This window comes from Streptomyces sp. GbtcB6, assembly GCF_019091475.1.
GTDB lineage: Bacteria > Actinomycetota > Actinomycetes > Streptomycetales > Streptomycetaceae > Streptomyces > Streptomyces hyaluromycini.
In genome coordinates this window covers 92,543-150,213 of the sequence record NZ_JAGXJL010000020.1, presented here as the reverse complement: position 1 = coordinate 150,213, position 57,671 = coordinate 92,543, and the positions used below count along the sequence as shown (strand labels likewise).

The 57,671-nt window shown below is 73.0% G+C and carries 43 protein-coding genes (1 of these 43 cut by a window edge); 31 read left to right on the top strand and 12 right to left on the bottom strand.

Annotated elements, in window-relative coordinates:
• The 3 genes in view from grpE to KVT45_RS30525 are tightly spaced (at most 36 nt apart) and all read left to right on the top strand, a layout consistent with a single transcriptional unit that may run on beyond the window.
• On the top strand, positions 1-652 hold the 3' portion of the coding sequence (grpE, locus tag KVT45_RS30535) for a nucleotide exchange factor GrpE (protein WP_089100115.1). It extends 5 nt beyond the left edge of the window; only the last 652 of its 657 coding nucleotides appear in the window; its start codon lies beyond the left edge, outside the window; it ends in the stop codon at positions 650-652.
• 36 nt (positions 653-688) lie between these two features.
• Positions 689-1,867: a molecular chaperone DnaJ gene (gene dnaJ, locus KVT45_RS30530; RefSeq protein WP_217552349.1), complete on the top strand. Its 1,179-nt coding sequence runs from the start codon at positions 689-691 to the stop codon at positions 1,865-1,867.
• Positions 1,868-1,872: 5 nt separating this feature from the next.
• Positions 1,873-2,319, top strand: a complete 447-nt coding sequence (locus tag KVT45_RS30525) for a heat shock protein transcriptional repressor HspR (protein WP_089100113.1) — start codon at positions 1,873-1,875, stop codon at positions 2,317-2,319.
• Between the two features lie 57 nt (positions 2,320-2,376).
• On the opposite strand, the gene KVT45_RS30520 is transcribed toward KVT45_RS30525, so the two are convergent.
• The gene (locus tag KVT45_RS30520; RefSeq protein WP_302832574.1) at positions 2,377-4,350 is read right to left on the bottom strand and encodes a PA14 domain-containing protein; all 1,974 of its coding nucleotides are present in this window, start codon (positions 4,348-4,350) and stop codon (positions 2,377-2,379) included.
• Between the two features lie 293 nt (positions 4,351-4,643).
• Between KVT45_RS30520 and KVT45_RS30515 the strand changes: the two genes are divergently transcribed.
• On the top strand, positions 4,644-5,756 hold the full coding sequence (locus KVT45_RS30515; RefSeq protein ID WP_217552348.1) for a sugar ABC transporter substrate-binding protein: 1,113 nt from the start codon (positions 4,644-4,646) through the stop codon (positions 5,754-5,756).
• 213 nt (positions 5,757-5,969) lie between these two features.
• Here KVT45_RS30515 and KVT45_RS30510 read toward each other — a convergent pair whose 3' ends face one another.
• The 3 genes from KVT45_RS30510 to KVT45_RS30500 are packed head-to-tail and all read right to left on the bottom strand — an operon-like array spanning position 5,970 to position 9,290.
• Complete coding sequence (locus tag KVT45_RS30510; RefSeq protein ID WP_217552347.1) at positions 5,970-6,812, bottom strand: transglutaminase family protein; 843 nt, start codon at positions 6,810-6,812, stop codon at positions 5,970-5,972.
• A gap of 1 nt (position 6,813) precedes the next feature.
• Positions 6,814-7,746, bottom strand: a complete 933-nt coding sequence (locus KVT45_RS30505; RefSeq protein ID WP_217552346.1) for an alpha-E domain-containing protein — start codon at positions 7,744-7,746, stop codon at positions 6,814-6,816.
• Positions 7,743-9,290, bottom strand: a complete 1,548-nt coding sequence (locus KVT45_RS30500; RefSeq protein ID WP_217552345.1) for a circularly permuted type 2 ATP-grasp protein — start codon at positions 9,288-9,290, stop codon at positions 7,743-7,745. Before KVT45_RS30500 ends, KVT45_RS30505 begins: the two co-directional genes overlap by 4 nt.
• 393 nt (positions 9,291-9,683) lie before the next feature.
• Between KVT45_RS30500 and KVT45_RS30495 the strand changes: the two genes are divergently transcribed.
• On the top strand, positions 9,684-10,736 hold the full coding sequence (locus KVT45_RS30495; RefSeq protein ID WP_217552343.1) for a helix-turn-helix transcriptional regulator: 1,053 nt from the start codon (positions 9,684-9,686) through the stop codon (positions 10,734-10,736).
• Here KVT45_RS30495 and KVT45_RS30490 read toward each other — a convergent pair.
• From KVT45_RS30490 to KVT45_RS30480, 3 genes are read right to left on the bottom strand one after another with little or no spacing between them, the layout of a single operon-like run.
• A complete protein-coding gene (locus tag KVT45_RS30490) occupies positions 10,699-11,676 on the bottom strand; it encodes a LuxR C-terminal-related transcriptional regulator (protein WP_217552342.1) in 978 nt (325 codons plus the stop codon). The two genes, KVT45_RS30495 and KVT45_RS30490, sit on opposite strands and share 38 nt — an antisense overlap.
• Entirely contained in the window at positions 11,673-12,671 is a 999-nt protein-coding gene (locus KVT45_RS30485) for a helix-turn-helix transcriptional regulator (protein WP_217552341.1), read from the bottom strand. Before KVT45_RS30485 ends, KVT45_RS30490 begins: the two co-directional genes overlap by 4 nt.
• Positions 12,668-13,699: a helix-turn-helix transcriptional regulator gene (locus KVT45_RS30480; RefSeq protein ID WP_217552340.1), complete on the bottom strand. Its 1,032-nt coding sequence runs from the start codon at positions 13,697-13,699 to the stop codon at positions 12,668-12,670. Before KVT45_RS30480 ends, KVT45_RS30485 begins: the two co-directional genes overlap by 4 nt.
• Before the next feature lie 333 nt (positions 13,700-14,032).
• Here KVT45_RS30480 and KVT45_RS30475 point away from each other — a divergent pair, with 333 nt between their 5' ends.
• Complete coding sequence (locus KVT45_RS30475; protein WP_167449907.1) at positions 14,033-14,329, top strand: (2Fe-2S)-binding protein; 297 nt, start codon at positions 14,033-14,035, stop codon at positions 14,327-14,329.
• A gap of 214 nt (positions 14,330-14,543) precedes the next feature.
• Here KVT45_RS30475 and KVT45_RS30470 read toward each other — a convergent pair whose 3' ends face one another.
• Positions 14,544-14,957, bottom strand: a complete 414-nt coding sequence (locus KVT45_RS30470) for a pyridoxamine 5'-phosphate oxidase family protein (protein ID WP_217552339.1) — start codon at positions 14,955-14,957, stop codon at positions 14,544-14,546.
• 113 nt (positions 14,958-15,070) lie between these two features.
• On the opposite strand from KVT45_RS30470, the gene clpB reads away from it, so the two are divergent.
• Positions 15,071-17,683, top strand: coding sequence for an ATP-dependent chaperone ClpB (clpB, locus tag KVT45_RS30465; RefSeq protein WP_217552338.1), 2,613 nt, complete (start codon positions 15,071-15,073; stop codon positions 17,681-17,683).
• Positions 17,684-17,897: 214 nt separating this feature from the next.
• Here clpB and KVT45_RS30460 read toward each other — a convergent pair whose 3' ends face one another.
• A complete protein-coding gene (locus KVT45_RS30460) occupies positions 17,898-18,827 on the bottom strand; it encodes a LuxR C-terminal-related transcriptional regulator (RefSeq protein ID WP_217552337.1) in 930 nt (309 codons plus the stop codon).
• A gap of 475 nt (positions 18,828-19,302) precedes the next feature.
• On the opposite strand from KVT45_RS30460, the gene KVT45_RS30455 reads away from it, so the two are divergent.
• The 10 genes from KVT45_RS30455 (at position 19,303) to KVT45_RS30410 (ending at position 40,003) form a co-directional block, all read left to right on the top strand.
• Positions 19,303-19,551 (top strand): phosphopantetheine-binding protein, encoded by a 249-nt coding sequence (locus KVT45_RS30455; RefSeq protein WP_217552336.1) that lies wholly within the window; start codon positions 19,303-19,305, stop codon positions 19,549-19,551.
• Complete coding sequence (locus KVT45_RS30450) at positions 19,548-22,988, top strand: non-ribosomal peptide synthetase (protein WP_217552335.1); 3,441 nt, start codon at positions 19,548-19,550, stop codon at positions 22,986-22,988. The genes KVT45_RS30455 and KVT45_RS30450 overlap by 4 nt, the downstream gene beginning before the upstream one ends.
• Positions 22,985-29,401 carry a non-ribosomal peptide synthetase gene (locus tag KVT45_RS30445; protein ID WP_217552334.1) on the top strand — a complete coding sequence of 2,139 codons (6,417 nt, stop codon included), beginning with the start codon at positions 22,985-22,987 and terminating at the stop codon, positions 29,399-29,401. Before KVT45_RS30450 ends, KVT45_RS30445 begins: the two co-directional genes overlap by 4 nt.
• A 52-nt stretch (positions 29,402-29,453) precedes the next feature.
• On the top strand, positions 29,454-33,485 hold the full coding sequence (locus KVT45_RS30440) for a non-ribosomal peptide synthetase (protein WP_217552333.1): 4,032 nt from the start codon (positions 29,454-29,456) through the stop codon (positions 33,483-33,485).
• A gap of 67 nt (positions 33,486-33,552) precedes the next feature.
• A complete protein-coding gene (locus KVT45_RS30435; protein WP_217552332.1) occupies positions 33,553-34,884 on the top strand; it encodes an MFS transporter in 1,332 nt (443 codons plus the stop codon).
• Positions 34,884-35,081, top strand: a complete 198-nt coding sequence (locus KVT45_RS30430) for an MbtH family NRPS accessory protein (protein ID WP_217552331.1) — start codon at positions 34,884-34,886, stop codon at positions 35,079-35,081. Before KVT45_RS30435 ends, KVT45_RS30430 begins: the two co-directional genes overlap by 1 nt.
• A gap of 34 nt (positions 35,082-35,115) precedes the next feature.
• Positions 35,116-36,177 carry a MupA/Atu3671 family FMN-dependent luciferase-like monooxygenase gene (locus KVT45_RS30425; RefSeq protein ID WP_217552330.1) on the top strand — a complete coding sequence of 354 codons (1,062 nt, stop codon included), beginning with the start codon at positions 35,116-35,118 and terminating at the stop codon, positions 36,175-36,177.
• A gap of 52 nt (positions 36,178-36,229) precedes the next feature.
• Positions 36,230-37,861 (top strand): ABC transporter substrate-binding protein, encoded by a 1,632-nt coding sequence (locus tag KVT45_RS30420; protein ID WP_217552329.1) that lies wholly within the window; start codon positions 36,230-36,232, stop codon positions 37,859-37,861.
• Positions 37,854-39,401, top strand: coding sequence for an amino acid adenylation domain-containing protein (locus KVT45_RS30415; RefSeq protein ID WP_217552328.1), 1,548 nt, complete (start codon positions 37,854-37,856; stop codon positions 39,399-39,401). The genes KVT45_RS30420 and KVT45_RS30415 overlap by 8 nt, the downstream gene beginning before the upstream one ends.
• Positions 39,402-39,475: 74 nt before the next feature.
• Positions 39,476-40,003 (top strand): YbjN domain-containing protein, encoded by a 528-nt coding sequence (locus tag KVT45_RS30410; RefSeq protein ID WP_217552327.1) that lies wholly within the window; start codon positions 39,476-39,478, stop codon positions 40,001-40,003.
• A gap of 32 nt (positions 40,004-40,035) precedes the next feature.
• On the opposite strand, the gene KVT45_RS30405 is transcribed toward KVT45_RS30410, so the two are convergent.
• On the bottom strand, positions 40,036-41,094 hold the full coding sequence (locus KVT45_RS30405) for a hypothetical protein (RefSeq protein WP_254647582.1): 1,059 nt from the start codon (positions 41,092-41,094) through the stop codon (positions 40,036-40,038).
• A gap of 222 nt (positions 41,095-41,316) precedes the next feature.
• On the opposite strand from KVT45_RS30405, the gene KVT45_RS30400 reads away from it, so the two are divergent.
• Entirely contained in the window at positions 41,317-41,748 is a 432-nt protein-coding gene (locus KVT45_RS30400) for a signal peptidase I (protein ID WP_217552325.1), read from the top strand.
• Here KVT45_RS30400 and KVT45_RS30395 read toward each other — a convergent pair.
• Positions 41,711-42,898 carry a pyridoxal phosphate-dependent aminotransferase gene (locus KVT45_RS30395; protein ID WP_217552324.1) on the bottom strand — a complete coding sequence of 396 codons (1,188 nt, stop codon included), beginning with the start codon at positions 42,896-42,898 and terminating at the stop codon, positions 41,711-41,713. The genes KVT45_RS30400 and KVT45_RS30395 overlap by 38 nt on opposite strands.
• A gap of 140 nt (positions 42,899-43,038) precedes the next feature.
• On the opposite strand from KVT45_RS30395, the gene KVT45_RS30390 reads away from it, so the two are divergent.
• The 8 genes from KVT45_RS30390 to KVT45_RS30355 all read left to right on the top strand — a co-directional run bounded on the left by KVT45_RS30390 (position 43,039) and on the right by KVT45_RS30355 (position 51,156).
• Positions 43,039-43,359, top strand: a complete 321-nt coding sequence (locus tag KVT45_RS30390) for a hypothetical protein (RefSeq protein WP_217552323.1) — start codon at positions 43,039-43,041, stop codon at positions 43,357-43,359.
• A gap of 353 nt (positions 43,360-43,712) precedes the next feature.
• Complete coding sequence (locus tag KVT45_RS30385; RefSeq protein ID WP_217552322.1) at positions 43,713-44,243, top strand: DUF2617 family protein; 531 nt, start codon at positions 43,713-43,715, stop codon at positions 44,241-44,243.
• Positions 44,244-44,328: 85 nt separating this feature from the next.
• Positions 44,329-45,960, top strand: a complete 1,632-nt coding sequence (locus KVT45_RS30380) for a polyamine aminopropyltransferase (protein ID WP_217552321.1) — start codon at positions 44,329-44,331, stop codon at positions 45,958-45,960.
• Between the two features lie 85 nt (positions 45,961-46,045).
• Positions 46,046-46,810, top strand: coding sequence for an SRPBCC family protein (locus tag KVT45_RS30375; RefSeq protein WP_217552320.1), 765 nt, complete (start codon positions 46,046-46,048; stop codon positions 46,808-46,810).
• A 274-nt stretch (positions 46,811-47,084) separates the two neighbouring features.
• Positions 47,085-47,873 carry an aldose 1-epimerase gene (locus tag KVT45_RS30370; RefSeq protein WP_217552319.1) on the top strand — a complete coding sequence of 263 codons (789 nt, stop codon included), beginning with the start codon at positions 47,085-47,087 and terminating at the stop codon, positions 47,871-47,873.
• Between the two features lie 10 nt (positions 47,874-47,883).
• Positions 47,884-48,432: an orotate phosphoribosyltransferase gene (gene pyrE / locus KVT45_RS30365; RefSeq protein WP_217552318.1), complete on the top strand. Its 549-nt coding sequence runs from the start codon at positions 47,884-47,886 to the stop codon at positions 48,430-48,432.
• 173 nt (positions 48,433-48,605) lie between these two features.
• Positions 48,606-49,628 (top strand): class II fructose-bisphosphate aldolase, encoded by a 1,023-nt coding sequence (gene fbaA / locus KVT45_RS30360; RefSeq protein ID WP_089100088.1) that lies wholly within the window; start codon positions 48,606-48,608, stop codon positions 49,626-49,628.
• A gap of 64 nt (positions 49,629-49,692) precedes the next feature.
• A complete protein-coding gene (locus KVT45_RS30355) occupies positions 49,693-51,156 on the top strand; it encodes an MFS transporter (protein WP_217552317.1) in 1,464 nt (487 codons plus the stop codon).
• Positions 51,157-51,296: 140 nt separating this feature from the next.
• Here the strand turns inward: KVT45_RS30355 and KVT45_RS30350 are convergent, their stop codons facing one another.
• A complete protein-coding gene (locus KVT45_RS30350) occupies positions 51,297-51,716 on the bottom strand; it encodes a DUF3151 domain-containing protein (protein ID WP_217552316.1) in 420 nt (139 codons plus the stop codon).
• 90 nt (positions 51,717-51,806) lie between these two features.
• On the opposite strand from KVT45_RS30350, the gene KVT45_RS30345 reads away from it, so the two are divergent.
• The 5 genes from KVT45_RS30345 to KVT45_RS30325 all read left to right on the top strand — a co-directional run bounded on the left by KVT45_RS30345 (position 51,807) and on the right by KVT45_RS30325 (position 57,366).
• Complete coding sequence (locus tag KVT45_RS30345; protein ID WP_308310908.1) at positions 51,807-53,003, top strand: M23 family metallopeptidase; 1,197 nt, start codon at positions 51,807-51,809, stop codon at positions 53,001-53,003.
• A gap of 80 nt (positions 53,004-53,083) precedes the next feature.
• Positions 53,084-54,067, top strand: coding sequence for an aldo/keto reductase (locus KVT45_RS30340; RefSeq protein ID WP_217552315.1), 984 nt, complete (start codon positions 53,084-53,086; stop codon positions 54,065-54,067).
• A gap of 215 nt (positions 54,068-54,282) precedes the next feature.
• Positions 54,283-55,125, top strand: a complete 843-nt coding sequence (locus tag KVT45_RS30335; protein ID WP_217552314.1) for a tryptophan 2,3-dioxygenase family protein — start codon at positions 54,283-54,285, stop codon at positions 55,123-55,125.
• Positions 55,118-56,317, top strand: coding sequence for a kynureninase (gene kynU / locus KVT45_RS30330; protein WP_217552313.1), 1,200 nt, complete (start codon positions 55,118-55,120; stop codon positions 56,315-56,317). Before KVT45_RS30335 ends, kynU begins: the two co-directional genes overlap by 8 nt.
• A 173-nt stretch (positions 56,318-56,490) precedes the next feature.
• The gene (locus KVT45_RS30325) at positions 56,491-57,366 is read left to right on the top strand and encodes an alpha/beta hydrolase (RefSeq protein ID WP_217552312.1); all 876 of its coding nucleotides are present in this window, start codon (positions 56,491-56,493) and stop codon (positions 57,364-57,366) included.
• The last annotated feature ends 305 nt before the right edge of the window (positions 57,367-57,671 follow it).

Sequence of the window (57,671 nt, the reverse complement as noted above, 5' to 3'; positions counted from 1 at the left end):
GGAGGAGACCCCGGGCTTCGAGGAGAAGCCCGACGTCCCCTCCGGCGCCACCCCCGACGACGCCGCGCCGAAGGCCGCTCCCGCACAGGGGGCGGCCCCGGCCGGGGACTCAAGCGCACAGCTCGCCGGTCTGACGGCCCAGCTGGACCAGGTGCGCACCGCGCTCGGCGAGCGCACCGCGGACCTCCAGCGCCTCCAGGCCGAGTACCAGAACTACCGCCGCCGGGTGGAGCGCGACCGGATCACGGTCCGGGAGATCGCCATCGCGAACCTCCTGACCGAACTCCTGCCCGTGCTCGACGACATCGGCCGCGCGCGGGAACACGGCGAACTGGTCGGCGGTTTCAAGTCGGTGGCCGAGTCGCTCGAGACGGTCGCGGCGAAGATGGGCCTGCAGCAGTTCGGCAAGGAGGGCGAGCCCTTCGACCCGACGATCCACGAGGCGCTGATGCACAGCTACGCGCCGGACGTCACCGAGACGACGTGCGTGGCCATCCTGCAGCCCGGGTATCGCATCGGCGAGCGCACCATCCGCCCCGCGCGGGTGGCGGTCGCCGAACCGCAGCCGGGAGCGACGGCGGTGAAGGCCGAGGGGGCCGACGAGGCCCCGGCGGCCGGCGACGAGAAGGACAACGGCCCTGAGGAGGGCTGACGCGATAAGTACCGAGCGGAAGGAGGGGCGTCGGGGATGAGCACCAAGGACTTCATCGAGAAGGACTACTACAAGGTCCTCGGCGTCCCCAAGGACGCCACCGAGGCCGAGATCAAGAAGGCGTACCGGAAGCTCGCCCGCGAGTTCCACCCGGACGCCAACAAGGGCAACGCCAAGGCCGAGGAGCGCTTCAAGGAGATCTCCGAGGCGAACGACATACTCGGCGACCCCAAGAAGCGCAAGGAGTACGACGAGGCCCGCGCCCTCTTCGGCAACGGCGGCTTCCGCCCGGGGCCGGGCGCGGGCGGCGGCAACTTCAACTTCGACCTGGGCGACCTCTTCGGGGGCAACGCCCAGGGCGGGGGCGGAGGCTTCGGCGGGGGCGGCGGCTTCAGTGACGTCCTCGGGGGCCTGTTCAACCGGGGTGGCGGCACGGCCGGCCGTACCCAGCCGCGGCGCGGCCAGGACATCGAGTCCGAGGTCACGCTCAGTTTCACGGAGGCCATCGAGGGCGCCACGGTCCCGCTGCGGATGTCCTCGCAGTCCCCCTGCAAGGCCTGTTCGGGCACCGGCGACAAGAACGGCACCCCGCGGGTGTGCCCGACCTGTGTCGGCACCGGCCAGGTGGCGCGAGGATCCGGAGGCGGCTTCTCGCTCACCGACCCCTGCCCGGACTGCAAGGGCCGCGGCCTGATCGCCGAGCACCCCTGCATGGAGTGCAAGGGCAGCGGCCGCGCCAAGTCGTCCAGGACCATGCAGGTCCGCATCCCCGCCGGGGTGACCGACGGCCAGCGCATCCGCCTGCGCGGCAAGGGCGCGCCGGGCGAACGCGGCGGTCCGGCGGGCGACCTGTACGTGATGGTCCACGTCGACACCCACCCGGTGTTCGGCCGCAAGGACGACAACCTCACGGTGACCGTCCCGGTGACCTTCACCGAGGCGGCGCTCGGCGGCGAGGTCAGGGTGCCCACCCTGGGCGGCCCGCCGGTCACCCTGAAACTGCCCCCGGGCACGCCCAACGGCCGCACCATGCGCGCCCGTGGCAAGGGCGCGGTCCGCAAGGACGGCACCCGCGGCGATCTGCTGGTCACCGTCGAGGTGAGTGTCCCGAAGGACCTGTCGGGGAAGGCTCGTGACGCGCTGGAGGCGTATCGCGAGGCGACCGCGGGCGAGGACCCGCGGGCCGAGCTGTTCGAGGCCGCGAAGGGAGCATGACAGAGATGGACGGCCGTCGACGTAACCCGTATGAACTGACCGAGGAGACCCCGGTCTACGTCATCTCGGTGGCGGCCCAGCTCTCCGGACTGCACCCGCAGACGCTGCGCCAGTACGACCGCCTGGGCCTGGTCTCCCCGGACCGCACGGCCGGGCGGGGCCGCCGCTACTCGGCCCGCGACATCGAACTGCTCCGCCAGGTGCAGGCGCTGTCGCAGGACGAGGGCATCAACCTGGCCGGCATCAAGCGCATCATCGAACTGGAGAACCAGGTCATCGCGCTCCAGCAGCGGGTCGCCGAACTCCAGGCGGCGGTCGACGGCGCGGCGGCCGCGATGCAGCAGCGCGAGGCCGCCGTCCACGCCTCCTACCGCCGCGACCTGGTCCCGTACCAGGAGGTGCAGCAGACCAGCGCACTGGTGGTGTGGCGGCCGAAGAAGGCGAAGGACTAGCAGCACCTGTGAGAAGGGCCCGGAGGCCGTGGACCTCCGGGCCCTTTCCCGTGCCGGTCACGGCTCCAGGATCGCCGACTCCGCGCCCGGCGCCGACTCCGTGCCGTCGGCGTACAGCGCGGTCACCCAGTAGTGGTGGGTGGTGCCGCGGGCGGCCGTGGTGTCGTCGTACGAGCGCTCCGTCGTGGTCGCCAGCTTCTCGTACGTCTGCGTGGCCGGGTTCCAGCGGTAGACCTGGTAGCCCGTCGCCGAGTCGACGGCGTTCCACGACAGGCCGACACCCGAGTCGGTCGGGTCCGCCGTCAGGGTGAGCGGGGAGCCCTCCGGGGTCGCCACCGACGGGGTCAGGTCCAGCTCGTCGACGGCGACCGCGGTCACGGGCCCCAGCCATCTGCTGGAGTTGTTCGCGTTGTCGATCGCGTCCACCCAGTAGCAGGCGTGGTCGCCGTCGGGCAGCCGTACATCCCGGTAGTGCGAGGTGGACGGGGACAGCCACGCCCACTCCGAGCCGGAACAGACCTGCTCCTCGCCCTCCTCGCCGAGGACCGTGCCCCGGTAGACCGCGTACCGCTTCAGGTCGGGCTCGGTGTTGTCGTCCCAGTCCAGCTCGACGCCGTACTCCGTGGCCCTCGCGGTCAGGCCGGTCACCTGGGCGGGCGGCTTGTCCGATTCCAGCGTGGTGACGGTCGCGGTGTTGGAGAGCGAGGACACGTGGGGCCACTGCACGTTCGCCACCGCGTAGTGGTACGTCGTGCCCTCCTCGGCCGAGAAGTCGCCGCAGCTGTACCGGCGGGACCCGTCGGAGAGGGTGGTGAAGGTGGTCGTGCAGGTAACCCACTGCGCCGTCGAGGTGTCCACGGGCAGCGTGGTCGAGCGGTAGACGCGGAACTCGCCGTACGGGGCGTCCTGAGGCTTCATCGTCCACTGGAGGGTCGCGCTGCCGATGCCCGCGGTCGCCGTGAGCTCGCGGGGTGCGGCCAGCGGGCGGGTCACCGTCCGGAGGTCGGTGAACGGCGATACGTGGCCCGAGCCGTCCACGGCCGCGACCCGGTACTTGGCGATCTCGCCACGTGCGAGCGTGTCGTCGGTGAGGCTCACCGTGTAGCTGAGGTCCCAGGACTTGGTGACGACGCCGTAGAAGTCGGTCCGCTCCACCCGGTACTTCACCGCGGCGTGCACCCCCGACCAGCTCAGTTCGGCGCCCGTGTCGGTGGCGGAAGCGGTGAACTGGGCGGGTGCCTGCAGCACGGTGCTGGTGACCAGGGCGTCGGCGGTGCCGGTCGACTCGTTGCCGGCCTTGTCGTAGGCGCGGATCTCGTAGTAATAGAGGGCGCCGGTCGCGGGCGGGGCGTCGGTCAGGGACGCCGCCGTCGCCGTCCCCGCCTTCGTCCAGCTGGTGCTGCCCCGCACGCGCCGGTAGACCCGGTAGCCGGCGAGGTCCATCTCCTGGTTCTTCGTCCAGCTCAGCTTCGTCGTGTTGGCGTCGCTGTCGTAGGACACCAGCGGATCCAGCGGGGTGAGGGGCCTGACCTTGTCGACGGCGGCCGAAGTCCTCGGGGTGTACGTGAACTTGACCTTGGCGGCGCCGGTCCAGTTGGCGTAGTCGACGCGGAGGGTGTGCTTGCCCTTGGGGACGGTGACGTTGACGGTCTTGGCGACGGTCTTGGTGGTGTTCTTCCACAGGTCGATCCTGCGGGTGCCGTCGAGGTAGACGCGGATGCCGTCGAGGCCGGAGGCGGCGAGGGCGAAGGGTCCGCCGGAGCCGAAGTCCCGGGTCACGGTCCAGCGGACGCCGAAGTCGTCCTTCGGGAGGCCGGACGCGGGGGCTCCGCTCCAGCTCTCGTCGATCGCGGAGTCGCAGCCGGTCTTCTTCGGGGTGCCCTTGAACGTGGTGTTCGCGAACAACTGCCGCTTGAAGATCGGGGAGGTGCAGGCCGTGGCCGCCGAGGCGGTCGCGGTGGCGCCGCCGAGCAGGGTGCCGGCGGTGGCGAGCACCACGGCGGCGGCCGTGGCGGTTCTGGCTGGCTTCATTCGATCCTCTGGTCGTATCCGTACGGCGGGCCGACCCGCTCGTGATCACGACTCGTGAGGAAACGACTTGGTTGTACTGATCTTTGCCTGCGCATGAACTCCCTTTGGATGGAGGGTCCGTAAAGAGTGTTTGGAGGGGGTTCCGCTCCTCCTTCACAGGTGCAGCGGAGCGTGGTGTTGCGCACTCGTTAAGTAGTTCCGCTTGACGTCGGGTGTGGCGTACGCGTTGGCTTTTGAGACATCTGGGTCGCAAAGCAGCCCACGTCCGGAACGCACCTGAAGTGAGCCCCCGTATGCGTCGTATAGCCATGTTTGTGGCCGCGTCCACGATGACCCTTTCGCTTGCCGGCTGCGGCATGCTCAACGCGACAGGATCGTCGACCACCGCGACCCCGACGAAGGGCAACGACATCACGGTGGGCGTGCTGATGCCGGACAAGATCAACACCCGGTACACCAACTTCGACTACCCGATCATGAAGGCGAAGATCGCCGAGCTCACCAACAAGCAGGGCCAGGTCGACTACCAGAACGCCGCGTCGACCGCCTCCACGCAGGCGAAGCAGATGCAGAAGATGATCGACGACAAGGTCGACGTGATCATCCTGGACTCGGTCGACTCGCACGCCATCGCCGGCACGGTGAAGAAGGCCAAGGAGGCGGGCATCCCGGTCATCGCCTACGACCGTCTCGCCGAGGGCCCCATCGCCGGCTACGTCTCCTTCGACAACGAGCTGGTGGGCGAGGTGCAGGCCCGTACGCTCCTGGAGGGCCTCGGCAGCAACGTCGACACCTCCGACAAGGTCATCATGGTCAACGGCTCGCCGACCGACCCGAACGCCAAGCAGTTCAAGACGGGCGCCCTGTCCGAGCTGACCGGCAAGGTGACGATTCCGACAGGGGCCATGTTCGACACCAAGGACTGGGACCCGGGTATCGCCCAGCAGGAGGTCACCAAGGCGATCGGCTCGATCGGCAAGGACAACGTCGCCGGCGTCTACTCCGCCAACGACGCGATGGCGGGCGGCATCGTCAAGGCTCTCAAGGCGGCCGGCGTCACCACCATGCCGCCGATCACCGGCCAGGACGCGGACCTCGACGCCATCCAGCGGATCCTCATCGGCGAGCAGTACATGACGGTCTACAAGCCGTACCCGGACGAGGCCGAGGCCGCCGCCGAGATGGCCGTCTACAAGGTGCAGGGCAAGGACATCCAGTTCGACGCGCTCACCCAGGACACCGTCGACAGCCCGACCAACAAGAACATCCCCTCCCAGCTGGTCCAGGTCAACGCCGTGACCAAGAGCAAGATCAAGGACACCGTCGTCGCGGACGGCATCTACAAGATCTCGCAGATCTGCACGGCCGCGTACAAGACCGCTTGCGCGGAGGCGGGCCTCAAGTAGAGCCCTGCCGACGGCCCCGTTCCCGATGCAGGGAACGGGGCCGCTGTGGGCGCGCCGGGCGGGGTGTCACTTACCGGCGCTGGCAGGGTGCCGCTGCGCCCACCCGTGCCGCCCTGCGGCACGCCTGCCCGCAGCTATGCAGCTGACGCGACTGCAGCGCCCCGTAAGGGGCGCGGGGAACTGCGCGACCAGCCCCCACGGCCCCGCAGACGGCTACGCGACCCTCGTGAACTCCACGGTCACCTCCGGCGCCCCTCCCGGCACCCCCCGGTAGATCCCCTTATGGGGCGTGACGTCGTCGTAGTCCCGACCCCGGCCGACCACCACATGGTCCTCCCCGGCCCGCACCCGGTTCGTCGGGTCGTACCCGCACCAGTCGCCGGCCCAGTACTCGATCCACGCGTGGCTCTGCCCGGCGACGGGCCGGTTCGGTTCCGCCTCCCGCTCCGGGTGCAGGTACCCGGAGACGTACCGGGCCGGCAGCCCCAGCCCCCGCAGCAGGGCGATGGTGAGGTGGGTGATGTCCTGGCAGACGCCCGCCCGCTGCTCCCACGCCTCCGCGGGGGAGGTGTTCACGCCGGTCGCCCCCGGCAGGTAGGCCACCCGGTCGGCGACCATCCCGGAGACGGCCACCGCGGCCTCGTGCGGCCCCAGCCCCGCCGCCGCGGCCCGCGCCTTCTTCACCAGCTTCTTCGGCACCGACGTACGCGAGGTCGGGCCCGCGAACTCCAGCAGCCGCGACCCGGCGGCCCGTTCGGCCAGCTCCGCCCAGTCCGGCGCGGCCGGCAGCGGCCCCGGCGCCGAGGTCTCCACCAGGCTCGACGCGGTGATCGTCAGATCCTCGTGCGGCTCCAGGAGATCGAAGCCGGTGACCTGGGTGCCCCAGTAGTCCCAGTACGACCAGACGGCGGTCGCCGGCTGCACGGTGACCCGCGCGTCCAGGGTGGTCTGCCCCGGCAGGGTCAGCGGGGTCATCCGGACCTCGTTGTGCGAGGAACTGGCGGGCTGGGCGTAGGGGACCCGGGTGGTGTGCCGGATCCGGAGGCGACGAGCCATCTCAGGCTCCTTCCTGGGCCCACTCGACGGGCCCCTGGTACGGGAAGAACCGCTCCGCCACCGCGTCGGCGGACGCCATGCAGGCCTGCTGGAGGTCGCGCAGCAGGATGGGCAGCTGCTCCTCCAGGGAGGCGGTGTCCAGGTATTCGAGGCGGGTGCGGGCCCGGCCGACGGGGGAGCGGGCGGGGTCCTGACGGGGCCGGCCGAGCGCCGCCAGGCACTCCTCGGCCGTGGTCAGCGCGTGCAGCGCCGAGCGCGGGAAGTCCCGGTCCAGGAGCAGGAACTCGGCCACTCTCGGGGTGTCCCCGAACCCGCTGTGCACCCGTGCGTACGCCTCGTCGGCGCCGCTCGCGCTGAGCAGCGTCGGCCAGTCCGGCGCGTGCGCCGCGTCCAGCACGCGCACCGAGAGCAGCCGTACGGTCATGTCGACCCGCTCCAGGCTCCGCCCGAGGACGACGAACCGCCAGCTGTCGTCCCGGCTCATGGTCGAGTCGGCGAGGCCGAAGAAGAGCGCGGCCCGGCTGCGGACCAGCTCCAGGTAGGCGTAGGGGCCGGTGCGGCGGGCCGCGCGGCGCCGGTCGCCGAGCGCGTGCCAGGTGGAGTTGAGGCACTCCCACATCTCGGAGGAGACGGCCTCGCGGGCGCTGCGCGCGTTCAGCCGGGCGGCGCCCAGGGCGCCCTCGATGGAGCACGTGGAGCGGGCGTCGAAGGCGAGCTGGTCCAGGACCTGCTGCATGTCGACCCGTTCGGCACCGGCGTCGACGCCGAGGATCGCGTACAGCGACCGGCAGGCGGCGTCCTCGTCGCGCCAGGGGTCCTCCAGCATCCGGTGCAGGTAGGCGTCGAGGATCCGGCCGGTGGTGTCGGCCCGTTCGACGTACCGTCCGGTCCAGGTCAGCGACTCGGCGATACGGGAGAGGATCACGTCGTTCACTGCTGTTGCGCTCCTTCCGGTACGACGGCACGGGTGCCGTCGGGGCCGAGGCGGCGCGGGGCGACGGCGGGGATCGGGCCCGCGCCGACCGGCTCGGGGCGTTCGGCGGGGCCCTCGGCGAGTACCCAGGTGTCCTTGGAGCCGCCGCCCTGGCTGGAGTTGACGATCAGGTTGCCCTCCTGGAGGGCGACCCGGGTGAGGCCGCCGGGCAGCACCCAGATGTCGTCGCCGTCGTTCACGGCGAACGGCCGCAGGTCAATGTGGCGCGGTGCCATCCGTTCACCCGAGAGGGTGGGGGAGGTGGAGAGGGCGACCGGGCGCTGTGCGATGAAGCCGCGCGGGTCGGCGGCGACGGCTTTGCGAGTGCGTTCCAGGGTCGCCCTGTCGGCCTTCGGGCCGATCACGATGCCCTGCCCGCCGGCCCCGTCGACGGGCTTCACCACCAGCTGGTCCAGCTGGTCGAGGACGGCCTCCAACTGGCCCGGCTCATCAGGCCGGTAGGACTCCACGTTGGGGAGAACCGGTTCCTCGCCGAGGTAGTAGCGGATCAGGTCCGGGACGTAGGTGTAGAGGAGTTTGTCGTCGGCGATGCCGTTGCCGACGGCGTTCGCGAGTGTGACGTTTCCCGCGATGGCGGCGCTCAGGATGCCGGGGCAGCCGATCACCGAGTCGGGGCGGAAGTGCAGCGGATCGAGGAAGTCGTCGTCGAGGCGCCGGTACACGACGTGCACGGGCACCTCGCCGCGTGTCGTCCGCATCCAGACCCGGTTGCTGCGGCACACCAGGTCGTGCCCCTCGACCAGCTGCACGCCCATCAGCCGGGCGAGCAGGGCGTGTTCGAAGTAGGCCGCGTTGCTGGGCCCGGGGGTGAGGACGACCACCCGGGGATCGCTCGCCGCCCCGCCCGGCGCCGCCGCCCGCAGCGCGGCCAGCAGCCGCTGGGCGTACCCGTCGACCGGCAGGACGTGCTGCTCGGCGAAGAGCGAGGGGAAGACCCGGGTCATCGCCCTGCGGTTCTCGATGACGTACGACACCCCGCTCGGCACCCGCACGTTGTCCTCAAGGACCCGGAAGGCACCGGCCTCGTCCCGGACCAGGTCGATTCCGGCCACATGGATGCGCACCCCGCCGGGCGGCTCCACCGCGTGCGCCGCCCGGTGGAAGTGCGGCGAGCCAAGGAGCAGCCGCCAGGGCACCACCCCGTCCTCGAAGGCCCGGGCGTGTCCGTAGGCGTCGGCCAGATAGGCCTCCAGGGCCCGGACCCGCTGGGCCACGCCTCTTCGTATGAGATCCCATTCCAGGGCGTCGAGGATCCTCGGCACCAGGTCCAGCGGCCAGGGCCGCTCCTCGCCCGCGAAGGCGTAGGTCACCCCCCGGTCGGTGAAGGCCCGGGCCATCTGGTCGGCCCGGAACCTCAGTTCACTCGGTTCGATCGGCTGGAGCGCCGCCAGTACCGGCTCATAGGCGGTCCTGACCTCACCCGGCCGTACAAACATCTCGTCCCACGCGTCGGCCAACGCGTACGCGTCAAATATGTCCGCCATGAAGGGACGTTAGAGCGGGCACGTAACGCGGCGATCACTGGCGGATTTCGGGGATCCGCCGGTCCGCCGCGTTACGCGCCCGCGAGCGGCCCGCCCTGCAACGCACCTCCCCCGTTGGTGCGTTGCACGGGGCCCCGGCCCGATCGGGGGAGGATGGCCCGGGGCCCCGCCGGGTGTACGGCGACACCCGTGGGAAGCGGTTTCCACCTTGCCCCGCACGCCCCCCTGCCACCACCGTCATCTTGTTGCAACGCGGCCTGCGGAGGCGGTGCGATATGCGGCCGTATCCGGGTATTACGACGCCCCGGGCGCGGGAAGCCGTGTTGCGGACCCGGTCCGGACCGCTCATAGTTGCGCTGCGGAAGAGGCAGCAAACCGGGGGTGGAATGGGCGATGGCCGGGCACGGGACGGAGGAGCATCCACACGGTGCCGACCGGCTGTGCGCCGCCGGGGACCGCGTGTACTCCCGGGCCGTGCGCCGGGGCCGGGTGCTGCGCAGGGACGCCGACGCGGTGCCCTGCCTGCTGGAGCTGGCGCTGCTGCACCCCGACCCCGATGACATGGACTGGCTGGTGCCGACCGCCCCGCAGGAGGTCATGACCCGGCTGCTGCGCGGGGTCTACGACGAGGTGACGGACAGCCAGCGGCGGATGGGGTCGGCGGTCGCTGCGTTCGAGTGGTACGCCGGTCTGGGACGGCACCTGCAGGCCGTGTCGGCGTCCGCGGAGGGCACGGCGGCCATCCGGGTGCTCGACGGGCTGTCACGGATCCAGGCGGCCATGGACGAGGCGACGGAGGCCTGCACACAGGAGGTGCTGACCGTGCAGCCGGGCGGTATCCGGCGCGAGTCGGAGCTGACCGAGGGGCTGCACCGGGCCGTCGCGCTGCGCGGGCGCGGCGTGCGGATGCGCGACCTGTACACGCATGTCGCCCGGCACGGCCAGGGCCTGCTCAACTACCTGGAGCTGATGGGCGACGCGGTCGAGGCCCGCTCGCTCGACGAGGTCATCGACCGCCTCATCCTCTTCGACCGCACGGTGGCGTTCATCCCCGCGAACGCGGACCGCACGATGGCCCTGGAGCTGCGCCACCCCGCCCTCGTCGAGTACCTCCTCACGGTCTTCGAACGCCTCTGGCGGCTGGCGATCCCGCTCACCGCCCCGCTTCCCGACACCGGCATCGAGGGCATCTCGCACCGGGAGCAGTCCATCGCGGCGCTCCTCGCCGAGGGCCACCAGGACGCGGTGATCGCGGAACGCCTCGGCATCAGCGTCCGCACCTGCCGGGCCCACATCGCCCGCCTCTCGGAGACGCTGGGCGCGGCCAGCCGTACCCAACTGGGCGTGCGGATAGCGCAGGTGGGCCTGGACCGTCCGCCGGGCGGCGGCAGCGCGGCACCGGCCGCGGTCAGCCTTCCTGATCAAGGATCCCCGAGCGTCCGATGAGGTAGCCGAGCTGGGCGCGGCTCTCGCTGCCGAGGGTGGTGGCGAGTTTGGCGATGTGGACGCGGGCGGTGCGGATGTTCATGCCGAGGCGTTCGGCGATGACGGCGTCGGTGTGGCCCTCGACGAGGAGGGCGGCGATGGCCTGCTGGCGGGGTGTGATGCCGTTGACGGTCGGGCGGTGTTCGAGGGTGGGGTAGAGCGGGGTGGCCAGCTGCCAGAGGCGGTCGAAGGTGGTGGCGAAGTACTTGATCAGCGCCGGGTGCCGGGCCTCCAGGGCCAGCGAGCCGTCGGCGGCGGCGGGCAGGAAGGCGACGGCGTGGTCGATGACGATCAGCCGGTCCGGGGTCTCGTCGAGCCCGCGTACCTCGATGTCGCCGCGCAGCCGCTCGAAGCCGCCGTACACGGCCGGGACATGGCGCAGGGTGTGCTGGTAGAGCGCGCGGATGCGGGCGCCGCGGTCGAGGATCGCCTGGTCGCGGTCGCGGGCGGCCGCGGCGGCGATGCGGGCCCGGGGGCCGGTGAGCCCGGTGTGCGACTGGACGCAGAGCACTTCCCGGCTCGCCTCGGCCATGGCGTCGGTGATCGCCTGGTTGATGGGCTTGGTGCCGCTGTGCAGGCGCAGCGTGGGGGTGTCGCCGCCGGTGCCCGGGTCGCCGGCCCGCAGCAGCGGTTCGAACTGCTCCGTCAGCCGTTCCTCACGCCGCCGTTCGTCGGCGATCCGGGCGGCGGAGGAGCGCAGCAGCCGGTGCAGGGCCGCGGCGGGCGGCACCGGTTCCAGCCGGTCCAGATCGTCGAGGGCCGGGTGCAGCAGACCGAAGTCGGTGAGGCAGGGGGCCTCGGCGGCGTCCTCGGCACTGATGTGCCCGGTGCGCAGGGCGCGTTCGTACAGCTTCACGCCGGGCGGGCACAGGTCTTCGACACCGTGCTCGCAGCGGGTCACAGCTCGCCCTCCCGGTCCTTGAGGATCCCCGACTCCCCGATGAGGTAGCCGAGCTGGGCGCGGCTCTCGCTGCCGAGGGTGGTGGCGAGTTTGGCGATGTGGACGCGGGCGGTGCGGATGTTCATGCCGAGGCGTTCGGCGATGACGGCGTCGGTGTGGCCTTCCACGAGGAGGGCGGCGATGGCCTGCTGGCGGGGTGTGATGCCGTTGACGGTCGGGCGGTGTTCGAGGGTGGGGTGGAGCGGGGTGGCCAGCCGCCAGAGACGGTCGAAGGCGGTGACGAAGTACGTGATCAGTGCGGGGTGGCGGACTTCGAGGGCGAGGCTGCCGTCGCCGTCGGCGGGGAGGAAGGCGACGGTGTGGTCGATGACGAACAGCCGGTCGGGCACCTGGTCGAGGCCGCGGGCCACGTTGTCGCCCGTCATCGCCGCGGCGTAGGTGTATATCGACTGCACATGGAACAGGGTGTGCTGGTAGAGCGTGCGGAACCGGCCGCCGCGGTCGAGGAACGCCTTGTCGCGGTCGTAGGCGGCGGATTCCGCGGCGTTGCCGCGCTCGCCGACCATACCGGCGTGCGGCTGGATGCAGAGGACCTCGTCCCGCGCCTGCGCCATGGCCTCGTCGATGGCCTGGTTGATCCGCCGGGTGCCGCTGAGCAGCCGCAGGGTCGGGGAGTCCGGCACCGTGCCGGGTTCCGGCGTGATGCGCAGCAGCGGTGCGAAGAGCTCCGTCAGGCGCTCCTGCCGCCGCCACTCGCGGGTGATGCGGCCGTGGGCGCCGCGCAGCAGCCGGTTCAGGGCGACGGCCGGGGCCAGGGGCTCCAGCCGGCCGAGGTCGTCCGGCACCGGGTGCAGCAGGCCGAGGTCGACGAGGCAGGGCACCTCCTCGGCGTCCCGGACGGCGACGTGCCCGTGGCCGAGTGCGCGCTCGTAGAGTTCCGCCCCCGCGACGCACAGATCCTCGGTGCCGTGCTCGGTGTGCGGGGCCGACGTCACCGGAAGCCGCCCTCCCCGGGGATCTTCTGGTCCAGGATCCCGGACTGGGCGATCAGGTAGCCGAGCTGCGCACGGCTGCCGCTGCCGAGCGCCTGGGCCAGTTTGGCGATGTGGGCCCGGCAGGTGCGGACGTTCATGCCGAGCCGGCGCGCGATGGCCTCGTCGACATGCCCCTCGACCAGCAGCTTGGCGATCGAGTGCTGGATGTCGGTGATGCCGTCGGGAGCGGTTTCGTAGGGGGCGCCGGCGCTCAGCGGGACCGCCCGGGTCCACATGAACTCGAACACCTTGACCAGGTAGCGGACCAGGCCCGGATGGCGCAGTTCCAGAGCGACCTGCTGGTCGTCCCGGATGGGGATGAAGGCGACCGTCTCGTCACAGATGATCAGGCGCTCCACCAGCTCGTCTATGGAGCGGTACTCCACCTTGCCGTCGGCCATGTGGGCCGCGTAGGCCAGCTTCTCCTGGCTGTACCGGGCGGTGTGCTGGTACAAGGTCCGGATCCGTACGCCCCGTTCTATGAGGGGCTTGTCGCGTTCCAGGCCGCGCAGCGCGCTGCGTTCGGGCATCCGGTCGCTCGGCTGGACCGTGAGCATCTCCGTGTGGCACTGGGCGGTGGCCAGGTTGAGCGCGTTGTTGATGCGCTCGCCGCCCTCCAGCACCGTGATCGAGCCGCCGCCCGACGCGGACTGGCCGCCGATGGACATGAAGGGCTCGAAGACGCCGGCGATGTCGGTGGCCAGCTGGCGGCGCTCGGTGATCTCGCGTTCGATGGGGTTGAGACGCTGGGCCAGGGCGATGGCCGGCGGAACCGGGCGCAGCCAGTTCGGATCGTCGGGATCCGGGTGCAGCAGGGCGGAGTCCATCAGGCAGGGAACCGGTTCCGCGTCCGTCCGGGCGATCCGCCCGGAACGGAGAGCGGCCGCATACAGACGACTGCCCTCCGCGCACAGCTCGTTCGAGGCGTGGGGATGTGTCGTATTCGAGTGACTTGTTACCAAAACTCCACCCCCCAGGGTCCTGAACATGCAGGAACATGATGCACCGATTGTGTGGCCACGACGTGCCCGAATGAGCCATCGTCGTACCTGACGGGGGAAAAGGGGACCTTCAAGTGAGGACGAAGCCGAAGATGCGTAACAAACTGCTTCGCTCGCTGCTTGTTGCCGCCTTCTCCGCCGTCGCAGCTCTCGGAGTGCTCAGTGGCTTTTCGGCCGCCGGGGGGAGTGAGGTTCGTGCGAACAGCAGCTGGCCGTCGGTTGCCGCGGACTCCGGGACTGCCGGCACTACTGATTCCGTGACTGATGGAGCCGGGAGCTGAAGTGACCACCCCACCCGACGACCGATCCTTCCGCCGTGAAATGGCCACCGCGTACCGATCCGGCTGGCACTTCATCGACCTGGTCACCGCCATCCCCCACAGTGGTGACTCGTTGATGGTGACAGTCTTCGGTGAGCCGGTCGTCGTCACACGGGACGAGGACGAGGACGTACGGGCGTACCGGTGCCTGCGCAAGCCCCGGGGCGCGCCGCAGCCCGTGCGGTGTGCGATCCGGTACGGAATGATCTTTGTGAACCTGGACCAACGGGACCACCGGCTGGCTGAGCCGGACGTCCCGGACGTGAGGACCATCTCGGCCACCCCCCGCAGTGCCTGACGCGATTCCCCCGTCGTAAAAGATCGCTCAGGTGCTTCCCCCCGCAGCGGCGTCACCGTGACCTGAACACGGTGACGCCGCTGCAGTTTTGGGGGGACATTTCGAGGTATCGACTGGTTTCGGCCATACCCCATGGTGGCTGAAACCAGCCGCCAGAACGGGGCGGTCGCCCCGGCCCCGCATCCGCCCTCACCGGCGCCCCTCGCCCCGTTCGTCACCCCCGCCCCATCGCCCGCTCCACTGTGATCTCGATCACCACCCGGGACGGGTTCTCCCCGGGCGTCCTCCCGTACCGCTCGGCGTACCGCCGCTCCGCCTCCGCGACCCTGTCCGGCTCGGTCCGGACGTGTGCCCGCCCCTCCAGCGTCGCCCACCGCCGCCCGGCCACCTGGCACACCGCCACCCGTGCCCCGTCCGGCCCCGCGCTCAGCACGTGGGACACCTTCGCGCTCCCCTTGTTGGTGATCACCCGGGCCAGCCCCGCCTCCGGGTCGTAGGTGACCCCTACCGGGACGACGTGCGGGCTGCCGTCGGGGCGCGGGGTCGTGAGGGTGCACAGGTGGTGCTCCCGCCAGAAGCCCAGGTACGCCTCGTCCGGTGCGGCGGGGTTCACGCGGTATGTACTCATGGCTCGGAAGGTAGTCCCCGGAAGAGCTCCCGAACGCACCTTGAGTGGAATAGACTCAACTTTGTGTACGTTGGCTGAGTCAGCCGTACGACGCCGAGGAGGAGAACGCGAACGTGGACGCCGAGCTGACCAACAGGAGCCGGGACGCGATCAACGCGGCCAGCAGCCGGGCCGTGACCGAGGGGCACGCGGACCTGACGCCCGCCCACCTGCTGCTGGCTCTGCTGGCAGGGCAGGACAACGAGAACATCACCGACCTGCTCGCGGCCGTCGACGCCGACCAGGCCGCCGTACGCCAGGGCGCCGAGCGCGTGCTGGCCGCGCTGCCCAGCGTGACCGGTTCCACGGTCGCGCCCCCGCAGCCCAACCGCGAACTGCTCGCGGTCCTCGCCGACGCCGACGAGCGCGCCGGGGAACTCGGCGACGACTACCTCTCCACCGAGCACCTGCTCATCGGCATCGCCGCCAAGGGCGGCGCGGCCGGCGAGGTCCTTGACCGGCAGGGGGCCACCGCGAAGAAGCTGGTGGAGGCCTTCCGGAAGGCGCGCGGCGGGCGCCGGGTGACCACCGCCGACCCCGAGGGCCAGTACAAGGCGCTGGAGAAGTTCGGGACCGACTTCACGGCGGCCGCGCGGGACGGGAAGCTCGACCCCGTCATCGGGCGCGACCAGGAGATCCGGCGGGTCGTGCAGGTGCTCAGCCGCCGTACCAAGAACAACCCCGTCCTCATCGGCGAGCCCGGCGTCGGCAAGACCGCCGTGGTGGAAGGGCTCGCCCAGCGGATCGTGAAGGGCGACGTCCCCGAGTCGCTGAAGGACAAGCGGCTGGTGTCGCTGGACCTGGGGGCCATGGTCGCCGGGGCCAAGTACCGGGGCGAGTTCGAGGAGCGGCTGAAGACCGTCCTCGCCGAGATCAAGGACTCCGACGGGCAGATCATCACCTTCATCGACGAGCTGCACACCGTGGTCGGGGCCGGTGCCGGCGGCGACTCCGCCATGGACGCCGGCAACATGCTGAAGCCGATGCTGGCCCGCGGCGAACTGCGCATGGTCGGCGCGACCACCCTGGACGAGTACCGGGAGCGGATCGAGAAGGACCCGGCGCTGGAGCGCCGCTTCCAGCAGGTGCTGGTGGCGGAGCCGACCGTCGAGGACACCATCGCCATCCTCCGTGGCCTGAAGGGCCGTTACGAGGCCCATCACAAGGTCCAGATCGCCGACAGCGCGCTGGTCGCCGCCGCGACCCTCTCCGACCGCTACATCACCTCCCGCTTCCTCCCCGACAAGGCCATCGACCTCGTCGACGAGGCCGCCTCCCGGCTCCGCATGGAGATCGACTCCTCGCCCGTCGAGATCGACGAACTCCAGCGCTCCGTCGACCGGTTGAAGATGGAGGAGCTGGCGCTGGTGAAGGAGACCGACCCGGCCTCCCGGGAGCGCCTGGAGAAGCTGCGCCGCGACCTCGCCGACAAGGAGGAGGAGCTGCGCGGCCTCAACGCCCGCTGGGAGCGCGAGAAGCAGTCCCTGAACCGGGTCGGCGAGCTGAAGGAGAAGCTCGACGAACTGCGCGGCACCGCCGAACGCGCCCAGCGCGACGGCGACTTCGACACCGCCTCCAAGCTGCTGTACGGCGAGATTCCGCAGCTGGAGAAGGAGCTGGAGGCCGCGTCCGAGGCCGAGGAGGAGACGGCCCGGGACACCATGGTCAAGGACGAGGTCGGCTCCGACGACATCGCCGACGTCGTGGCGGCCTGGACCGGGATCCCGGCCGGGCGCCTGCTGGAGGGCGAGACCCAGAAGCTGCTCCGCATGGAGGACGAGCTGGGCCGCCGCCTGATCGGCCAGACCGAGGCCGTACGAGCGGTGAGCGACGCCGTACGACGGTCCCGCGCCGGGATCGCCGACCCGGACCGTCCCACCGGCTCCTTCCTCTTCCTCGGCCCGACCGGCGTCGGCAAGACCGAACTCGCGAAGGCCCTCGCCGACTTCCTCTTCGACGACGAGCGGGCGATGGTCCGCATCGACATGTCGGAGTACAGCGAGAAGCACAGCGTGGCCCGGCTGGTCGGCGCCCCGCCCGGATACGTCGGCTACGAGGAGGGCGGCCAGCTGACCGAGGCGGTCCGCAGGCGCCCTTACACGGTCGTGCTCCTCGACGAGGTGGAGAAGGCCCACCCCGAGGTCTTCGACATCCTCCTCCAGGTGCTGGACGACGGCCGCCTCACCGACGGCCAGGGCCGCACGGTCGACTTCCGCAACACCATCCTGGTGCTGACGTCGAACCTGGGCAGCCAGTACCTGGTCGACCCGGTCCTCGGCGAGGAGGAGAAGAAGCGGCAGGTCCTGGAGACGGTCCGGCAGTCTTTCAAGCCGGAGTTCCTCAACCGTCTGGACGACCTGGTCGTCTTCTCCGCCCTGGCCAAGGACGAGCTGGCCCGGATCGCCCGGCTCCAGATCGACCGGCTCGCCAAGCGCCTGGCCGACCGCCGGCTCGCCCTGGAGATCACCCCGGAGGCCCTGGCCTGGCTCGCCGAGGAGGGCAACGACCCGGCCTACGGCGCCCGCCCGCTGCGCCGCCTGGTGCAGACCGCCATCGGCGACCGGCTGGCCAAGGAGATCCTGGCCGGCGAGGTCAAGGACGGCGACACGATCCGGGTGGACGCGTTCGGGGAGGGACTGATCGTGGGCCCGGCGACAGCCGAGGAGAAGCCCGCCAAAACGCTCTGACGGCAGCGGCAGCGGCAGCGGCAAGTGGGGCAGGGGGCCCGTGAACTGGTGGGTTCACGGGCCCCCTGCCCTTCGCATGCCGCCCGCCGTGTGTGCAGCGCCCCGAAGGGGCGCGGGGCTGTATTGCATGTGCGGCTACCGCCGCGTGGGCGCGACCAGCCACGACGATGCCGCAGCCGAACGACGACGCATAGCGGCACTTCCAGCGGAGCGCTCAGTGGGCGGCCTCCCCCAGCAGGTCGCGGGTGGCCGCGAGATACCCCGCCTGGAAGCGGCTCTCGGCGTGCAGTTCCTGGAAGAGGTCCGCTATGTGCTTGCGGCAGGTGCGCAGCGAGATGCCCAGGCGGCGGGCGATCACCTCGTCCTTCAGGCCCTTGCTCAGCAGGCGCAGGATGCCCTGGCGCAGGTCGTCGACGGCGACCTTGGTGCGCTCGGCGCCGCAGAACGGGGTGGCGTGGTCCCAGGCGCGGTCGAAGGCGTCGCACAGGTAGGCCACGGCGGCGGGGGAGCGCAGTACCACCGCGCCGCCCCGGCGCTGGTGGTGCGGGACGAAGGCGATCCTGCGGTCGAAGGCGACCAGCCGCCCGAGCAGGTCGGTCATCGTCCGCACCTGGGCGCCCGCGGGGGTGATCCGGTCCACGTAGGCCTGGGTGGGCGCGTGCCGCCGGGCGGAGTGCTGGTAGAGCGTGCGCATGCGTACGCCCCTGGCCAGCAGTGCGGTGTCCCGGTCCACCGCCTGTTCCAGTTCCGCAGGGGGGCGGCCGCCACCGGGCTGACAGGTGATCATCTCCTGGGTGCACTCGGCGCTGGCCTGTTCGATCAGCGTGATCACGTCGTCGAGCGAGTCCACCACCTCCAGCGCCCCGGAGGGCTGGGCCTCCCGGTGCGGGCCGGCCGGGTAGGCGGAGGCGAGGGCGGTCAGCGAGTCGCGCCGGGTGTTCAGTTCGTAGAGCTGCCGGCGCAGCCGTGACTCCGCGCCCGCCATATGGGCGGCGGCCATGTGCGGATGGACGGTGCGCCACCACGGGCCCTGGTCGCACATCCCGTCGAGGTTTTCCGAACCGTTCACGCGGTCGACGAGATGGAATTCCTCCAGCGCGTCCACCGCCTCGATCGCCTCGGATTCGCTGATGTCCAGGACCACCGCGGCTTCTTTCGTCGTGAAAAAGGCCTGGGTGGCCCCCCAGTGATAAAGCCGTATGTGGTCCGGCGCGAGTCCCTGGAGAAGCAGCGAAGGGTCGGTTTCCAGGATTTTGTCCAATTCTTCCCCCCTGCAGTTTCCTGTTCGCAACATCATGCGCGCCGACCTCCCTGGACGGCCATGGAGACGGGATTACAACATCGTGAAGCGGCTGCCCATGCGGTCGGCCGATCACACAGCGTCTCAAGTCCGGGGGATATTTCCGTGAAGAAGTACAGGTCTGTCGCTTTTGCTCTCCTGGTTGCGGGCGGGCTCCTCGGTGGTGCGCAGGCGGCCGCCGCGCCGGGTGCACACAGTGCTCCCGCGGCCGCGGTGGCCGAAAACGCGCGGTCCGCCGCCGTCGAACCGCTCGGCGACAGCGGCTGGAGCTAGGAATCCGTTAGTCCGGCCCGGCCCGCTGAGCAGTGGAGAAAACGATATGAGTCATCTCGATGTCACCCGGGAAATCACCGCGGAAAGCGTCCGGCGGCTTCTCGCCGAGATCCTGGGTACCGAAATCCGCGACGATCTGACTTTCCTGGCGCAGGGCGGCGACTCCTTCCACGCGGTACTCGTGGTCGAGCGCGCCGCGGAAGTCTGGGGAATCGAGGCCGACTTCACCGCCGTACTCCGGTCGACCCCCGTCGAATTGGCGGAAGTGCTCGGCACGGCGCCCCGGCTGTCATGACGGGCCCGCGTCCTTCGGTCGCCGCCGGCCCGGGGCGGCCCGTCCCGGCCGGTGCCACCGCCCACGAGGCGGTACTGCGGCAGGCCGCCCGGTCCCCGCGCGCCACCGCGCTGCGCGGACCGGGCGGTGCCCGCCTGACCTACGCCGAACTGGTGGCACGGGCCCGCGCGGTACGCGACCTGCTCGTCGCCTCGGGCGTCCCGGCCCGCGGCTTCGTACCCGTGGCCGCCCGGGCCGGCGGGGAGTTCGTCATCGCCGCGCTCGGCGTGCTGCTGGCGGGGGCCGCCTACGCGGCCGTCGACCCGGACTGGCCCGCCCGGCGGCTGCGCGAGGTGATCGACGACCTCGGCGCACACGTCGTCCTCGACGCCACCGGCGGTACCGTCCGGCTCCCGGCGGGGACCCGGGCCGTACCGCTGCCGGACCCCGCCGCCCGGCCGGCGGCACCGGACACCGGTCTGCCGACCGTCGGCGCGGACGACCCCGCCTGCGTCTTCTTCACCTCCGGCTCGACCGGCCGCCCCAAGGGTGTCGTCCTGCCGCACCGGGCCTTCGTCCGCACCTTCGTGGACGGCGGATACGCCGCGTTCGGGCCCTCCACGGTCATGCCGCTGCTCGCCGCGCCCTACTGGGACGCCGGCGCGCTGGAGGTGTTCGGGCCGCTGATGAACGGCGGCTCCTGCGTGACCCCCGACGAGCCGCTGATCACCCCCGACGGACTGCGGGCCCTGGTCACCGAGGACGGCGTCGAGACGCTCTGGCTCACCAGCTCCCTGGTCAACCTGATCGTCGACGAGGACCCGGACGCCTTCACCGGGATACGGCACCTGCTCTGCGGCGGCGAACGGCTCTCCCCGCCACATATCGCGGCCCTCCTCGACCGCCACCCCGGCCTGCGCGTCACCAACGGCTACGGGCCCGTCGAGTCCATGGTCTTCGTCAGCGCGCACGACGTCCGGCCCGCCGACACCGCCGCCCCCTCCGGCATCCCGGTCGGCCGCCCGGTCCGCGGCACCGTGCTCGCCGTCCTCGACCCCGAGAACCTGCGCCCCGTGGCCCGCGGCACCGAGGGCGAACTGTGGGTGGCGGGCGACGGACTCGCCCTCGGCTACCTCGACCGGCCGGAGGAGGACGCCCGCAGGTTCACCCGGGTCGCCGTCCCGGGCCACGGCACGCTGCGTGCGTACGCCACCGGGGACCGGGTCCGGATGGACGACGAGGACCGGCTGTCGTACGTCGGCCGGGCCGACCGCCAGTTCAAGATCCGCGGCCACCGCGTGGAGCCCGGCGAGGTGGAACGCCGGATCTGCGCGCTGCCCGGCATCCGGCACGCCTTCCTGGTGCCGCTGCGGGACGAACGGACCACGGTCACGTCGACGGCCTGCGCGTACACCACGGAGGACGCGGCGCCCGTCGCCGAGGACACCCTCCGGGCACAGACCGCGGAAGCCCTCCCGGCCTACCTGCGCCCCGACCGCTTCCTCCACCTGCATCCGGTGCCCCTGGGACCGACCGGGAAGGCGGACCTGCGGGCGGTGGAGACGTGGGTACGGGAGCGGGCGGCGGCGGATGCCGGGCCGCCGGGGGCCGCCGGGGTGGCCGGAGTGGCTGGGACTGCCGAGGTGGCGGAGGCCGTCGGGATCGTCGGGGCCGCGCAGGTGGCCGGGGTGGCGGAGGCTGCCGGGGTCACGGGGGGCATCGGGGCAGCCGGGGTCACCGGGGGTGTCGGGGTCGCCGGGGTTACCGGGGGTGTCGGGGCGTCCGACGGCTCGGATGTGCCCCCTGCCCTGCGGGAGGCGCGGGCCGTGCTGGCGGCGCCCGGACTGGGCTCCGGCTCCGACCTGCTGGCCTCCGGCGCGAGTTCGCTGCACGTGCTGCGGATCGCCGCCCGGCTGTCGAGGCTGTTCGGCGTACGGCTCTCGGCCCGCGACGTGTACGAACACCCCAGTGTGGCCGCCCTGGCGGAGATCGCGGCGGCACGCCGGCCGGGGAAACCGACGGGCGGCACCGGCACCGGCTCCGGCTCCGGCGACCCGGCCGGTTCGGCGAGCGGCACCCGCTCGGCCGACCCCACTATTGACCTCGGCTCCGGCCACCCGATGGGTGACTCCGGCTCCGGCCACCCGATGGGTGGCCCCGGCTCCGGCCACCCGATGGGTGGCCCCGACCCGGCCGGTTCGGTGGGTGGCACCGCCTCCGGTGACCCCGCCGGTCTCTCCCCCGGCGAACGCCGCTTCTGGCTGGCCTCCCGGCTCGCGCCTGCCGCCCCCGGCCAGGTCGCGGTCAGCCGGATCGAGGTCACCGGCCCGCTGGACCCGGACCGGCTGCGGCAGGCCCTGGCCGCGGTCGCCGCCGCCCACCCGGCCCTGCGCACCACGTTCCCCCGGGACGGGGGCCGCCCGCGCCGGCACACCGCCGAGGCCCCGCCCCCGCCCCCGCTGCTCGTCCGCGCCGGTACCGAGCAGGCCCTCACCCGGGAACTCGTCGCCCGGGTCGGCGACCTCGGCACCGGCCCCCTGTTCGCCGCCGGCGTCCTCGGCCGGGCGTCGGCCGGGCGGCGGCTCCTGCTGCTCGCCGTCCACCACATCGTGTACGACGCCCGGTCCGAGGAGATCCTCGTGGCCGACCTCGCCGCCGCGTACGCCGGCCGCGCCCCGCGGCCCGCACCCGCGCCGCCCGTCGGCGGGCCGCGGCCCGGTGCCGGGGCGGCCCGCGAGTTCTGGCGCGGGCGGCTCGCCGGGCTCACCGCGCCGGAGTGGCCCGGCGGCGCGACGCTCGGGATGCGGGACGTGTGGACGCGGCCCGCCGTCGCCCACCGGCTCGACCTCGGGCCGGACACCACCGCCCGGCTGCGGGAGTTCGCCGCCCGGGAGCGGTACCCGGTGCTGGTACCGCTGCTCGCCGCCTGGTGGCGGGCGCTGGCCAAGGTCACCGGGCGGGAGGACCTCGCCGTCGGCACCGTCGTGGAGGACCGCGACGCCGTCCACGAACGCACCGTCGGCTACTTCGCCAACGGCCTGCCCGTACGGATCGCCGCCGACCCGGCCCTGGACGGCCCGGCCCTGCTGGGGCTGGTCCGCGACCGGCTCCTGGAGGTCCTCGCGCACACCGCCCTCGGCACCGACGAGGTCGCCGCGCTGGCCCCCCGCCCGGCGCCGGGCCGCGCCCCGCTCTACCAGAACCTGCTGGTGCTGCAGCGCGTCGCGGACCCCGCCGAGGCGGACGGCGTCCGGTTCGCGCCGCTGCCCGCGCCCGCACTCGGCTGCCAGACCGAGCTGACGTGCGAACTCTGGGACGACGGCCGGTCCTTCGCCGGCGCCGTCACCGCGCCCGAGGGCCTGCTGAGCCCTGCCGCACTCGCCGAGACCGCAGCCCTGTTCACCGTGGGCCTGGCCGACCTCACCGGCCGCACCGACTCCCTGGGGGACCCCACATGACCGACCACCCGCCCTCCCACCCGCTGTCCTGGACGCAGGAGCGGATCTGGTTCGAGGAGCAGTTGCGGCCGGGCGACACCGCCTACCACATGCCGGTGATCCTGCGGGTGCGCGGACCTCTCGACCTCGCCGCGCTGCAGGCCGCCGTGGACGCCCTGGTGGCCCGGCACGACGCCCTGCACACCGTCTTCGGCACCGCGGACGGGGAGCCCCGGCAGCGGGTGCTGGACGCGGTGACCGTGCCCGTCCGCACCCAGGACGTGCGCGGGTCCGCCGATCCGGAGGCGGCGGCGCACGCGGCGCTGCGCAGGGCGGTGCGCGAGCCGTTCGACCTGGCCCACGGCCCGCTGCTGCGGGTCCTGGCGGTCCGGTACGCCGACGACGCGCGGCTGCTTCTGCTGTCGGCCCATCACCTGGTCGCGGACGGACAGTCGTTCGCGGTCCTCTTCGACGAGCTGTCCGCGCTGTACGCCGGGGCGGACACGGAACTCAGGCCGCTGCGGAGCGGCTTCGCCGAGACCGTGCGGGCCGAGCGCGAGCGGCTCGGCGAGGCGGGGGCCGACGCGCTGGTGGCGTGGTGGCGCGGGCATCTCGACGGGGTGCCCCGGGTGCTGGAGCTGCCCGCCGACCGCCCGCGTCCCGCCGTACGCGGCTCGCACGGCGCCCGCGTCCGGGCGGAGCTGGACGCGGCGGCCGGGGCGACCGTGCGCGAGCTGGCGCGGTCCCACGAGGCGACCCCGTTCATGGCCCTGCTCGCCGCGTTCGGCGTGGTGCTCGCCCGGCACAGCGGGCAGGAGCGGATGGTCGTCGGGACCCCGGCGTCCACCCGCGGTCCCGGCGGCCGCGACCTGGTCGGCTGCTTCCTCAACACCCTGCCCCTGAAGGTGGACACGGCGGGCGACCCGGCGTTCGCCGAACTCCTCGGCCGGGTCCGCGACGACGCGCTGGAGGCCTTCGCCCGGCAACGGGTGCCGTTCGGCAGGCTGGTCGCGGACCTGGCGCCCGAGCGCGACCTGTCCCGGGGACGGCTGGTCCAGGTCTTCTTCAACATGCTGCCGCCGGTCGGCGCCCCCGCCCTGCGCGGCTGCACGGTGGAACAGCTGCCGTTCGGGGACATCGACAACAAGTTCGACCTCACCCTGTACGCCGGTGCCCGGTCCGACGGCGGCTACACGCTGGAGGCGGTGTACGACGCCGCCCTCTTCGACGCCGGCCGGGTCGAGGACCTGCTGCGCCAGCTGGACGCCGTACTCGCCCAGGCGGCGGCCGAACCCGCCCGCGCGGTACGGGACTTCGACCTGGCGACCGCCCGGTCCGCCGCCCTGCTGCCCGACCCCGCCGCCGACCTCGTGCCCGCCCGGCCCGAGCCGCTCGCCGACCGGCTCGCCAAGCACGCCGCGGCGACCCCGGACGCCCCCGCCCTGATCGCCGGCGACCGCGTCTGGTCGTACGCGGAGACCGAGCGGACCACCGACCGGCTGGCCCGGCTGCTGCACGAACGCGGCATCCGGCCCGGCGACGTGCTCGCCCTGCACGCCGTACGGCACCCCGCCGTCGTCCTCGGCATCCTGGCCGCCGTCAAGGCGGGCGCGGTCTTCGCCGTGCTGGACGCGGACCACCCCGACGACGCCCTGCGCGCCCGCGCCGAGGCCCTCGCGCCCCGGGCCTGGCTCTCCTGCGCCCCCGGCCTGCCGCTGCCCGGCTTCGTCACCGGACCGGTGCTGCGCATCGAGCCCGGCGAGGGGCTCGACCGGGCCCTGGCCGGACTGCCCGACGGCGCGCCCGTCGCCGCACCCGACGCCGACGCCGACGCCTACGTCGCCTTCACCTCGGGCACCACCGGCCGGCCCCGCCGGGTCACGGGCACGCACCGGCCGCTCACGCACTTCCTCGACTGGTACACGCGCACCTTCGACCTCGGTCCTGACGACCGGTTCGCCGTGCTGTCCGGGCTCGGCCACGACCCGTTCCTGCGGGACGTCCTCGCCCCGCTGTGGGCGGGCGGCGCCGCCGTCTTCCCCGACGCGGACGTCCGCGACACCGCCGCCCTCGCCGGCTGGCTCGCCGACGCCGCGCCGACCGTCGCCCACCTCACCCCGGCCCTCGCCCGCGCCCTCGCCGGCCAGGCGGACGGCACGGCCGGCTGGCCCGCGCTGCGGCTGGCCGGCTTCGGCGGCGACACCCTGACCGGCCGCACCCTGCGCGCCTGGGCCCGGCTGGCCCCCGGCGCCGACCTGCTGAACCTGTACGGCGCCACCGAGACCCCGCAGGCGGTCTCCGTCCACCTCGCCCACCGCGCGGGTACGCCCGCCGACGCGATCCCCGCCGGGCCGGTGCCGCTCGGTCCGGGCATCGAGGGCGTCCAGCTGCTGCTCCTCGCGGGCGACCGGCCGGCCGGGATCGGGGAGATCGGCGAACTCGTCGTCCGCACGCCGTACCTGGCCCGGTACGCCGAGTCCGGCGACGACGAGGAGGCCTCCGGTTTCGTCCCCGACCCGTTCTCCGGCGTTTACGGCGGCTCGCCCGGCGCCCGCCTCTACCGCACCGGGGACCTCGCCCGGCTGCGTCCCGACGGGCTGCTGGACCATCTCGGGCGCGCCGACCGGCAGGCCAAGGTACGCGGCCACCGGGTGGAGCCCGCCGAGGCCGAGGCCGCGCTCGACGCGCTGCCCGGGATCCGGCAGAGCGCCGTCCTGGCGGTGCCGGACGGCGACGGCGACCACCGCCTGGTGGCCTTCCTCGCCACCGGCGGCGCGGCCCCGGACCTCGCCGAGGTGCGCGCCGCGCTGGCCCGGCGGCTGCCCGGCCACCTGGTGCCGTCCGCGTACGCCGTCCTCGACGCCCTGCCGCTGACCGTCAACCGGAAGGTCGACCGGGACGCCCTGCGCGCCCTGGAGCACCGCGCCGAGGCCGCCACCGGCGGCTATGTCGCCCCCGACGGGCCGGTGCAGGAACGGCTGGCCGAGCAGTGGCGGGTGCTGCTGCGCCGCGAACGCGTGGGCGCCGGCGACGACTTCTTCGCGCTCGGCGGCCACTCCCTGCTGCTGACCCGGCTGCTGGCCCGGATCCGGCGCGAGTTCCCCGGTGCCGCCGCCGAACGGCTCACCCTCCAGGACCTGTTCGCCCGTCCGACCGTCGCCGGACTGGCCGCCCTCCTGGAGGAGACGGCCCCGGCCCCGCACCCGGACATCCCGCGCACCGACCCCGCGGAGCCCGCGCCGCTGTCCTGGACCCAGGAACGCCTGTGGCTGGAGGAGCAGGTACGCCCCGGCGACGCGGCCTACAACATGCCCGTCGTGCTGCGGCTGCGCGGTCCGCTGGAGCCGGCGGCGCTGCAACGGGCCGTGGACACGGTGACCGACCGGCACACCGTCCTGCGCACCGTCTTCGGGACCGGCCCGGACGGCGGCCCGCACCAGCGGGCCGTCCCCGGCGCCCGGGCCGTCGTACGCACCACGGACCTGTCGGACCGCCCCGACCCCGAGACGGCCGCGCTCGCCGCCGCGATGGACAGCGTCCGGGAGCCGTTCGACCTCACGCGCGGCCCGCTGCTGCGGGTGGCGCTGCTGCGGATCGGCGACGGAGACCACCTGCTGGCACTGACGGTGCATCACATCGTGTTCGACGGCTGGTCGTTCGGGGTGCTGCTGCGCGAGCTGTCGGCCGCGTACGCCGACCGCCGGGACGAACTGCCCGAGCCCGCACTTCAGTTCGCCGACGTGGCCCGCTGGGAGCGCGCGGACCTGGCCGGGCCGGTGCTCGACGGGCTGGTGGCGTGGTGGCGCGGGCATCTCGACGGCGCCCCGCGGGTGCTGGAGCTGCCCACCGACCGGCCGCGCCCGGCCGTGAGCGCCCACCGGGGCGCCCGGCGCCGGATCACCGTGGACGCGGCCACCTCGGCCGCACTGCGCGAGCTCTCCCTCGCCCACGGCTCGACCCTGTTCATGACCCTGCTGTCGGCCTACGCCGTCGTGCTGTCCCGCTGGAGCGGGCAGGAACGGCTGCTGGTCGGCACGCCCGTCGCCAACCGGCCGCGCGCCGAGTTCGAGGACCTGCCCGGCTGCTTCCTCAACACCCTGCCGCTCCGCGTCGACCTGGACGGCGACCCCGCCTTCGGCGCACTCCTCGGCCGGGTCCGGGACAGCGCCCTGGCGGCCTTCGCCCACCAGCGGGTTCCGTTCGGGCGTCTGGTGGGCGAGCTGGCCCCGGAGCGGGACCTGTCCCGCGGCCCGCTGGTGCAGGTGCTGTTCGCCCTCCAGAACGTGGAGCTGGGCACCTTCGACGCGCCGGGCATCACCGGCGAGCTGGTGGACGTGTCCGTCGCCAACAGCCAGTTCGACCTCAACCTGCGGATGATCGACACCGGCCGGGAGCTGATCGGCTGGCTCGACCACGACGTGGAGCTGTTCGACACCGCCACCGTGGAGCGGTTCGCCGAGCACTTCACCAATGTGCTCACCGCCGTCGCCGCCGACCCGTCCGCCGCGCTCTCCGGCATCGACCCGCTGGGCGCCGCCGAGCGCGCCCGGCTCCTGGACGTCTGGAACGACACCGCCGTGGACCGTCCGGCCGGCGACACCCTGACCGGGCTGCTCGCCGAAGCCGCCGGCCGGCACGCGGACGCGGCCGCCGTACGGTTCGCGGACCGCGAGCTGACGTACGCCGGACTGCACGCCCGCGCCAACGCGCTCGCGCACCGGCTGCGGAGCCTCGGCGTCGGCCCCGACACCGTGGTCGGCGTCCACCTGGACCGCTCGCCGGAGCTGATGGTGGCCCTGCTCGCGGTGCTCAAGGCGGGCGGCGCCTACCTGCCGCTGGACACCGGATACCCGCACGAGCGGCTGGCGTTCATGCTCGCCGACGCCCGGGTCCCGGTGCTGCTCGTCCACCCCGGCGGGGGCGAGGCACTCGCCGCCGACGGCGTCACCGTCGTCGCCGTGGACGAACGGGCCGGGGACGGCTTCCCCGGCACCGAGCCCGCACCGGCCGCCGGGCCGGACCACCTGGCGTACGTGATCTACACCTCCGGCTCCACCGGCCGCCCGAAGGGCGTGCAGGTGCCGCACCGGGGGATCGTCAACCGGCTGCGCTGGATGCAGGACGCGTACCGGCTGACCGGCGCGGACACCGTGCTCCAGAAGACGCCGATCAGCTTCGACGTGTCGGTGTGGGAGCTGTTCTGGCCGCTGCTCACCGGCGCCCGGCTGGTCCTGGCCGAGCCCGGCGGGCACCGCGACCCCGAGCACCTCGCCGCCCTGGTGCGGGACGAGCGGGTCACCGTCTGCCACTTCGTGCCGCCCATGCTGGACACGTTCCTCGCGGCCGGCCGGGCCGCCGACTGCGGCTCGCTGCGCCTGGTGGTGTGCAGCGGCGAGGCGCTCCCGGCGGACCTGGCCCGCCGCTTCCACCGGGCGCTGCCCGGGGCCTCCCTGGAGAACCTGTACGGCCCCACCGAGGCGTCCGTCGACGTCACCCGCTGGACGTCCCGCCCCGGCTGGACCGGCGCGGCCGTGCCCATCGGCACCCCCATCGCCAACACCCGCGCCTATGTCCTCGACGCCCTGCTCAGGCCCGCCCCCGTCGGCGTGCCCGGCGAGCTGTACCTGGGCGGGGTGCAGCTGGCCCGCGGCTACGGCGGGCGGCCCGAACTGACCGCCGACCGCTTCGTGCCCGACCCGTACGGCGGCTCGCCCGGCGCCCGCCTCTACCGCACCGGGGACCTGGCCCGCTGGCACGCCGACGGGTACGTGGAGTACCTCGGCCGGACCGACCACCAGGTGAAGGTGCGCGGCTTCCGTATCGAACTCGGTGAGATCGAGGCGGCGCTGCTGGACCTGGAGACGGTCGCCCAGGCGGTCGCGGTGGTCCGCGAGGACCGGCCCGGGGACCGGCGGATCGTGGCGTATCTGACGACGAGCCGCAGTCCTTCCGCGGGCGACCTGCGGGCCGCCCTCGCCGAGCGGCTTCCCGAGCACATGGTGCCCAGCGCCTTCGTCGTCCTGGAGGCGCTGCCGCTCAGTCCCAACGGCAAGGTCGACCGCAAGGCCCTGCCCGCCCCGGACCGCGGGGCGGGCACGGCCGGCGGGCACATCGCCCCGGCGACCCCTCAGGAGGAGCTGCTGGCCGGGCTGTGGCAGCGCGTCCTCGGCCTCGACCGGGTCGGCACCCGGGACAACTTCTTCGAGATCGGCGGCGACTCGATGCACGCCGTCCGGATCGTCGGCCTGGCCCGCGAGGCCGGTCACGAGATCCCGCTCCAGCGGCTGTTCGCCGCGCAGACCGTCGAGACCCTCGCCCGCTGGCTGGCCGAGCACACCGGGCCCGCCGGGGATCCCGCCGACGGACCCGCCCGCCGGGAGGTCGCCGCGTTCGGCCTGCTCTCCCCGGAGGACCTCGCCCGCCTCAGGGCCTGACCCCCGGCCCGCCCTCGCCCCGGCTCCCCAGACGCACTCCGGAAGGAACCCCGTGCCGTCCCACGACGACATCGCCGTCAGCACCGACACCGCGGTCAGCACTGAGATTGCCGACCGCACCGAGACCGCCGAGATCATCGACGCCTATCCGCTGACCCTCCTGCAGTCCGGCATGCTGTTCCACAGCCACGCCGACGGCAACACCCCCACCTACCACGACATCTCCGCCGTCCGGCTGTCCGGCCGGTTCGACGAGGCCGCGCTGCGCGCCGCCCTCGCCGGGGTGATCGCACGCTCCGACATCCTGCGCAGCTCCTTCGACCTGACCCGGTTCAGCACACCGATGCAGCTGGTGCACGCGGCCGTGGCGACCCCGCTGACCGTGGATGACCTGCGCGGCCTCGACCCGGCGGAGCAGGAGCGGCGGGTGGCCGCCTGGACCGAGCGGGAGAAGGCGACGCCGTTCACCCTGACCCGGGCCCCGCTGCTCACCCTGCACGTGCACGTCTTCGCCGACGACGACTTCCGGCTCAACCTCAGCTTCCACCACGCGGTCCTGGACGGCTGGAGCCTGTCCCTCGTCACCTCCCAGCTGATCACCGGCTACGACGCCCGGCTGGCCGGCCGCCCCGACCCGGCGACCGCCCCGGTCACCCGGTTCCGCGACTTCCTGGCCCTGGAACAGGAGGCGCTGGCCAGCGCGGAGTCCCGCGCGTACTGGGCGGACGTGCTGGCGGACACCGACTTCACCGGGCTGCCCCGGCGCGCGGACCCGGAGCTCGCCGCCGTACGCGAGGCCCGGGTGCACGAGGTGCCGCTGCCCGCGGGGCTCGGGGAGAAGCTGCGCGCGGTGGCCGCCGAGGCGCGGGTGCCGGTGAAGTCGGTGATGTTCGCCGCCCACGCCCGCGTGCTGTCCCTGCTGTCCGGGCAGAGCCGGATCGTCACCGGCCTGGTCGGCAACGGCCGCCCGGAGACCGCCGACGGCGACCAGGTCGTCGGCCTGTTCCTCAACACCCTCCCGCTGGTCGTCGACGTCACCGGCACCACCTGGGCCGGGCTGGCCCGGCGCGTGCACGCCGCGGAGAGCGGGGCGCTGCCGCACCGCCGCTACCCGATGGCGCAGATGCTCCAGGACCAGCGCCGCCCGGGGTTCTTCGAGACGGTCGTCGACCACCGCAGCTTCCGCAGCTACGACATGGAGCTGGAGCACCTCGCGGTCACCGGCGGCGAGTTCTTCGAGCAGACCAACTTCCCGTTCACCGCGAACTTCGGCACCGACCCGGTCACCGGCGAGGTCCGGCTGCGGATCAACCACGACGCCGCCGAGTTCACCGCGGCCTGGATCGACACCGTCGGCGGCTACTACGCGGGCGCGCTGGCCGCGCTGGTCGCCGACCCGCACGCGGCCGTGCACGCCACCCCGCTGCTCGGCGCCGCCGACCTGGACCTGCTCTTCACCGAGTGGAACGACACCGCGGCCGGCTGGGACCTCGACCGCACCCTGCCCGAGCTGCTCGCCGAGCGGGCCGCCAAGCACCCGGACCGCACCGCCGTACGCTTCGGCGACACCACCCTGAGCTACGGCGAGTTCAACGCCTGGGCCAACCGGCTCGCCCACGAGCTGCGCGGGCTCGGCGTCGGCCCGGACACGCTGGTCGGCGTCCACCTGGAGCGCTCGGCCGAGCTGGTCGTGGCCCTGGTCGCGGTGCTGAAGGCGGGCGGCGCGTACGTCCCGCTGGACCCCGGGTATCCGCGCGAGCGCCTTGAGTACATGCTCGACGACGCCCGGGTGCCGGTCCTGCTGACCGGTGCCGGGCTCGCCCCGCCCGCCGTGCCCGAGGGCACCGCCGTCGTCGAGGTGGACCGTACGGTCGCCGCGGACCGGCCGGAGACCGACCCGCTGCCGCAGGCCGGGCCGGAGCATCTGGCGTACACGATCTACACCTCGGGCTCCACCGGCCGCCCCAAGGGCGTGCAGATCCCGCACCGGGCCCTGCTCAACCTGCTGCTGTCCTTCGGCCGCGACCTCGAACTGACCGAGGAGGACCGGCTGCTGGCGGTCACCTCGCTGTCGTTCGACATCGCCGCCCTGGAGGTGTACCTGCCGCTGCTGGCCGGCGCCGAGCTGATCGTCGCCCCGGACATCGCGGTGGACGGGCCCCGGCTGCGGGCGGCGGTCGAGCGGTCCGGCGCGACCGTCGTGCAGGCCACCCCGTCCAGCTGGCGGCTGCTGGTGGAGGCAGGGCTCGGCGGCGACGAGCGGCTGCGGGTGATCTCCGGCGGCGAGGCGCTGCCCGAGGACCTCGCGCAGGAGCTGACCTCCCGCTTCCCGGTGGTGTGGAACGCCTACGGGCCCACCGAGACCACCATCTGGTCCGCCCTGGACCGGGTGCTCCCCGGCGAGCCGGTCACCCTGGGCCGCCCGATCGCCAACACCCGTGTGTACGTCCTCGACGCCGCCTTCGCCCCGGTCCCCGACGGCGTCCCCGGCGACCTCTACATCGCCGGTGACGGGCTGGCCCGCGGCTACTCCCGGCGCGGCGACCTGACCGCCGACCGCTTCGTGCCCGACCCGTACGGCGGCCCGGCGGGCGCCCGGATGTACCGCACCGGTGACGTGGCCCGGTGGCTGCCCGACGGCCGCCTGGAGTTCCTCGGCCGCTCCGACCACCAGGTGAAGGTGCGCGGCTTCCGCATCGAACTCGGCGAGATCGAGACCGTGCTCTCCCGGCATCCGGGCGTCGGCCGGGTGGTGGTCATGGCCCGGCACGACCAGCCCGGCGACGCCCGCCTCGCCGCCTACCTCACCCCCGAGACCCCCGAGACTCCCGAGACCCCCGAGGGCGACACCGTCCCGAGCGCGGCCGAACTGCGCGAACTGGCCGCCGCCGCCCTGCCCGAGTACATGGTGCCCAGCGCCTTCGTGGTCCTGGACGCCTTCCCGCTCACCCCCAACGGCAAGGTCGACCGGCTCGCCCTGCCCGCCCCCGGCCGCGAGGAGACCACCGCCGGTGCCTTCGTCGCCCCCCGCACCCCCACCGAGGAGGCCATCGCGGCGATCTGGCGGGACGTCCTCGGCGTCCCGGAGGCCGGCGTCACCGACGCCTTCCTCGACCTCGGCGGCAACTCCATCTCCGCGCTCCGCGTGATCATGCGGCTGCCCGACATCACCGACGTCGAGGTGCCGGTGGCCGCGCTGTTCGAGGGCGGCACGATCGAGCGGCTCGCGGAGATCGTCAGCGGCGAGCGGCAGCAGGCCGCGTCCACGCTGGTGCCGCTGCGCTCGACCGGCACCGAGTCCCCGTTCTTCCTGGTGCACCCGCTGGGCGGCAGCGTCTTCTGCTACTCCGAACTCGTCGACGTCCTCGACCCGGACCGCCCGCTGTACGCGTTCCAGGCGCCGGAGTACGCGGGCCCCGAGGTGCCCCGTCCGGACAGCGTCGAGGAGATCGCCGCGCTGTACCTCTCCGAGGTGCGCGCGATCCAGCCCGAGGGCCCGTACTTCCTGGGCGGCTGGTGCATGGGCGGCATGGTCTCCTACGAGATGGCCCGCCAGCTGGAGGCCGCCGGCGAGGAGGTCGGCATGCTGACGATCATCAGCGCCAGCATCGACGACCCGGTCCCGCCGCGCTACGCCACCAGCGAGTCCGCCGCCATCCTCGGCGCCTTCGCCGGCCGGCTCGACGTCACCGAGGCCGAACTGGAGGCCCTCGACCCCGAGGCCCGCCTCGCCCACGTCGTCCGGCTCACCCAGGGCACCAGCGACGAACGGGCCGACGCCCGCTCGGTGGAGGACCTGCGCCGGCTGGTCCAGCTGTACACCCGGCACGCCCGCGCCCTGCTCGCCTACCGCGACACCCCGCGCGAGCCGCTGCGCGGCGACGCGGTGCTGATCCGCGCCGAGACCGAGCTGTTCGAGGGCTGGCACATGGGCTGGCAGCCGCGGGTCGGCGGCACCCTCCTGGTCGACGAGTCGCCCGGCAACCACTTCAGCATGCTCGAACAGCCCAACGTCCCCCAGGTCGCGCGCCGCCTGCAGGACGCGGCCGCCGGCCGCCCGCGCGGCGTCCTCGCCGAGTCCTGATCCCCCCACCCACCTGTGTGGGACCAACCCACCTGTGTGGGACCAACCCCCTTTGTAGGAGCACCTCATGAGCGACGCCGCGACCGTCGGGGAAGCCGCCGCCCCGCCCGCCCCCAGCGTCTGGCGCAACGCCGACTTCACCCGGCTGTGGACCGGGCAGACCGCCTCCCTGTTCGCCGCCCAGATCAGCGAACTCGCGCTGCCCCTGGTCGCGGTGCTGGCCCTGGCCGCCAGCTCGGCCCAGGTCGGCCTGCTCACCTCGGTGGTCAAACTGCCGTACCTGCTGGTCTCGTTGTTCGCGGGCGTGCTCGTGGACCGGGTCCGGCGCAAGAACATCCTCATCGCCACCGACCTGGGCCGCGCCCTCGTGCTGTCGGTCGTGCCCGTCCTGTACTGGACCGACCGGCTCGGCATCGGCTGGCTGTACGTGCTCGGCTTCTTCGCCGGCTGCGGCAGCGTGCTGTTCGACGTGGCCGGGCAGGCCTATCTGCCCCGGCTGGTGGAGCGCGACCAGCTCACCGCCGGCAACTCGGCGCTCGGCGCCAGCCAGTCCGCCGCCACCATCGGCGGGCCCGCGCTCGGCGGGGTGCTGGTGCAGTGGCTGACCGCGCCGGTCGCGGTGCTGGCCGGCGCCGTGTCGTACCTGGTCTCCGCGCTGACCATCACCACCATCCGGCACAAGGAGGACCGGGCCGAGCACGCCGGGGACGCCTCCGTGACGGGGACGCTGCGCGAGGTGTGGGCGGGCCTGAAGTTCGTCTTCGGCAACGAGCCGCTGCGCGCCATGACGATCATGGCCTCGATCTTCAACCTGTCCTTCACGGCGCTGGAGGTCGCCTTCGTCCAGTTCATGCCGCGCACCCTGGGTCTGTCCGCGGGCGAGATCGGCCTGGTGATGGCCGCGCTGGGCCCCGGTTTCCTGGTCGGCGCGGCCTTCGCGGGTCGGCTGCCGCAGCGCTTCGGCTACGGCCGCACCATGCTGACCACCGCCGCGATCGCCAACCTCGTCATGCTCGGCCTCTCCGCCGTGCACGGCTCCGGTCTCCTGGCCGTCGGCACCCTGATGCTGATCAACTTCCTGTTCGCGTCGTTCGGCGTCGCCAACAACGTCACCGTGCTCAGCATCCGGCAGACCCTCACCCCCGACTCCCTGCAGGGCCGGGTGGCCGCCACCAACCGCTTCGTCGCCATGGGCATCGCCCCGGTCGGCGCCCTCCTCGGCGGCTTCCTCGGCGGCGCGGTCGGCCTGCGCGCCACCGTCCTGATCACCGCCATCGGCCTGTCCTCGGCCCTGCTCCCGCTGGGCCTGTCCTCGCTGGCCCGGATCAGGTACGACCTGCCGGCCCCGCTGACGGCCGACACCTCCGACACGTCCGACACCAAGGAAGCAGCAGCCTGATGACCCAGCACGACGCCGACACCACCGCGCCCCGCCATCTCGTGGTCGTCAACCACGAGGAGCAGTACTCGGTGTGGCCCGCCCTGCTGCCCCTGCCCGCCGGGTGGCGTGCCACCGGGTTCGAGGGCAGCCGCGAGGAGGCCCTCGCGCACATCGGCACGGTCTGGACCGACCTGCGCCCGCTCAGCCTGCGCTGACCGCCACCGACCCACCCGTCCCGAGAGGCCCGCGATGGACTTCAGTCTCTTCTACTTCGCCGACGGCAGCGTCGGCGAGAGTGCCGGCGAGAGCGGCGGCGGCCGCTACGACCTGCTGCTCGAAGGCGCCAAGTACGCCGACACCCACGGCTTTTCGGCCGTATGGACCCCCGAGCGCCACTTCCACCCGTTCGGCGGGCTCTACCCGAACCCGTCGGTGACCGGCGCCGCCGTCGCCACCGTCACCGAGCGGGTCGCGATCCGCGCGGGCAGCGTGGTCGCCCCGCTGCACCACCCGCTGCGCATCGCCGAGGAGTGGTCGGTCGTCGACAACCTCTCCGGCGGCCGCGCGGGCCTCTCCCTGGCCTCCGGCTGGAACGCCGTCGACTTCGCACTGCGCCCGGAGGGCTACGCGGGCCGCAAGACCGCGGTCATCGACGCCGTGGAGCAGGTGCGCGCCCTGTGGCGGGGCGAACCCCTTGCTGTCACCGACGGCGCCGGAAACCCGGCCGAGGTACGCGTCTTCCCGCCGCCCGTCCAGCGCGAACTGCCGGTCTGGGTGACCAGCGCGGGCGGCCCGGAGACGTTCCGCGCGGCCGGCACGGCGGGCGCCGGGGTGCTCACCCATCTGCTCGGCCAGGACTTCGACCAGCTCGCCGAGAAGATCGCCCTGTACCGCAAGGCGCTCGCCGAACGCCCCGGCCACGACGGCTGGCCGGGCCATGTCGCCCTGATGCTGCACACCTACCTCGGCGAGGACCCGGAGCAGGTGAAGGCGACGGTCCGGGAGCCGTTCACCGCGTACCTGAAGAGCTCCTTCGGGCTCATCGCCCGCTCGGCGGGCAGCATCCTGTCCGGCTTCGACCCGGACAAGCTCCGCGAGTCCGACATCGACTTCCTGGTCCGGCGCTCCTTCGACACCTACTACAGCACCAGCGGACTGTTCGGGACGGTGGCGCAGGCGTCGGCCGTGGTGGAGCGGGCCCGCGCGGCCGGCGTCGACGAACTGGCCTGCCTGATCGACTTCGGGGTGGCCAAGGACGCGGTGCTGTCCGGCCTGGAGCACCTGAACGCGCTGCGTGAGGCGTCCTCGTGACCGCGCCCGCCACCGACGGCAGCACCCCGCCCGCACGAATCGGAGCACGACCATGAGCAGGACATCCATCGCCCGGGACCCGCGCGACTCGCGGGGGCCGGCCCGCCCGGTGCCGGGCGCCGTGCGCGGCGGCACCCTGCGCGTGCTGCGCGACGGCGACCACGACCACCTGGACCCGCAGCGCATCCAGACCCTCCAGGCCACCGCGCTCGGCCACCTCCTCTTCCGCACGCTGACGATGTTCGCCGAGGACGGCGCGGGCGGCTGGCGGCTGGTCGGCGACCTCGCCGAGCACCCCGGCCGGGACGTCGCCGGCGACGGCCGCACCTGGGAGTTCACCCTCAAGGCGGGCCTGCGCTACGAGGACGGCCGGGAGATCACCGCCGCCGACGTGGCCCACGGCATCGCCCGCTCCTTCGAGGAGAGCCTGGCCGGCGGCCCCCGCCACCTCCAGGACTGGCTGGCCGCGAACGGCCCCTACGCGGGCCCCTTCACCGACGGCCCCGGTGCGGTCCCGGGCCTGGAGGTGCGCGGCGCGCGCACCCTGGTGTTCCGCTTCCCCGAGCCGCGCCCCGACCTGCCGTTCGCCGCCGCCCTGGTGACCACCGTGCCGGTCCCGCGCGACACCGACACCGGCGAGACGTACGGCAAGGCACCGTTCGCCTCCGGGCCGTACCGCATCACGGAACACCTCGCCGGCGAGCGCCTGGTCCTCGAACGCAACCCGCACTGGGACCCGGCCACCGACGCCGTACGGCACGACCACCCGGACCGCATCGAGTTCGAGCTCGGCGTCGACGCGGCCGCCCAGAACCGGCGCGCCCACGCGGGGGAGGGCCCGGACGCCTTCGCCGTCGCCGAGAACAACGCGCCCGAGGAGGTCGCCGCGGAGCTGCTGGCCGCCCCGGACCTCGGGGCCCGGCTGCGCCGCGACCGTACCCCGCTGGTCTGGTACCTGGCGATCAACACGGCCCGGGTGACGGACGTCGAGGTCCGCCGGGAGATCGCCCGCGCCCTGGACAAGGAGGCGGTCCGCGACGCGATGGCGGGCGCCACGCAGGGCGAGATCACCCACACCATCCTCTCCCCGGCCACCCTCGGCCACCGCCCCTATCCCGACCCGCACGCGGGCGGCCCGCGCGGCCTGCCGGACGGCTGGGACGGCCGTACGCTGCGGCTGCTCAGCCGCGACGGCGCGTACTTCACGGCGGGGGCCCGGGCGGTCGCCCGTTCCCTGGCGGCGGCGGGCCTCGCGGTCGAGGTGGTGGAGACCGACCGTCCCCGGCACAACACGACGGTCCTCACCCGCGGCCACGACTTCGACCTCTACCTGATGGGCCAGGCCGCCGACTGGCCCGGCGCCGCCACCCTGCTCACCGGCTTCGACGGCCGCACCCTGCGCCCCACCGGGAACGCCGACTACACCTACCTCGACGACCCGGACGTCAACGCCGAGATCGCCCGGATCTCCGCGCTGCCCGCCGAACCCGCCGCCGCCGAGTGGGCCGCCCTCGACGAGACCCTGACGACCCGGCACGTCCCGCTGGTGCCGGTCTTCTCCTATGTGTACCTGGCGGTCGTCGGCCCGCGCGTGGGCGGGGTGTTCACCTCGTCGTTCCTCGGCACGCCGGTGTACTACGACGCGTACGTGACGCCCGCACCGGAGGACACCGGCCGTGGCTGACCAGCGCACCCTCTACGAACGGTTCGCCGCGTCCGCCGACGCCCACCCCGGGACGGCCGCGCTGGAGACCGGCGGCCGGGTCCTCGGCTACGCGGAGCTGCGCCGCCTCGCCGAGCACACCGCCGCCCGGATCCTCGGCGCCCTCGACGGGCGGCGCCCGGAGCGCGTCGGCGTGCTGGCCAACCGGACCGTCGCCGCCTACGCCTCCTACCTGGCCGCCCAGCGGCTGGGCGCGGCCGCCGTGCCACTGGGCCCGGAGGTCGCCCCGGCCCGGCTGACCGCGATCGCCCGGGCGGCCCGGCTGGACGCGGTGCTGGCGGAGCCGGAGGCCGCGGAACACGCGGAACACACCGGTTTCCCCTGCCCCGTGCTGCCGTTCACGGAGACGGAGGGCCGGGTCGCGGACCTTCCGCCGTACCGGCCGCGCCCCGACGCGGTGGCGTACATCGTCTTCACCTCGGGCTCCACCGGCACCCCCAAGGGCGTCCCGGTGCTCCAGCGGAACGCGGCGGCGATGCTCGACCACGCGACGGCCCGTTACGGCATCGGCCCCGGCAGCCGGGTCTCGCAGACCTTCGACCTCACCTTCGACCCGACGGCCTGGGACATGTTCACCGCCTGGAGCACCGGCGCGACCCTCGTCGTACCGGCCCGCTCCGAACTGGTCCGCCCCGCCCGCTTCATCCGCGAGCACCGGGTCACCCACTGGTTCTCGGTGCCCTCGGTGATCACCTACGCCCGGCGGCTGCGCGACCTGGCCCCGGACAGCATGCCCGAGCTGCGCTGGACCCTGTTCGGCGGCGAGCCGCTCACCCTGGAACAGGCCGCCGCCTGGCGGGAGGCCGCCCCCGGCAGCGTGCTGGAGAACCTCTACGGCCCCACCGAGCTCACCGTCTCCTGCACCCAGTACCGGCTGCCCGCCGACCCCGCCCGCTGGCCGGTCACCGCCAACGGCACGGTCCCCATCGGCACGCCCTACCCGCATCTCGACGCCCTGGTCCTGGACGACGACGGTCGCGAGGCGGACGAGGGCGAGCTGTGCCTGCGCGGCCCGCAGCGCTTCCCCGGCTATCTCGACCCCGCCGAGAACCCCGGCCGGTTCGTCCGCTTCGACGGCGACCGGGCCGTGCTGCACGACGACCGGGACGCGCCCGGCGCGGAGCTGTACTACCGCACCGGCGACCGGGTACGGCGCGGCGAGGACGGCGCGCTGCTGCACCTGGGCCGGCTCGACCAGCAGGTGAAGATCCGCGGCCACCGCGTCGAGCTCGGCGACATCGAGGCCGCCCTGCGCACGGCCGCCGGGGTCGCCGAGGCGGTGGTGGCCGTGGTGCGGGCGGCCGGGGAGCCCGAACCGTCCCTGGTGGCGGCCTACACCGGCACCGCCCAGGACCCCCTCGCCCTGCGCGCCCACCTCGCCGGACGCCTCCCCGCCTACATGCTTCCGCGCGGCTTCACGCACCTCGACGCGTTCCCGCTGAACGCCAACCGGAAGATCGACCGGCGCGCGGTCGGCCGGATCCTGTCAGCCCACGGCTGAAGGACCGGCCGGGGTTGCGGCCCCCCTCCCCGCATGAGGGAGGATGGCGGGGTCCAGACGAAGGGAAAATCACGGTGACCATCGACCCGTCCTCGATTCCGAACTTCGGGGGCCAGCCCGAGCCGCAGCCCCAAGGACCGGCGGGCCCCGTCGTCCCGGATCAGGATCTTGTGAAGCAGCTCCTCGACCAGATGGAGCTCAAGTATGTCGTCGACGACGAGGGTGACCTCGCGGCGCCGTGGGAGCAGTTCCGTACCTACTTCATGTTCCGCGGTGAGGACGAGCAGGCGGTCTTCTCGGTGCGGACGTTCTACGACCGTCCCCACAAGATCGACGAGAAGCCGCAGCTGCTCGAGTCGATCGACGACTGGAACCGGCGGACCCTGTGGCCCAAGGTCTACACCCACACCCACGACGACGGCACCGTCCGTCTCATCGGTGAGGCCCAGATGCTGATCGGCACGGGCGTCGACATCAACCACTTCGTCTCGTCCACGGTCAGCTGGGTGCGGGCCGCGATCGAGTTCGACAAGTGGCTGGTCGAGCAGCTCGGCCTGGAGGAGGCCGTCAACGAGGCCGACAAGCCCGAGGACGACGAGTAGTCCGTCGTCCCACAGTTCCTCCCGCAGTTTTCCTACAGCGGTGTGTGCGCGTACACGACGAGGTACGTGCCGTAGCCGAACGAGAGCCCGGCCAGGGCCGTGACCACCACCGTCGCGTGCCAGGGCCGGGCTCTCGCCGTGCGGACCAGTGCCCGGGCCAGCGGGAGCAGCAGCGGGAAGGCCGGGAGCAGGAAGCGCGGCTTCGACTCGAAGAAGCCCGAGCCGCCCAGCGCGATCAGCAGCAGCACGGCGGTGTAGGCGAGGAGCGGCAGCGGGGTGCGGTCGAGGGCCAGGAGGGCGAACAGGACCACCGCCGCGGCCACGATCACCAGGGACATCGGGAAGACGAAGCGGTCGCCGCGCAGCAGCAGCGTATGGACGAAGGCCAGCGAGCCCCGGCCGAAGTCGAAGCGCGAGCCCCACAGCCGTTGTACGTCGAAGTAGCCGCCCAGCCGGTTCCCGCTGCGGCGCCCCACCCACAGGACGTACGCCGTCCAGCCGAGCGGGGCGAGCGCCGCGCCCGTCCACAGCCTGTGGGTAACCCGACCGCGGGTGCGGCGCAGCTCGCCGGCGGCGGCGAGCAGGACGGCCGCCGCCACCGCGAAGCCGTTGGGCCGGGACAGGCCTGCCAGGGCGGCCAGGCTGCCCGCCCACAGCCAGTTCCCGGCCAGGACCGCGTACAGCGACCAGGCGGCGAAGGCGGTCAGGACGGGTTCCGTGTACGCCATGGACAGGACCACGGAGTGCGGGAGCAGGCCCCAGAGCAGCACCAGCGCGGTGGCCACCGCACGGCCGTGCAGGCGGGCGCCCACCGCGTAGACGCCGGCCGCGGCGACGGCGGCGGCCGCCCAGGACACCAGCAGACCCGCACCGGCCCCGCTGAGCGGGGTGACGGCCGTCAGGGTCCGGACCAGGGCCGGGTAGAGGGGAAAGAACGCCAGGTCGCTGTGGATGACACCGGGGCCGAAGTACAGGGTGCGGCCGTAGCCGTGCGCGGCGATGCCGAGGTACCAGGCCGAGTCCCAGGAACGGCCGAGCAGGGTCAGCGGATGCCGGCCGCCCGACCAGGCGGCCAGCGCTATCACGGCCATGCCGGTGAGCCGGGCCGCCGCGAACAGCCCCACGGCGACCCCGCCCGCGGTCACGAGGGACAGCCGGGTACCGGGCTGCCGCGCGACGGGCTGCTGTGCGACGGGCGGGGCGAGGGCGGTGGTGCTGGCGTGGCTCACATTCGCACAGTGCAGGGGAAACGAGGTGATGTGCGAGAGATGTACGCCCGATGGGGTAACCGGGTGCTGCTAGCGTCCAGCCCCGTGAGCGACGGCGTGTACGTGGGCAACGCGGGCAGGGATGCGGCACTGGACCGGGGATGGCTTCTCGGGCACTTCAAGGACGCCGGCGATCCGCGCCACAGCGAGGCCGTGGAGATCAAGTGGGGTGTCCACCCCCGTGGCGACGAGCGCTCGCAGTGGGTGCAGGGCGAGGAGCGCACGGCTCTCCTGGTTCTCGTCAGCGGCCGCTTCCGCGTCGAACTGCCCGGCCGCAGTGTGGTGCTGGAGGAGCAGGGTGACTACGTCGTGTGGGGACGCGGAGTCGACCACTCGTGGTTCGCGGAGGAGGAGTCCGTGGTCCTGACCGTCCGGTGGCCGTCCGTGCCCGGCTACGCGGTGGCCGACGAGGGGCAGGCGGCAGCGCGGAGCCGAGCGCCTACGACAGCTTCCGCAGCCGCTCCGCCGCCTCCTTGAGCACCTCCGCGCGCTTGCAGAACGCGAACCGCACGAACGGGGCCCCCGCTTCCCGGTGGTCGTAGAAGACCGCGTTCGGGATGGCGACGACCCCCGCGCGCTCCGGCAGCGCACGGCAGAAGGCGAAGCCGTCGGTCTCGCCGAGGGGGCGGATGTCGGTGGTGATGAAGTACGTGCCGGCGGTGTCGTAGACCTCGAAACCCGCCTCCGTCAGGCCCGCCGCGAGGATGTCCCGCTTGGTCTGCATGTCCTGGCGGAAGGTCTCGAAGTAGGCGTCGGGGAGGGCCAGGGCCTCCGCGACCGCGTACTGGAAGGGGCCCGAGGCGACGTACGTCAGGAACTGCTTCGCCGAGCGCACCGCCGTGACCAGCTCCGGTGTCGACGTCACCCAGCCGACCTTCCAGCCGGTGAAGGAGAAGGTCTTGCCGGCCGAGCCGATGGTGACCGTGCGCTCGCGCATGCCGGGGAGGGTCGCCAGGGGCACGTGTTCGGCCTCGTCGTACACCAGGTGCTCGTACACCTCGTCGGTCACGACCAGCAGGTCCCGTTCCACCGCCAGTTCGGCGACCGCGGTCAGCTCGGCGCGGGTGAGGACCGTGCCGGTCGGGTTGTGCGGGGTGTTGATCAGGAGCAGCCGGGTGCGCGGGGTGACCGCCGCGCGCAGCTCGTCGAGGTCGAGGCGGAAGGCGCCGGCGTCGGGGCGGAGGGTGACCGGGACCCGGGTGCCGCCGGCCATCGCGATGCTGGCCGCGTAGGAGTCGTAGTACGGCTCCAGGGCGACGACCTCGTCACCGGGTTCGAGGAGGGCGAGCAGGGCGGCCGCGATGGCCTCCGTGGCCCCCGCCGTGACCAGGACCTCGGCGTCAGGGTCGTACGACAGCCCGTACCGGCGCTGCTGGTGCGCGGCGATCGCGGTGCGCAGCTCGGGGACGCCCGGACCCGGCGGGTACTGGTTGCCGCGCCCCTCGCGCAGCGCCCGTACGGCGGCCTCCCTGACCTCTTCGGGACCGTCGGTGTCCGGGAAGCCCTGCCCCAGGTTGATGGAGCCCGTGCTGAGGGCGAGGGCGGACATCTCGGCGAAGATCGTGGTCCCGAACTCGGCGAGCCGGCGGTTGAGGAGGGGGCGCTCGTTGGAGGTCATGCCGGTCATCCTGCGCCCAAGCTCTGGAGTTCCTCAACTTCGCTTTGGCCCGTGAGACGGGCGGGCATCCCCAGTCCACGCCGCGCTCGCGCGGCGGCCGGGGCGCCCACGGGGGGTCGCCCTCGGGGGAACGGAAAGAAGGTGACGCCATGGGCACCGTCTTCATCGTGGTGGTGGCCGCGGTCATCTGCTTCGGGATCGTCGCGTCGGCGGTCCGCAGGGGCGGACGGGGCAAGGGGGCGTACCGCAGGGGAGGGTCCTCCTCGTCGTCCTCCTCGTCCTACGACAGCTCCGGCAGCTGGTGGGCCGGGGACTCGGGGTCGTCGTCCTCGCACGGCGGTCATCACGGCGGCGGCCATCACGGCGGCGGTCACTCCTGCGGCGGCGGGCACTCCTCGTGCGGCGGCGGATCGTCCTGCGGTGGTGGGTCGTCCTGCGGCGGCGGGGGCGGCTGCGGCGGGGGCAGCTGAGCCGCCCCGCAGGGGGCGGGGAGCCGCCGCGCAGGCGGCGAAAGACCGGGGCGTCCGGACGGAGAGCGGGGGAGCTCTCACCGGGCGCCTCGGCGTACGCCGGAAGCAGTGGGGCGCACGACAAGGTTGAACAGTTGAGCTGTGGAGCCCTCTGAGGGATGGAAACCCCACGAAGTTGGGTAAAAACGCTGTGGCGGCGCCACAGTTCATGATTCCCTCTAAATCACCAAAGCAGCGCCTCGGACGTCCTGACGACACCCTCCCCCGGCTGGGCCGGCCGGGCCGATCTCCCGGTGTCGACCGAGGTGCGCCGGACCACACTTCTCCCCTTTGCGTGTTAGCGGAGCCGATCCATGCTCACGACCCTGAACACCTCCTACACCGATACGCGCGCGGCCGACCTCGCCTGGGCCCTGGGACGCGAGCCGCTCCCCGCCCTGGCCACCCTCGACCTGGAGCTGACGGGGGCGAAGCTGCAGTTGAGACTGCTCGGCGCGTCCCACCAGGTGCTCCTGGAGGAGGAGTGCGGCGGCTGTTCGGAGACGGTGGCGTGCATCGCGGGGTCCAGCACCCCCCTGCCGCTCGGGGTCGCCAAGCGCATCGGCGACTGGGAGTACGAGTTCGCGGCCCGCGTCGAGGTGCTGTCACCGGGCTCCTTCGCGGGCCGCGCCCAGGAACTGCTGGCCCTCGTCTCCGAGCATCCGCACGGCCTCGCCGGGGTCTTCCCGGGCAGCCCGCACGCCTTCACGGCGATGCTCGCCCAGCGGCACGAGGGGCAGGTGCACTGGCGCACCTGGCACGCGTACCCGCAGGACGGCCAGCTGGTGGCGACCCGGACACGGGTCGGCGTACGGGTTCCGGCGCCCCACGCCGTGGCCGGATGACATAAACCAACGAGGCGTCAAAGGGCCCGGAGTTCCACACGTGTGGGTGACGAAGCGTACCGAGCGAGTGACGTAACGTCGCAGAGTGATCGATCCGCACGCACCCGCCCCGCCCGGCACACCGCCGCCCTGGGGCGCCCCCGCGCCGCTGCCCGTGCGGCCGGGGACGGGCCGCTTCCTGGTCCTGGCGTGCGTGTTCGTCTGCGCGGCCTGCGGATTGGTGTACGAACTCGAACTGGTCGCCATCGCCTCGTACCTGATCGGTGACTCGGTCACCCAGGCCTCCGTCGTGCTGTCCGTGATGGTCTTCGCGATGGGCGTCGGCTCACTGGCCGCGAAACGGCTGCGCTGGCACGCGGCGGCCGGATTCGCCGCCGTCGAGGCCGCGCTGGCGCTGATCGGCGGCTGCAGCGCGATGGCGTTGTACGCCGTTTTCGCCTGGACCGGCGGCTGGGGCGGCCTGTGGGCCACCGGCCCGCGCTGCCTCCTGGTCGCCTTCTCCCTCGCCATCGGCCTGCTCATCGGCGCCGAGGTGCCGCTCCTGATGGAGCTCATCCAGCGCATCCGCCGCCAGGACGCGGGCGGCGCCGTGGCCGACCTGTTCGCGGCGGACTACGTCGGCGCCCTGGTCGGCGGCCTCGCCTTCCCGTTCCTGCTGCTGCCCTTCCTCGGCCAGCTGACGGGGACCCTGCTCACCGGCACGGTCAACGTCGTCGCCGGGGGCGCCCTGGTCCTCGGCCTGTTCCGCCGCGACCTGTCCCGCCGTGCCCGCTGGACCCTCCTCGTCGCCAACGTCACCGTCCTCGGCGTCCTCGCCTCCGCCGCCGTCCTCGTCGGCGACTTCGAACGGGCCGCACGGCACGCCGTCTACGGCGCCGACGTCCGGGTCGCCCTCCAGACCGACGTCCAGGAGATCGTCCTCACCGGCGGCACCCACGGCCGCCCCCTCGACCTCTTCCTGGACGGCCGGCTGCGGGTCGGCGGCCGCGACGAACGCCGCTACCACGAAGCCCTCGTCCACCCCGCGATGAACGGCCCGCACGCGCGCGTGCTGATCCTCGGCGGCGGCGACGGCATGGCCGCCCGTGAGGTGCTGCGCCACACCGGCGTCGACCGCGTCGACATCGTCGAACTCGACGCGGGCCTGGTCCGCCTCGCCCGCCGCGACCCGGCCCTCGCCGCGCTCAACGGCCACGCCTACGACGACCCGCACGTCCGCGTCTTCACCGCCGACGCCTTCCACTGGCTGCGCGAGGCACCCCGCTCCGGCTACGACGTCGTCATCGCCGACCTGCCCGACCCCGGCATCACCGCCAGCACCAAGCTGTACTCCCAGGAGTTCTACGGCCTCGCCCGCCGCGCCCTCGCCCCCGGCGGGCGCCTGGTCGTCCACGCGGGCCCGGTCCAGGCCCGCCCCCGCGCCTTCTGGACGGTCGCCGCGACCATACGGGCCGCCGGCCTGGCCACCACCCCCTACCGGGTCCTCGGCCACGACGCCGGCTTCACCCCGGGCCCCGACCGCTCGGCGGGCGAGTCCAGGACCCCGCACGACTGGGGCTTCGTCCTGGCGGCGGCCGGTTCCCGCGGGCCGCCGCTGCACCTTCCGGCCGACGGCCCACGGCTGCGGACGCTCACGGAAGGGGCACTGGAGCGGGACGCGCTGAATACACCGGCGGCCGGGCCGCCGCCGTCGACGCTGGTGCATCCCCGGTACTGAGCGGACATGGCCGTCAAGGAGGCGCGCAGCGTGCCGTGCGTCGGGGAGGGTGTGCCGGACCGACTCGTGGGTAGGCTCATTCGCCATGGAGCACCAGGTGTACGTCCCGGCCCCGGCCTCGCGGCTCAGGGCGGCGCTGGCCGACCCCGCGCGGGTCGCCCGGGCCGTCCCCGGCCTCCAGCAGGACGCGGGCGCCGCGCCCGGCACCGGCCGCCTCAAGGTCCGGATCGGCAGCCACTCGATCACCTACCGGGGCTCCCTGCGCGTCAGCGCCCACGACGACGGTTCGTACGCGCTCGACGGGGACGCCACCGAGGCCCGCGGCACCGGCACGGTGAAGCTGGCGCTCACGTTCCGCCTCGCGGACAAGGACGGGGACTGCACGGTCACGGTGACCGGCACGGCCTCCGCCGACGGGCGGGTCGCGGAGCTGCCGGCGGAGGCGGTGGAGTCGGCGGCGAAGAGGCTGCTGAGCCGTTTCGCGGAGGGACTGGGCGAGGCGGCGGAGCCGACGGCTCCCGACGCACCGGCCTCGATCTACGAGACGGAGGTCCCGCCGCTGTCGTCGCCGTCGCCCGAGCGGGTGACGGAGCCCGTGGAGGAACCCGTGGAGGAGCCGGTGGTGGAGCCGCTTCCCGAGATCTTCGCCGAGGCGGCGCACGCGCGCCGGACGATGATCGGCCGCAGTGCGGAGGAGGTGGACCACGCGCCGCCGAGAGGGCGGTACGCACCGGTCCCTGCGCCGCAGACGGTGGCGGGCAGTTCGGCCCTGCGCTGGGCCGCACCGGCGGCGGCACTGGCACTGGCATCGGCAATCGTGGTGACGAGGGCGCTGCGGCGCCGGCGTTGAGCTGTGCGAGGGCATGAGGGCCGGGGGTGGGGACGCTTACCGGCGCGTGCAGGGTGCCGCCCGCGCCCACCCGTGCCGCCAGGCGGCACGACTGCCCGCGGCTGGATGAACTGACACGAGCGCCCGCGGCTATGTAGGACGCGGCTGGGGAGCGCCCCGTAAGGGGCGCGGGGAACTGCGCGAGCAACCCCCACCCACCCGCACCCGAAACCCGGCCCCCACCCACCCGCACCCGAAACCCGACGCCCTCCCCTCCCCCCAGTACTGTCATCCCGTGAGTAACGAAGACATCACGCTGACCGCAGGCGACGCCACCCTCCACCTGCACCCCGGCAACGGCGGCCGGATCGCCGGCCTCGAAGTCGGCTCCCTCGAACTCCTCCGCCAGGGCGACCGCTTCGGCTGCTTCCCGATGGTGCCGTGGTGCGGCCGGATCCGGGACGGCCGTTTCCGCGACGGCGCCACCACCGTCCAGATGCCCCTCAACTCCCCGCCGCACGCCATCCACGGCACCGCCCGCGACGGCGCCTGGCGCACCGCACGGGTCTCGGCGGACGAGGCCGTGATCACCTGCGACCTCGGCGCCCCCTGGCCGCACCCCGCCCGCGTCACCCACGTCGTGCAGCTCGCCGAGGACTCGCTGACGCTGACGATGTCCGTGGAGACGTACGACGACTCCTTCCCGGCGCAGATCGGCTGGCACCCCTGGTTCAACCGGAACCTCGGCGGCCAGGACGCTCAGGTCGGCTTCACCCCCGCCTGGCAGGCGGAGCGCGGTGAGGACCACCTGCCCACCGGCAACCGCATCGACCCCAGGCCCGGCCCCTGGGACGACTGTTTCGGCATGCCCGACGGAGTCGACGTCACCCTCACCTGGCCCGGGCAGCTGGAGCTGAAGGTCGCCAGCCGCGAGCAGTGGGTCGTGGTCTACGACGAGCAGGAGGCGGCGGTGTGCGTGGAGCCGCAGACCGGCCCGCCGAACGGGCTGAACACCCTCCCGAGGCTCGTCACCCCGCTTGAGCCGCTGGAAGCCACGACCACCTGGACCTGGACGCGCCTCTAAGCTGGTCGGCATGACGGACGTACGCGCTGAGCTGCTGCAACAGATCAAGGACAAGGCCGTGGTGCACGGCAGGGTGACCCTGTCGTCGGGGCTGGAGGCCGACTACTACATCGACCTCCGCCGCGTCACCCTCGACGGCACGGCCGCCCCGCTGGTCGGGCAGGTGCTGCTGGACCTGACGGAGGAGCTGGAGTTCGACGCCGTCGGCGGGCTGACGATGGGCGCCGACCCGGTCGCCGGCGCCATGCTGCACGCGGCCGCCGCGCGCGGCCGGCACCTCGACGCCTTCGTCGTGCGCAAGGCGGCGAAGGCGCACGGCATGCAGCGCCGGGTGGAGGGTCCGGAGATCAAGGGCCGCCGCGTCCTGGTCGTCGAGGACACCTCCACCACCGGCGGCTCCCCGCTCACCGCCGTGGAGGCCGTGCGCGAGGCCGGCGCCGAGGTCGTCGCCGTGGCCACCATCGTGGACCGGGCCACCGGCGCCGCCGAGAAGATCCAGGAGGGCGCCGGGGTGCCGTACCTGTTCGCCTTCTCGAAGGACGAACTGGGTCTGGACTGACCCGGGGTTGACGACTGGGATTGACGACTGGGATTGACCCGGACTTGACCGACGCGTGGAGCATCGGTTCATGTCTGGAAAGATGTGGACGACGATGACGTCGCCCCCAAGGTCTAGGTCAGGGCCGTAAGAAAACAGCAGTACGCCGACCCGCACACTCAAGGAGCGGACACATGCCCATCGCAACCCCCGAGGTCTATAACGAGATGCTCGACCGGGCGAAGGCAGGCAAGTTCGCCTACCCGGCCATCAACGTCACCTCGACCCAGACCCTGCACGCGGCGCTGCGCGGCTTCGCGGAGGCGGAGAGCGACGGCATCGTCCAGATCTCCACGGGTGGTGCCGAGTTCCTGGGCGGCCAGTACAAGAAGGACATGGTCACCGGTTCGGTGGCGCTCGCCGAGTTCGCGCACATCGTCGCCGAGAAGTACCCGGTGAACATCGCGCTGCACACCGACCACTGCCCGAAGGACAAGCTCGACGGGTACGTGCGTCCGCTGCTCGCGATCTCCGAGGAGCGCGTGAAGAACGGCCGTAACCCGCTCTTCCAGTCGCACATGTGGGACGGCTCCGCCGAGACCCTCGCCGACAACCTGGCCATCGCGCAGGAGCTCCTGGAGCAGGCCCGCCGCGCCAACATCATCCTCGAGGTCGAGATCACCCCGACCGGTGGCGAGGAGGACGGCGTCTCCCACGAGATCAACGACTCGCTCTACACCACGGTCGACGACGCGATCCGCACCGCCGAGGCGCTCGGCCTCGGTGAGAAGGGCCGCTACCTGCTCGCCGCCTCCTTCGGCAACGTGCACGGCGTGTACAAGCCGGGCAACGTCGTGCTCCGCCCCGACCTGCTGAAGGAGCTGAGCGACGGCGTGGCCGCCAAGTTCGGCAAGCAGTCGCCGTTCGACTTCGTCTTCCACGGCGGCTCCGGCTCCACCGAGCAGGAGATCCGCACCGCGCTGGAGAACGGCGTCGTGAAGATGAACCTCGACACGGACACCCAGTACGCCTTCACCCGTCCGGTCGCCGACCACATGTTCCGGAACTACGACGGCGTCCTGAAGGTCGACGGCGAGGTCGGCTCCAAGAAGACGTACGACCCGCGCACCTGGGGCAAGCTGGCCGAGGCCGGCATGGCCGCGCGTGTCGTCGAGGCCACGCAGAACCTGCGCTCGGCGGGCAACAAGATCAAGTAAGCGGGTGATCCCCGTCGGACCCGGCGTCTGTTCCACAGCGCCGGGTCCGCTGTATACCTGGACCATGCCCGACGTCCGGCTCGCCTCCTCACAGGGCAAGTGGATCCTGCTCACCACCGTCCTCGGCTCCAGCATGGCGATGCTGGACTCGACGGTCGTCAATGTCGCCCTCCCGCGCATCGGCCGTGACCTGGACGCCAGCCTGTCCGCGCTGCAGTGGACGGTCAACGCGTACATGCTGACGCTGGCCGGCCTGATCCTGCTCGGCGGCTCGCTGGGCGACCACTACGGCCGCCGGAAGATCTTCGTGCTGGGCGTCGTCTGGTTCGCGGCCGCGTCCCTGATGTGCGGCCTCGCCCCGAACGACGCGATCCTGATCGCCGCCCGCGCCCTCCAGGGCATCGGCGGAGCCCTCCTCACCCCCGGCTCCCTCGCCCTCATCCAGGCCTCCTTCCACCCCGACGACCGGGCCCGCGCGGTCGGCCTGTGGTCCGGCTTCGGCGGCATCGGCGCGGCGGTGGGGCCCTTCCTCGGCGGCTGGCTGGTGGACGGCCCCGGCTGGCGCTGGGTCTTCCTCCTCAACGTCCCGCTGGCTCTCCTCTGCGTCCCCATCGCCCTGCGCCACGTCCCCGAGTCCGCCGACGGCCGCGCCCACGGCCGCTTCGACGTCCTCGGCGCGGCTCTGGGCGCCCTGGCCCTAGGCCTGGTCACCTACGCGTTGATCGAGGCCGGGACCGCGTCCCTGCTCGCCGTGGCGGGCGTCGCGGCCGGCGTGGCCTTCGTGTACGTCGAGAAGCGCCGCCAGGACCCGATGCTCCCGCTGGACATGTTCGCGTCCCGCCAGTTCACGGCACTCAACGTCGTCACCCTGTGCGTGTACGGCGCCTTCGGCGGCTACTTCTTCCTCACCGCCCTCCAACTCCAGGTGGTGGCGGGCTACTCGGCGCTGGCCGCGGGCACGGCCCTGCTCCCCACCACCGCCCTGATGCTGTTCTTCTCCGCCCGCTCGGGCGCCCTGGCCGACCGCATCGGCCCCCGCATCCCCCTCACGGTGGGCCCGCTGCTGTGCGCCACCGCGATGCTCCTGATGCTGCGCGTCGGCGAACACGCGAACTACCTGACCGACGTCCTCCCGGCGGTCCTGGTCCAGGGCGTCGGCATGGTCATCCTGGTGGCCCCGCTCACCGCGTCCGTCCTCGCCTCCGTGGACACGACCCGGGCGGGCATCGCCAGCGGCATCAACAACGCGGCGGCCCGCGCCGCCAGCCTGATCGCGGTGGCGGCGCTGCCGCTGCTCGCGGGGATGGGCCCGGAGGCGTACCGGTCGGCGACCGCCTTCAACGCGGCGTTCGACCGGGCCATGCCCATCTGCGCCGGTGTCCTGGTGGTCGGCGCGGCGCTGGCCTTCGCCCTGGTACGCCGCCCGGCCCCGGACTGCCGCCACCCGGAATGCCGCACCCACGGCTGCGTCACGGCTCCGCCGCTGGAGGCGGGGCGCCGCCCCGGGCTGCAGACCGGCGGGGGCTGATCGCGCCCACGCGGCGGAGCCGCAAACCAAATACAGCCCCGCGCCCCTTACGGGGCACGTCGTAGCTGCGGGCAGGCGTGCCGCAGGGCGGCACGGGTGGGCGCAGCGGCACCCTGCCAGCGCCGGTAAGTGAAACCCCCCTACCCCTTCAGCTCCTCGTAAGCCTCCGCGCTGCTGTCCCGCAGGAACTGCCAGCACCGCTCGTACTCGTCCTTCTCACCGATCTCCCCGGCGGCCCGGCCGAGCGCAGCGAGACAGCGCAGGAAGCCCTGGTTGGCCTGGTGCTCCCAGGGCACCGGCCCGTGCCCCTTCCACCCCGCGCGGCGCAGGGCGTCCAGCCCACGGTGGTAGCCGGTGCGCGCGTACGCGTACGACTCGACGACCGCGCCGCGCTCGAACGCCTCGTCGGCGAGCAGCGCCCAGGCCGGCGAGAAGGTCGGGAACTTCGCCGCGACCTCGACGGGCGGCAGCGACTCCTCGCTCAGCAGGCGGTACGCCTCTTCGTTCTCCGGCAGATACGTCGGCTCCGGACCACCGAACAGGTTCTTGTGCGTCGTCATGGCGCCAGTCTGCCACCGTCGGCAACCTCATCCCGCGCTCCGCCGTCTTCCAGAGCGCCGACCCGTACGTGACGGCAGGGGGGAGCACACGTGCGTGATCCGATGTCCGGCGGGCAGCCGCCGGAAGCCCACGTCCTGGCCCGGTTCCTCACCGCGGACCCGGAGCAGTGGCCGCGGCTCGCTCCGCGGGTGACGGAAGCGGTCGGGATGGCGACGCTGGAGCGGATCGTGCACGCCACGGCCGCCCGGATCGGCGGGTTCGGCGCCGTGACGGACGGTCCGGACGGGCTGATCGTGTCCGGCAGCACGGGCCGGGTGCGGGCCTGGGCCCAGGTGGCCCCCGACGGCGAACTCACCGGACTGCGTATCGAGGGCGTGCGCTACACACCGCCCAGGCGCCGGCAGCCCGCACACCTTGCCTGGACGGTCTGCCTCGTCCTGGTCGCCGCCTGGAACGTCCTGATCCTCTGGACGGCCGGCGACCGTACCGCCTGGACCGCAGACCTCGCGACCCTCGCCGCGTTCTACGTGGTCGTCGAGGGCTGCGGCGCACCGGCGCTGCAACCCCGTCCGCTCAGGCGCGCGGTCGAGGCGGGCGCCGTGGCCGCCCTCGCCTCGGCGTGGCGGCTGCCGGGGCTGCCGGCCGGAGACGGCCGGTTCGGTCTCGCCGTCGGGTTCGCCCTCCTCGCGGGGGCCGGCTGGCTGGTCACCGCCGCCCGGCTGCACCGCCGGCGGGGCCGGCTGTCCCGGCCGCTGCGGTTCCCGCTGGAGGGCGCCTGGTACGTCGTACAGGGCGGCGGTCCGGCGGTGAACCACCACGCCCGGGTGCCCGAGCAGCGCGCCGCCCTCGACCTGGTCGTGCTCGGCCGGTACGGCACCCGTACCCGGCCCGGCCGAGAGCTGACCGCGTACGCCGCCTACGGGCGCCCGGTCCGTTCCCCCTGCGACGGCAGGGTGGTCTCCGCGGCCGACGGCGTGGCGGACCAGCGGCCGGGGGAGATCCGCTACCAGCCGCCGTACGGCAACCACGTGTTCCTCGACACCGGCCGGGAGATCGTGAAGCTCGCCCATCTGCGCCCCGGTTCGGTGACGGTGGCCGAGGGGGACACGGTCCGGGCGGGCCAGGTCCTCGGCGAGGTCGGCAACAGCGGCAACAGCACCGAGCCCCATCTGCACCTGCACGCGGAACGCGACGGGGCCGGCCTCGACCTGGAGTTCGAGGGGGTGTCCGGGCGGCTGTACCGGGGGCGGACGGTCCGCGGCCAGGTGCTGTCCGGCCGATCCTGACGCGCGAAACCCCCTTGGAGAGGTGGTGCGGGCCACGGGAGGATGATCCCGCGTCACCAGCCATGCGAGGGGAGCGGTGGATGAGGCAGAACCGGCTCGGGAAGAGCAAGGTGCAGGTCACGGAGCTGGGCTTCGGGGGCGGTCCGCTCGGCGGGCTCTTCGAGCCGCTGGACGACGAGACCGCCGCGGAAGCTCTTGAGACGGCCTGGGACAGCGGGATCCGCTACTTCGACACCTCTCCGCACTACGGCATCGGGCATTCCGAGCGCCGCATCGGTGACCTCCTGCGGGGCAAGCCACGCGAGGAGTGGACGCTGTCCACAAAGGTCGGCAGGCTGCTGGTTCCGCAGGACCCGGCGGGCCGGATGGACGAGCCCTTCGTGGTGCCCGCGACGCACCGTCGGGTGTGGGACTTCACACGAGACGGTGTTCTGCGCAGCGTGGAGAACTCGCTCGAGCGGATGGGCGTCGACCGTATCGACGTGTTGTTCCTGCACGATGCGGAGGAGCGTTTCGAGGACGCGTTGCGCGAGGGCTACCCGGCCCTCGCCGAACTGCGCGCCCAGGGGACGGTGGGCGCGATCGGCGCGGGGATGTACCACCCGGGCAAACTGACCCGGCTGGTCAAGGAGTCGGACGTCGATGTGGTGATGCTCTCCGGCCGTTACACGCTGCTGGACCACAGCGCCCTCGACGAACTGCTGCCTGCCTGCACGGACCGGGGGGTCTCGGTGCTTGCGGCCTCGATCTTCAACTCCGGCCTGCTCGCCACGGCCCGCCCCGCCGAGAGCGCCACCTTCGACTACGCGCCCGCCACCCCGTCCGTTCTTGAGCGCGCGCATCGCATGGCTGATGTCTGCGAGGCACATGGTGTGACGCTGCCGGCGGTGGCGATGGCCTTTCCGCTCCGCCACCCGGCGGTGTCGGGCATCGTGGTCGGCATGCGCACCGCGGACGAGGTACGGCGCAACGTCGCAGCCCTCGGCGCGGAGATCCCCGCAACGCTCTGGGACGATCTGCGAGGCGAAGGTCTCCTGGACGAGCGGGCACCGGTACACACCTGACGTCCCCCGAATCATGATCGGGCGGCCAGTGCTTGTCCCTTGCGCAGACGGGCGGCCTGTGGCAACCGCCTGGGCGGGACCACCGGACGGGGGCTCCCGACAGGCGGGTCTTGCCGTATCCGGGTTACGTTGCGGAAGATGCCGGTGGGGACCGGGGCCCCCGTGTCGGCATCGGCAGGGGCGGACCGCTACCCGGAGTACAACAGGAGACAGCGATGTCCCAAGAGGCTCTTGAAACGAACGAGCCCGAGACCCCGCATCTCGACTTCGCCGGCACGACCCCCTACGAGGACTACGTCAGGGCGGACGTGCTCACCCATCTCCAGCACACCCTCTCCGACGATCCCGGAGAGATGGTCTTCCTGGTCACCACCCAGGTGATGGAGCTGTGGTTCACCGTCATCGTCCACGAGTGGGAGACGGCCGCGGCGGCGCTGCGCGGCGACGACATCCCCACCGCGATCGCCGCGCTGAAGCGTTCCACCCGCGAGCTGGAGGCGCTGAACGCCTCCTGGAAGCCGCTCGGCCAGCTCACCCCCGCGCAGTTCAACTCCTACCGCTCCGCCCTCGGCGAGGGCTCCGGCTTCCAGTCGGCGATGTACCGGCGGATGGAGTTCCTGCTCGGCGAGAAGTCCGCGTCCATGCTCGTCCCGCACCGCGCCGCGCCGCGTGTGCACGCGGAACTGGAGAAGGCGCTGCACGAGCCGAGTCTGTACGACGAGGTGGTGCGGGTGCTGGGGCGGCGGGGGTATCCGATCCCGGACGCGCTGATGGTGGAACGTGACATATCACTGCCGTATACACCTTCCGAAGCCGTCGAGGCCGCCTGGACCGCCGTCTACAGCGGCGACGGTGACGCCGACCTCGCCCGCCTCGGCGAGGCGCTGACCGACGTCGCCGAGCTCGTCTGGCGCTGGCGCAACGACCACCTGGTCGCCACCCGCCGCGCCATGGGCGCCAAGCCCGGCACCGGCGGCTCGGCCGGGGTCGCCTGGCTGGAGAAGCGCGCCCGCAAGAACGTGTTCCCGGAGCTGTGGACGGCGAGGTCCCATGTCTGAGCTGGCCCTGAAGGCGGAGAAGGCCGACGCGGCGGACGAGCTGGCCGCGGTGCGCTCCCGCTTCGTCCTCGACGAGGTCGTCTACCTCGACGGCAATTCGCTGGGCGCCCTGCCCGCACACGTCCCCGGCCGTGTCGAGGACGTCGTCCGGCGGCAGTGGGGCGAGCTGCGGATCCGGTCCTGGGACGAGAGCGGCTGGTGGACGGCGCCGGAGCGGATCGGCGACCGGATCGCCCCGCTGGTCGGCGCGGCGGCCGGGCAGATCGTGGTCGGCGACTCGACAAGTGTCAACGTTTTCAAGGCACTTGTGGGTGCGGTTCGGCTCGCGGGGGAGGGCCGTGACGAGATCCTCGTCGACGCGACGACCTTCCCCACGGACGGCTACATCGCCGAGTCGGCGGCCCGGCTGACGGGCTGCACGCTGCGTCCGCTCACCCCCGCCGAGGTCCCGGCGGCGCTGGGCGACCGTACCGCCGCCGTACTCCTCAACCACGTCGACTACCGCACCGGACGCCTCCACGACCTGCCGTCCCTCACCGCCGCCGTCCACGCGGCCGGAGCCGTGTCCGTCTGGGACCTGTGCCACAGCGCGGGCGCGCTGCCGGTGGGCCTCGACGAGCACGGGGTCGACCTGGCGGTCGGCTGCACCTACAAGTACCTGAACGGAGGCCCGGGCTCTCCGGCGTACCTGTACGTCCGCCGTGACCTCCAGGACCGCTTCGACTCCCCGCTGCCCGGCTGGAACTCGCACGTCGAGCCCTTCGGGATGCGACCGGGGTACGAACCGGCCGCGGGTGCGGTGCGCGGCCGCGTCGGTACCCCGGACATCCTCTCCATGCTGGCCCTGGAGGCGGCGCTGGAGGTGTGGGACGGGGTGCCGGTGGCGGCCGTACGCGCCAAGTCGCTCGCCCTGACGGACTTCTTCCTGGAGTGCGTCGAGGCGTACCTGCCGCAGGGCCGCGTCGAGTGCGTGACCCCGGTGGCCCACGAGGAGCGCGGCAGCCAGATCGCGCTGCGCTGTTCCGACGCCGGGGACGTGATGAAACGGCTGATCGAGCGGGGGGTGGTCGGGGACTTCCGGCACCCGGACGTACTCCGCTTCGGCTTCACGCCGCTGTACGTCGGTTTCGCGGACGTGGAGCGGGCGGCGCGGGTGCTGGGGGAGGTGGCGGGAGGGGCCCTCGCCTGGTGACATGACGACATAGCGATCCCCGGGCAGCGGCCGGGACGGTACAGAACCGAGCAATCCTCACCGTGCGTGACATCCGCGTGTCCCCGCACGTCACCGGCCTGATACCGTCCCGGCCAACGGCCGAGATCCCCACCTGGTCCGCCAACACAATTACGTCGCTGAGAGGTTGGAGCATGCCGGACGACGACGCAGCAGCCCGGGACGCCGCCGAGGAGGAGTCGGCCTTCTCGCACCCGCACGTCGCGCCCGACGTCACGGCCGCCTACGGCGACCACCCCGACCAGGTGATCGACTTCTACGCCCCGCGCACAGACGAGGCCCTGGTCCCGCTCGTCGTGGTCCTGCACGGCGGCGCGTGGCGTGCACCGTACGACCGCGGCCACATCACCCCGTTCGCCGACTACCTGGCCCGGCGCGGCTTCGCGGTGGCCAACGTCGAGTACCGGCGCGGCGCCGCGCTCCCCGCGCAGGGCGGTTCGGCCCCGGTGGCGGGCCGCTGGCCGGACACCTTCGACGACGTGGCGGCGGCACTGGACGCCCTGCCGGCCCTGGTCCGCGAGGCGGTCCCGCGCGCGGACCTGCGGCGCACGGTCCTCACCGGTCACTCGGCGGGCGGCCACCTGGCGCTGTGGGCGGCGGCACGGCACGTCCTCCCGGCGGACGCCGCGTGGCGCACCTCCGGCGCGGCACCGCTGCGGGGTGTCGTGGCCCTGGCCCCGATCGCGGACTTCGCGATGGCCGAGAAGCTGGACGTCTGCGGCAACGCGGCGCTGCAACTTCTGGGCGGCGAGGAGAAGTTCAGCGACCGCCAGCGCTATGCCGACCCGGCGCTCCTGCTCCCGACCGGCATCGCGACCACCCTGGTACAGGGCCGCACGGACGTGATCGTCCCGCAGGCGGTCGCCGAGTCCTACGCGGAGGCGGCGGCCAAGGCGGGCGAGGTGGTGGGCCTGACGCTCCTGGAGGACGTCGGCCACTTCCCCCTCATCGACCCGGCGGCGGACGCCTGTGCGGTGGTGGCGGAGGAGATCGCCCAACTGGCCTGGTGAGAGCCCGCCCCTGAGCCTCCCCTCACATACCCGTAGTACCTGAGAGCTACCTCCAGGGTGAGTTCTCCGGCGGGACGCGAACGACACCGCCCACTCCGTAACTTCCCGATCAGACAAGCCCGATGGCCGGGCGACTGAACGGGGAGGGACGACCATGCCGGGGGAGCGGGAGAGGCCTGCGCGGAAACACCGTGGCTACGGGCAGGCGAGTGTCGGCACCGACGAAACCGACGAAGTTCCCAGCTGCGGGCTGGCGGGTGTCGGTGCCGCTGAACTTCCCAGCTGCGGGCTGGCGGGTGTCGGTG

Excerpts from the sequence above, each read along its gene's own strand:
- dnaJ (WP_217552349.1), top strand. The coding sequence starts at position 689 with ATGAGCACCAAGGACTTCATCGAGAAGGACTACTACAAGGTCCTCGGC.
- KVT45_RS30525 (WP_089100113.1), top strand. The coding sequence starts at position 1,873 with ATGGACGGCCGTCGACGTAACCCGTATGAACTGACCGAGGAGACCCCG.
- KVT45_RS30520 (WP_302832574.1), bottom strand. The coding sequence starts at position 4,350 with ATGAAGCCAGCCAGAACCGCCACGGCCGCCGCCGTGGTGCTCGCCACC.
- KVT45_RS30515 (WP_217552348.1), top strand. The coding sequence starts at position 4,644 with ATGCGTCGTATAGCCATGTTTGTGGCCGCGTCCACGATGACCCTTTCG.
- KVT45_RS30510 (WP_217552347.1), bottom strand. The coding sequence starts at position 6,812 with ATGGCTCGTCGCCTCCGGATCCGGCACACCACCCGGGTCCCCTACGCC.
- KVT45_RS30500 (WP_217552345.1), bottom strand. The coding sequence starts at position 9,290 with ATGGCGGACATATTTGACGCGTACGCGTTGGCCGACGCGTGGGACGAG.
- KVT45_RS30495 (WP_217552343.1), top strand. The coding sequence starts at position 9,684 with ATGGCCGGGCACGGGACGGAGGAGCATCCACACGGTGCCGACCGGCTG.
- KVT45_RS30480 (WP_217552340.1), bottom strand. The coding sequence starts at position 13,699 with ATGTTCAGGACCCTGGGGGGTGGAGTTTTGGTAACAAGTCACTCGAAT.
- KVT45_RS30475 (WP_167449907.1), top strand. The coding sequence starts at position 14,033 with ATGGCCACCGCGTACCGATCCGGCTGGCACTTCATCGACCTGGTCACC.
- KVT45_RS30470 (WP_217552339.1), bottom strand. The coding sequence starts at position 14,957 with ATGAGTACATACCGCGTGAACCCCGCCGCACCGGACGAGGCGTACCTG.
- KVT45_RS30455 (WP_217552336.1), top strand. The coding sequence starts at position 19,303 with ATGAGTCATCTCGATGTCACCCGGGAAATCACCGCGGAAAGCGTCCGG.
- KVT45_RS30450 (WP_217552335.1), top strand. The coding sequence starts at position 19,548 with ATGACGGGCCCGCGTCCTTCGGTCGCCGCCGGCCCGGGGCGGCCCGTC.
- KVT45_RS30445 (WP_217552334.1), top strand. The coding sequence starts at position 22,985 with ATGACCGACCACCCGCCCTCCCACCCGCTGTCCTGGACGCAGGAGCGG.
- KVT45_RS30435 (WP_217552332.1), top strand. The coding sequence starts at position 33,553 with ATGAGCGACGCCGCGACCGTCGGGGAAGCCGCCGCCCCGCCCGCCCCC.
- KVT45_RS30430 (WP_217552331.1), top strand. The coding sequence starts at position 34,884 with ATGACCCAGCACGACGCCGACACCACCGCGCCCCGCCATCTCGTGGTC.
- KVT45_RS30425 (WP_217552330.1), top strand. The coding sequence starts at position 35,116 with ATGGACTTCAGTCTCTTCTACTTCGCCGACGGCAGCGTCGGCGAGAGT.
- KVT45_RS30420 (WP_217552329.1), top strand. The coding sequence starts at position 36,230 with ATGAGCAGGACATCCATCGCCCGGGACCCGCGCGACTCGCGGGGGCCG.
- KVT45_RS30405 (WP_254647582.1), bottom strand. The coding sequence starts at position 41,094 with ATGGCCGTGATAGCGCTGGCCGCCTGGTCGGGCGGCCGGCATCCGCTG.
- KVT45_RS30395 (WP_217552324.1), bottom strand. The coding sequence starts at position 42,898 with ATGACCGGCATGACCTCCAACGAGCGCCCCCTCCTCAACCGCCGGCTC.
- KVT45_RS30390 (WP_217552323.1), top strand. The coding sequence starts at position 43,039 with ATGGGCACCGTCTTCATCGTGGTGGTGGCCGCGGTCATCTGCTTCGGG.
- KVT45_RS30385 (WP_217552322.1), top strand. The coding sequence starts at position 43,713 with ATGCTCACGACCCTGAACACCTCCTACACCGATACGCGCGCGGCCGAC.
- KVT45_RS30375 (WP_217552320.1), top strand. The coding sequence starts at position 46,046 with ATGGAGCACCAGGTGTACGTCCCGGCCCCGGCCTCGCGGCTCAGGGCG.
- pyrE (WP_217552318.1), top strand. The coding sequence starts at position 47,884 with ATGACGGACGTACGCGCTGAGCTGCTGCAACAGATCAAGGACAAGGCC.
- fbaA (WP_089100088.1), top strand. The coding sequence starts at position 48,606 with ATGCCCATCGCAACCCCCGAGGTCTATAACGAGATGCTCGACCGGGCG.
- KVT45_RS30355 (WP_217552317.1), top strand. The coding sequence starts at position 49,693 with ATGCCCGACGTCCGGCTCGCCTCCTCACAGGGCAAGTGGATCCTGCTC.
- KVT45_RS30350 (WP_217552316.1), bottom strand. The coding sequence starts at position 51,716 with ATGACGACGCACAAGAACCTGTTCGGTGGTCCGGAGCCGACGTATCTG.
- KVT45_RS30340 (WP_217552315.1), top strand. The coding sequence starts at position 53,084 with ATGAGGCAGAACCGGCTCGGGAAGAGCAAGGTGCAGGTCACGGAGCTG.
- KVT45_RS30335 (WP_217552314.1), top strand. The coding sequence starts at position 54,283 with ATGTCCCAAGAGGCTCTTGAAACGAACGAGCCCGAGACCCCGCATCTC.
- kynU (WP_217552313.1), top strand. The coding sequence starts at position 55,118 with ATGTCTGAGCTGGCCCTGAAGGCGGAGAAGGCCGACGCGGCGGACGAG.
- KVT45_RS30325 (WP_217552312.1), top strand. The coding sequence starts at position 56,491 with ATGCCGGACGACGACGCAGCAGCCCGGGACGCCGCCGAGGAGGAGTCG.